The organism is Streptomyces sp. NPDC030799, from assembly GCF_055572255.1.
On the sequence record NZ_JBVIDS010000014.1, the window covers coordinates 57,672 to 115,342 of the forward strand.

The window sequence follows — 57,671 nt, forward strand, 5'->3', positions numbered from 1 at the left end:
GTGAGCGGTGACAGGAAGCCGGAGAGCAGATAGCCGTGGGCGCAGTGCAGTTCCAGCAGGTCGAAGCCGGCGCGGGCGGCCCGCCAGGCGGCGGCGGTGAACTGCTCGCGGAGGTCGGTCAGCTGGGCCCGGGTGAGCTGCCGGGGGGTCTGGCTGTCCGGCTTGTACGGCAGCGGGGAGGCGGCGACGAGCGGCCAGTTGCCGCGCGGCAGCGGCTCGTCCATGCCCTCCCACATCAGCTTCGTGGAGCCCTTGCGGCCCGAGTGGCCGAGCTGGACGCCGATCGCGGTGCCGGGAGCCCGGGTGTGGACGAAGTCGGTGACGCGCCGCCACGCCTCGGCCTGCCGGCCGGTGTACAGCCCGGCACAGCCCGGCGTGATCCGGCCCTCCTCGCTGACGCACACCATCTCGGTCATGACGAGCCCGGCCCCGCCCAGGGCGCGGGCGCCGAGGTGGACGAGGTGGAAGTCGCCCGGGACGCCGTCGGAGGCGGAGTACATGTCCATCGGCGACACCACGACCCGGTTGCGCAGCGTCAGGCCGCGCAGCCGGAACGGGGTGAACATCGGGGGCGTTCCGTCCGGGCAGCCGAACTCGCGCTCCACGGCCTCGGTGAAGCGGGCGTCGCGCAGCCGGAGGTTGTCGTGGGTGACGCGGCGGCTGCGGGTGAGCAGGTTGAAGGCGAACTGGCGGGGCGGCTGGCCGAGGTACAGGCCCAGGTTCTCGAACCACTCCAGGCTCGCCCGGGCGGCCCGCTGGGTGGAGGCGACGACGGGTTTGCGCTCCTGCTCGTACGCCGCCAACGCGCTGTGCACATCGGGCTGTTCCTCCAGGCACGCGGCCAGGGCCAGCGCGTCCTCCACGGCCAGCTTGGTGCCGGAGCCGATCGAGAAGTGCGCGGTGTGCGCGGCGTCGCCGAGCAGGACGACGTTGCCGTGCGACCAGTGGTCGTTGACGACCGTGCGGAAGCTGGTCCAGGCCGAGTTGCCGCAGCGCAGGGGGCGGCCGCGGAGGGCGTCCGTGAAGATCTTGGCGCAGCGCTCGACGGATTCGGGTTCACCGAGTTCGTCGAACCCGGCCGCTCGCCAGACCTCCTCACGCATCTCGATGATGACGGTGGAGGCGTCGGCCGCGTACGGGTAGCCGTGCAGCTGCATCACGCCGTGCTCCGTCTCGGCGATCTCGAAGCGGAAGGCGTCGAAGGGGAAGTCGGCGGCGAGCCAGATGTAGCGGCAGCGGTGTTCGGTCACCTGGGGACGGAACACCCGGGCGTAGGTTTCACGGGTGCTGCTGCGCACCCCGTCGGCGGCGATGACGAGGTCGTATGCGGCGCACAGGGTGTCCGGGTGGGGGGCCTCGGTGCGGAACCTCAGGTCCACGCCGAGGGACCGGCAGCGCTCGTGCAGGATCTCCAGGAGACGGCGCCGGCCGAGCGCGGCGAATCCGTGGCCGCCCGAGCGGTGGGTGACGCCCCGGTGCACGATGTCGATGTCGTCCCAGCGGACGAAGTGGCGTTGCAGGGCCTCGTGGACCACCGGGTCGGCGTGTTCTATACCGCCCAGGGTCTCGTCGGAGAGGACGACGCCGAAGCCGAAGGTGACGTCCGGGGCGTTGCGCTCCCAGACCGTGATGTCACGGGTGGGATCGAGTCGCTTCAGGAGCGCTGCGGCGTACAGGCCGCCGGGGCCGCCGCCGACAATCGCCACGCGCATGAGGGATCACCTTCCCTGCCACTTCGGCGGGCGCTTCTCCGTGAAGGCCGCGTGGAACTCCGCGTAGTCCTCGCCGTTCATCAGCAGGGCCTGGGTCGAGGCGTCCAGCTCGATGGACGCCGCCAGGGGCATGTCCAGCTCGGCCGTCAGCAACGCCTTCGTCTGGGCGTACGCCAATGCCGGGCCGTCGGCCAGGCGGCGGGCCAGCGCGAGGGCTGCCTCGTCCGCGCCGCCCTCCTCCGTCAGCTCGCTGATCAGGCCGATGCGCTCGGCCTCGGGTGCCCGGACGGGGTCGCCCAGCATGAGCAGGCGGGTGGCGTGGCCGAGGCCGACGACCCGGGGCAGCAGATAGGCCGCGCCCATGTCGCCGCCGGACAGGCCGACGCGGGTGAACAGGAAGGCGAAGCGGGCGGACGGATCGGCCACCCGGAAGTCGGCCGCCAGGGCAAGGACCGCTCCCGCGCCGGCCGCCACGCCGTGCACCGCGGCGATCACCGGGAACGGGCACTCGCGGATCGCCCGCACCACCTGGCCGGTCATCCGGTTGAAGTCGAGCAGCTGGGCGGTGTCCATGGCGAGGGTGGCGCCGATGATCTCGTCGACGTCGCCGCCGGAGCAGAAGCCCCGTCCCTCTCCGGCCAGCACCAGGGCACGTACGGCGCGCTCCCGGGACAGCTCGGCCAGCAGGTCGCGCAGGTCGGCGTAGGCGCCGAAGGTGAGCGCGTTGAGTTTGGCGGGGCGGCTGAGGGTGACGGTGGCGACCCCGTCGGCGAGCTGGAGCCGCAGGTGCTCCCAGTCGGAGGTGCGGACGGCGGAGCCGGTGAAGGGACTCATGACGTGCGGCCTCCTAGGGGGGCGGTGCCGTACGTTGCGCTGTCCCATGAAGTTATCACTTGTTTGTGACTGTCGTCACGAGGGCACGACATACCTGCCACCGATCGGCAGCGTCCGGTCACGTACGTCACCGGTCCTCGACAGCGCCGTAACAGTGGGCACCGGCGTGCGAGGCGGGACGCTCACCGGGGTAGGCCGCCGCTACCGGGGCCGAAGGTCCCGGGCGAGACCCGGCGACGGTCTGCGGTGGCCGGGCTCGTACCATTCCTACGGTTGAAAGCAGGACAGCCTGCTCCATGAACGGACTCGCCTTGCACGAACGCCCCACCGAACCGGCCTCCTGGCGCATCGCGCTGCCGCACACCACCGCGGCGGTGCCCGTCGCGCGTGCCCTGGTGCGCACGGCCCTCACCGAGGTGGAGCACCCGGCCGACTGCGACACCGCGGAACTGCTCACGGCGGAGCTGGTGGCCAACGCGGTGGAGCACACCGCCGGGCGCGGCCCGATCGAGCTGGTGGTGGAGCTGTTGCCGACCGGCTGCCAGGTCGAGGTGCACGACCCCGACCCGGCGCCGCCCGGCCATCTGACCCGGCCGGTGATCGAGGAGCCCGACGTCTGGCAGGAGGGCGGGCGCGGGCTGCTGCTGATCCGCGCCCTCAGCTCGTCCTGCGGTCACCGCCCCACCCCGTCGGGCAAGGCGGTGTGGTTCAGACTGCCTGCGGTTCCCGCTCAGCGGCGGCGCTCGGCGTGACCTCGGTTGCGGCCGTGGCCAGCGTGGAGTGCCGGCGGCCGTAGACGGCGTAGATCGCCAGGCCCACCGCGAGGAACACGGCGAACTGGATCCAGGTCTGCCAGCCGGTCTCGTACATCAGGTACAGGCAGAAGGCGACGCCGAGCAGCGGGCCCACGGGGTAGAGCGGGACGCGGAAGCTGCGGCTGAGGCCCGGTTCGCGGCGGCGCAGGGCGATCACCGCGATGTTGACGACGGCCATGATGGCGAGCGTGCCGATGGTGCACAGGTTCATCACGGCGTCGAGGGAGGCGAAGGCCGCCGGGACCGCGAAGACGACCGCGACGATCAGCGTGCCCGCGACCGGGGTGGAGGTCTTCGGGTTCACCTTCTCGAAGACGCGCGGGATCAGGCCGTCGCGGGACATCGACATCAGGATGCGGGTCTGGCCGTACATCACCGCGAGGACGACGGAGGCGATGGCGACGACCGCGCCGAAGGCGATCACGCCGCCGCCGATGGCCGAGCCGGTGACCTCGTTGACGACGTACGACAGCGCGGCGGGGCGCCCGGCGACCTGCTTGCCGCCGATGGCGCCGATCGCGGCGAGCGCGACCGCGCAGTACAGCAGGGTGACGATGGCCATGCAGACCATGATCGCGACCGGGATGTCCCGGCGCGGGTTCTTGGCCTCCTCACCGGCGGTGGTGATGGCGTCGAAGCCGATGTAGGAGAAGAACGCGGCCGTGGTGCCCGCGCCGATGCCGCCGAGTCCGGCCGGGGAGAACGGGGTGAGGTTGCCGTCCTTGAAGGCGCTGTAACCGATCACGCAGAAGGCCAGCAGGATGACGAGCTTCACGGCGGCCATGGCGGCCGTCGCGCGGGCGCTCTCGCGCACCCCGCGCACCAGCAGTACGGAGGCCATGGCGATGACGATCACGGCCGGGAGGTTGATGATCCCGCCGTCGCCGGGCCCGGCGGACAGGGCGGCCGGAAGCTGTACACCGGTGAGGCTGTGCAGCAGTTCGTTGACGTACTGGCTCCAGCCGACGGCGACGGCCGAGATCGAGACGCCGTACTCCAGCAGCAGGCACCAGCCGACCAGGAACGCGGTGGACTCGCCCAGACCGGCGTAGGCGAAGGAGTACGAGGAGCCGGAGACCGGGATCGCGCCGCCCAGCTCCGCGAAGGAGAAGGCGGTGAAGACACAGGTGATCGCGGCGAGGACGAAGGAGACGACGACGGCCGGGCCGGCCTGGGCCACGGAGTCGGAGAGACCGACGAAGATGCCGGTGCCGACGATGGCGCCGACGCCGAAGCAGATGAGCTGGAAGAGGCCCATCGTGCGCTTCAGGCCGTGTCCCTCGCGGTCGGCGCCGGACTCGGCGACCAGCAGGTGCGGGGACTTGATGCGGGGAGCGGGCATGCGGGTGGTGCTCGTTTCTGGTGGTGCGGGCGACCGGGATGAGGTCGCGGCGACGGCCGGAATGGGTGGTTCCGGGCCGTCGGCCAGGATAGGCGCTGGTCGGCGGGGTGGACCAGGGTTTATCGGGCGAGTGTGGCGACCAGCACCGCCTTGATGGTGTGCAGACGGTTCTCGGCCTCGTCGAAGACGATCGAGTGCGCGGACTCGAAGACCTCGTCGGTGACCTCCAGCGCGTCCAGACCGTAGATCTCGTGGATCTCGCGGCCGACGCGGGTGCCGAGGTCGTGGAAGGCCGGCAGGCAGTGCAGGAACTTCACGTCCGGGTTGCCGGTGGCGCGCAGGACGTCCATGGTCACGGCGTACGGCGCGAGGGCCTTGATCCGCTCGGCCCAGACCTCCTTGGGCTCGCCCATGGAGACCCAGACGTCGGTGACGACGAAGTCGACGCCCGCGACACCCTCCGTGACGTCCTCGGTGAGGGTGATCCGGGCGCCGCTGGAGGCGGCCAGCTGCTGGGCGCGGTCGACGACGTCCTGGGCGGGCCAGTAGCTCCGGGGCGCGACGATCCGCACGTCCATGCCGAGCAGCGCACCGGTGACCAGGTAGGAGTTGCCCATGTTGAAACGGGCGTCGCCGAGGTAGGCGTAGGTGATCTGCCGGAGCGGCTTGGGGCTGTGCTCGGTCATGGTGAGCACGTCGGCGAGCATCTGGGTGGGGTGCCAGTCGTCGGTGAGGCCGTTGTAGACGGGTACGCCGGCGTGCGCGGCCAGCTCCTCGACCTTGGCCTGGCTGTCCCCGCGGTACTCGATGGCGTCGAACATCCGGCCGAGCACCCGGGCGGTGTCCTTCACGGACTCCTTGTGCCCGATCTGCGAGCCGGACGGGTCGAGGTAGGTGGTACGGGCGCCCTGGTCGGCGGCGGCGACCTCGAACGCGCAGCGGGTGCGCGTCGACGTCTTCTCGAAGATCAGGGCGATGTTCCGGCCGCGCAGATACGGCGTCTCGGTCCCGGCCTTCTTGGCGGCCTTCAGCTCGGCCGCCAGCTCGACCAGCCCGCGGAACTCGTCTTCGGTGAAGTCGAGCTCCTTGAGGAAGTGGCGGCCGCCGAGGACGGTCGGGACTGTCGCCATGGGGGCGCTCCAGGGGTACGACTGCAGGGGACTCTGGAAGTCTATACGACGCTCCACATTTCTATACAGCGTCCCGCTCCACGGGACAGCTCATGCACCGGGGGCCGCCCCGGCCCCGGCCCAGCTCGCTGCCCGGGATCTCGATCACCTCGATGCCCTGTTTGCGCAGATGGGTGTTGGTGGTGGAGTTGCGCTCGTAGGCGACGACGACCCCCGGTTCGACGGCGAGGACGTTGCAGCCGTCGTCCCACTGCTCGCGTTCGGCGGCGTGCACGTCCTGGGTGGCGGTCAGCACCCGGATCTCGCCGAGGCCGAGGGCGGCGGCGATCGCCCGGTGCATGTGCTCCGGCGGATGGTCGGTGACCTTCAGCTCCTTCTCGCCGACCCCCGGCTCGATGGTGTACGAGCGCAGCATGCCGAGCCCGGCGTACTGGGTGAAGGTGTCAGCGTCGACCATGGTCATCACGGTGTCGAGGTGCATGAAGGCGCGCCGCTTGGGCATGTCGAGCGCGACGATCGTGCGTGCCGAGCCGGCCGCGAACAGCTTGTGCGCCAGCATCTCCACGGCCTGCGGGGTGGTGCGCTCGCTCATGCCGACCAGGACGGCGCCGTTGCCGATCACCAGGACGTCGCCGCCCTCGATGGTGGAGGGGTAGTCCGCCTGCCCCTCGGACCAGATATGGAACGCCGTGTCACGGAAGAGCGGATGGTGGCGGTAGATCGCCTCGAAGTGGACGGTCTCCCGCTGCCGCGCGGGCAGCCGCATGGCGTTGATGGCGACCCCGTCGTAGATCCAGGCGGAGGTGTCGCGGGTGAAGAGGTGGTTGGGCAGGGGGTCCAGGAGGAAGTCGTCGAGGTCCATCACGTGGAAGCGGACGGAGGTCGGCTCCGCGTGCGCGTGCAGGAACTCCCGCTTGGTCATGCCGCCCACGAGCGCCTCGGCCAGCTCACGTGCGGGCAGGGCCGCGAAGGCGGCGCGCAGATGGTCGGTGGCGAGGGGGCCGTACTCCTTCTCGTGGAAGACCCGGTCGAGGACGAGCGTGCGGGCCTCGGGGATCTCCAGGGTTTCGGTGAGCAGGTCGCCGAAGAGGTGGACGGCGACCCCGCGGTCGCGCAGGACGTCGGCGAACCCGTCGTGCTCGGCGCGCGCCCGGCGCACCCACAGCACGTCGTCGAAGAGGAGGGCGTCCTTGTTGCTGGGGGTGAGCCTTTTGAGCTCCAGATCGGGCCGGTGCAGGATCACGCGGCGCAGCCGCCCGGCCTCGGAGTCGACGTGGTAGGTCATGCCTCCATCCTGGCCGCCACCGACCGCCTTCACGCCCTTCTCGACCGTTTCCGCCGCTTCCTGTTTTCGTCGGATCGAGGAGAAGCGGTCCGGGGGACACCGGAGTGTCCCCCGACCCGCGGCCGGATCGCGCCTACAGGCGGGGATCCACCGGCTCCGACTCCAACGCCAGCACCCCGAACACCGCCTCGTGCACCCGCCACAGCGGCTCTCCGTCGGCGAGCCGGTCCAGGGCCTCCAGGCCGAGGGCGTACTCGCGCAGGGCGAGGGACCGCTTGTGGTTCAGGAACCGCTGCCGGAGCCGCGCGAGGTTGTCCGGCCGGGTGTACTCGGGACCGTAGATGATCCGCAGGTACTCGCGGCCACGGCACTTGATGCCGGGCTGCACCAGCCGCCCGTCCTGGTTCCGGACCAGCGCGCCGACCGGCTTGACGACCATGCCCTCGCCGCCGCGGCCGGTCATCTCCAGCCACCAGTCGACGCCGGCGCGCACCGACTCCGGATCACCGGTGTCGACGTACAGCCGCCGGGTGGTCTGCAGCAGTCCGGTGCCGTCGTGCTCCACCAGCCGGTCGAGCAGCGCCAGTTGCTCGTCGTGCGGCAGCGCGGCGAGGCTGCGGCCCTGGACGGCCAGCAGCTGGAAGGGCGCGAGGCGTACGCCGTCCAGGCCGTCCGTGGGCCAGCAGTAGCGGCGGTAGGCGGCGGTGAACGCGGCGGCGTCCGCGGCGCGCTCCCGCTGCCGGTCCAGCAGGCCGCTCACGTCCGTGCCGCGTGCGGCGGCGGTCTCCAGGGCGGCCAGCGCCGCCGGGAACGCCGCGCCGGACGCGGCACCCACGGCCGCGTACTGGCTGCGCAGCAGACCCGACGCCTTCAGCGACCACGGCATCAGTTCGGCGTCCAGCAGCAGCCAGTCGGAGGCCAGTTCGTCCCAGAGACCGGCGTCCGTGATCGCCGAGCGCAGCCGGCCGAGGATCTCCTCGGTCACCTTCTCGTCGTCGAAGAACGGGCGGCCGGTACGGGTGTAGAGGGACCCGGTGGGACCCTCCACGCCGAAGCGCTTCCGTGCCGCCTGCGCGTCCCGGCACACCAGGGCCACGGCCCGTGAGCCCATGTGCTTCTCCTCGCACACGACCCGCTCGACCCCGTCTGCCGCGTACTGCGCGAAGGCCTCCTGCGGGTGCTCCAGGTAGCCGTCGATCCGGGAAGTCGCCGTCGGCGCCATGGTCGGCGGCAGATACGGCAGCAGGCGCGGGTCGGTCGCGAAGCGGCTCATGACCTCCAGGGCCGCCGCCGCGTTCTCCTCACGGACCGCCACCATGCCCGCGTGCCGGGTCTCCACGGCCCTGCGGCCGTGCACGTCCGCCAGGCTCAGCGGCCGGCCGTCCTGTCCGCCGGGCGCCTCGGTGCGCAGCGGACGCGTCGGCTCGTACCACACCCGCTCGGCCGGTACGTCGGCCAGCTCGCGCTCCGGCCAGCGCAGCGCGGTCAGTTTGCCGCCGAAGACCGCGCCGGTGTCCAGGCAGATGGTGTTGTTGAGCCAGGTCGCCTCGGGGACCGGGGTGTGGCCGTAGACCACGGCCGCGCGGCCCCGGTAGTCCTCCGCCCACGGGTAGCGCACCGGCAGCCCGAACTCGTCGGTCTCGCCGGTCGTGTCGCCGTACAGGGCGTGCGAACGGACCCGGGCCGAGGTACGGCCGTGGTACTTCTCGGGCAGGCCGGCGTGGCAGACGACCAGCTTGCCGCCGTCGAGGACGTAGTGGCTGACCAGGCCCGCCAGGAACCGTCGTACCCGCTCCTTGAACTCCTCGCTCTCGCCCTCCATCTGCGCGATGGTCTCGGCGAGCCCGTGGGTGTGCTGGACGTTGCGGCCCTTCAGGTAGCGGCCGTACTTGTTCTCGTGGTTGCCGGGCACGCACAGCGCGTTGCCCGTCTCGACCATCGACATCACCCGGCGCAGCACGCCCGGGGTGTCCGGGCCGCGGTCGACCAGGTCGCCGACGAAGACGGCGGTACGGCCCTCGGGGTGCACGCCGTCGGTGTAGCCCAGCTTGGCGAGCAGCGCCTCCAGTTCGGCGGAGCAGCCGTGGATGTCGCCGATGATGTCGAAGGGCCCGGTGAGGTGGGTGAGGTCGTTGAACCGCTTCTCGGTGACGACGGTGGCGTGCTCGGCCTCCTCGGGGCCGCGCAGGACGTGCACCTTGCGGAAGCCCTCGCGCTCCAGGTGCCGCAGGGAGCGGCGCAGTTCGCGGATGTGCCGCTGGATGACCCGGCGGGGCATGTCGGCACGGTCGGTGCGGGCCGCGTTGCGCTCGGCGCACACCTCCTCGGGCATGTCCAGCACGATGGCGATGGGCAGTACGTCGTACTTCTTGGCCAGCTCGATCAGCTGACGGCGGGCGTCCTGCTGCACGCTGGTGGCGTCCACGACGGTGCGGCGGCCGGCGGCCAGCCGCTTGCCGGCGATGTAGTGCAGGACGTCGAAGGCGTCCCGGGTCGCGCTCTGGTCGTTCTCGTCGTCGGAGACGAGACCGCGGCAGAAGTCCGAGGAGATCACCTCGGTCGGCTTGAAGTGCCGGCGCGCGAACGTGGACTTGCCGGAGCCGGAGGCGCCGACGAGGACCACGAGGGAGAGGTCGGTGACGGGCAGGATCCGCCCCTGGTGCTGTGTTGCCCCGGTCATGCCGCCTTCACCTCCTTCTCGGTCTCGATCATGAACACTGCCATCTGGGTGGGCGGGCCCACCTCGGGGTCGTCCGGTCCGACGGGCGCGAACTCCACGTCGTAGCCGTGCCGTCCGGCCACCGTCCGCGCCCAGGTGCGGAACTCGTCGCGGGTCCACTCGAAGCGGTGGTCGCCGTGCCGTGCATGCCCGGCGGGCAGGGTCTCCCAGCGGACGTTGTACTCGACGTTCGGGGTGGTCACGAGGACCGTGCGGGGGCGGGCATGCCCGAACACGGCGTACTCCAGGGCAGGCAGCCGGGGCAGGTCGAGGTGTTCGATCACCTCGCTGAGCACGGCGGCGTCATAGCCCCTCAGCCGGTTGTCGGTGTAGGCGAGCGAGCCCTGCACCAGCTTGACGCGGGCCGCCTGTCGCTCCCCCATGCGGTCCAGCTTCAGCCGCCGGGAGGCGATGGTGAGCGCCCGCACGGACACGTCGACTCCGACGATCTCGGTGAACCGCACGTCCTTCAGCAGCTCCCGCACCAGCTCGCCCTGTCCGCAGCCGAGGTCGAGGACGCGGGCGGCACCGCGCTCGCGCAGGGCGGCGAGGATCGCCTCCCGGCGCTGAACGGCGAGCGGGGCCGGCTTCTCCTCCGTCTCCGTCTCCTCGGCGACCGCGTTGTCGATCTCCTCGACCTCGCTGTCGTCGGCCTCGGCCAGCCGCACCAGCTCCAGCCGCTCCATCGCCTGCCGGGTCAGCGACCAGCGGCGGGACAGGTACCGGCTGGTGATCAGCTTCTGCTCCGGGTGGGCGGGCAGCCAGCCCTCACCGGCCCGCAGCAGCTTGTCGACCTCGTCGGCGGAGACCCAGTAGTGCTTGGCGTCGTCGAGGACCGGCAGCAGGACGTACAGGTGACGCAGGGTCTTGGCGAGGGTCAGCGTCTCCGACTCCAGGACGAGGCGGACGTACCGCGAGTCGCCCCACTCGGGGAACTCGGTGTCGAGCGGGACCGGGTCGGCGGTCACGCTCCAGCCGAGCGGCTCGAACAGCCGTCGTACCAGCTCGGGGCCGCCGCGGGCGGGCAGGGCCGGGACCTCGACGCGCAGCGGCAGCGGCGTGGCCGCCCGCTCGGGGCGGGCGGTGCACACCCCGCGCAGGGCGCTGGAGAAGACGCCGCTCAGTGCGACCGCGAGCAGCGAGGAGGCCGCGTACGGGCGGTCGTTGACGTACTGCGCGAGCGCCGCGTCGGGCGCACCCCCGCGGCCCTTGCCCTTGCCCCGGCGGACCAGCGCGAGCGTGTCGATCTCCAGCAGCAGTGCGGCCGTGCAGCGCCGGTCGTCCGCCTCGGGGTAGAAGACGTGCGCCGTGCCGTGGGACGTGGAGAACCGCTGCGCCTTCTCGGGATGCTTGTGCAGGAGGAACCCCAGGTCAGTAGCCGGATTCCCGGCCGAGCCCGTGGTGGAGATCGTCAAGAACATGCCCCGAGTCTCCCGTCCCCACAGCCCGGTGACCACCGGATTTCGCACACCCCCACTCTCCCGGCTCCCCACGCCGGCCTCTTGGCAGCACCCCTCCCAGGGCTCCTACGGGTGGATCGCGGGCAGGACCTTCTCCGCGATGCCGAGGAGTGCGCTGTCGTCGGGGAGGGCTCCGGACGTGCTCCACACGGTCAGGTCGTAGTAGCCGCCGCGGTCCTTTTGGTCGAGGGCCACGGTCAGGGTCCGGGCCGGCGGGCCTTGTTCCACGGGTCCGCCGCTGGTTCCGCCGTCCCCGAGTCTGATCCTGAGCTTCATGGTGTGATCCGAGGAGAAGACCGCGGGCCGGCCGAGAACGGTACGCGTCTCGACGTTCTGCTCGCCCCCGATCCTCTTCAGCTTCACGTACTGGGCCATCGACAGCTCGTTGTAGGTGGCCGACAGATTCACGGTGTAGGTGTCGAACGCGATCTCGGCCTCCGGCTCGGCGACCCTCCCATCGGTCAGGGCAGCGGTGTTGTTGCTGCCGGAGGCCGTGGTCGCGGTCTCTGCGGGCGTACCGAGGAGCCGGGCGAGATCGGGCCGGTTGAGTGCCTTGCACAGCGCCTCGCCGGTCAGGGGACGGGGATCCTTCTTGTACACGTTCGGCAGTTTCTCGTGTTCCTCGCCCGCACAGGTGGCGGGCTGCGCCGTGTTGTCCTGGGACGGCAGCACGTGCGGAGCCAGCCACAGCGCGGCCCCGAACGCCCCGAACAAGGCCACGGCCGCAACGGCCTGCCCCCACGCGTTGGGCGCCTTCTCCACAGCGACCGGGGCCGGCTGCGGCACGGCCGCTGCCTGGAGCCGGGCCGAAGGCTGGGGCTGGGGCTGGGGCGCTGTGCCGGCCGCCGGCCCGGCTGCGGGAACCGGTGTGTTCGGGTTCCGGCGCGCGCGCAGCGCCCGGACCACCGTGTGGACGCGTATCGCGGTGAACACGAGGAACACCACACCGAGACCGGCCAGCATCCGGTCGTGGTCGCGGACCGCGAGGTACACGATGCGTACACCGAGAACGGATCCGACCACGATGAGCAGAGGCTCACGGACCCAGAACGGCAGCAGCCGCAGGAGGAAACCGAGCATCCGGTGATCTCAGCAGGGCCGGCCCCATCACGCTGTGGTGGAAGCCATAGTTCCGCGGTGACCACCGGTTTTCGTGAAGTACCCGTTATTTCGCGTGGCCGGTGATCGTCCGGGCCTTGCGTACCGCCCGTTCGTCGGTCGACCGCAGAGTGTCCAGCTTCTCCTTGTTCTTGCCGATGAGGGATTTCTGGATGTGCACTTCGAGGGCGTGCACGGCAGGCACGTAACCGGTGTCGAGCTTGCAACGGGCGTCGGCGGTCGCCGTCTCCTTCTCCTTGTCCGACGGCTTGCGGTGCCCGAACCAGTGGGAGTCGATGGAGGCCTTGTCCGGGTCGGAGTAGGAGAAGCCCTTCTTCTTCATGCAGGCCGACCACGCACGGTCGGCCTTCTTCCAGGCCGGGTCCTTGGTCGCCTTCTTGTGGGACTCGTACCACAGCTCGAAGGCCAGGGAGTAATAGCCGGTGAGCTTGATGCCGTTGACCTTCGTCACCTTGGGCGGCGGGCCGTAGATCTTCCGCATCGCCTGCCCCAGGCACCCGCCCTCGGGAATGCGGTGGCCGTGGGCGAAGCGGCTGTCGCCGGATTCGAAGCTGCCGGTCAGCGCGGCGTACTGGTCGGCGGGCCACTCCTGGGGCTGGGCGGAGGCGTCCGGTTTCCGGTTGTGATAGCCGTGCTCGGACGCCAGATCGGGGTCGACGACTCCGTAGGGGCTGTCGTCACCGAACGTTCCCTCGTGCGGGAGCATTCCTTGCCGGACCGGGTAGGTCGACTCGACGGCCTTGGTGTCGAGGACCGCGAAGCCGGCGAAGCCGAGCCGGACCATGCACTGCTTGCCGAGGATCCACTGAGCGCTGCTGACGGCCTTCGCGCCGTCCGAGGCGGGGTCCGGGACGTAGGCGTGCAGCGGGAACGCCGCCATGGTGTTGAGGCGGCCGGCCTCGTCTGCGGGGTCGTCGTGTTCGGCGAGCCGGCAGGCCGACAGGGCGAACAGGCCGGTGAGGACGAGAGGGAGGACTTTACGCACCCGGCCATCCGACCAGTCCTGGATCACCGGCGCCGTGATGGAGCCCACAGTTCCCACACAGAACATCCACCGTTACGGCATAGTGATCAGCCGTCAACTGACCACTGACTCAAGGGGAATCATGACCTACGGCCACGGAGTCCGCGCCCGCAGACGAACCGTCGTCCTGGCGCTGGCGGGTGCGGTCCTGAGCACTGGGGTCCTCGCGGCCGCTCCCGCCCAGGCGGCCCCTGCACCGCAGGTGTCGGCCCAGGGCGCGTACGCGATGAATCCGGCCACGGGCACGACGCTGTTCGGCAAGGCACCGGACGCACAGCTGCGGACCGGGTCGACCACCAAGATCATGACGGCGCTGGTGGTGCTGTCGCAGCCGCACCTGGACCTCGGCCGCAAGGTGAAGATCAAGAAGGAGTACACCGACTACGTCATCGACCCGGCCACGCAGCAGCTGCGCTACTCCACCGCCCATCTGATCCTCGGCGACTCGATGAGCGTCCAGGACCTGCTGTACGGGCTGCTGCTGCCCTCGGGCTGCGACGCGGCCTACGCGCTCGCCGACACCTACGGCACGGGGTCGACGACGGCCCAGCGGACCAAGTCGTTCATCGCCAAGATGAACAGCAAGGCCCGGGAACTGGGCCTGACCAACACCTACTTCGACTCCTTCGACGGGGTGTCCAACGGCAACAACCACGCCTCGCCGCGCGACCTGACCAAGCTGGCCGCGACCGCGCTGAAGAACAAGACGTTCAAGAAGGTCGTCGGCACCCCGCTGTACAAGGACATGAAGTCCTACCGGCCGGGCGGCGGGACACACGCGATGGACCCGTGGAAGAACAGCAACACGCTGCTCAGCACCTACCGGGGCGCGATCGGTGTGAAGACCGGCTCCGGCCCGGAGGCGCAGTTCTGCCTGGTGTTCGCGGCGACCCGCGGGGGCCGGACGGTCGTGGGCACGATCCTCGCCGACACCTCGGCGGACCAGCGCTTCACGGACGCCGCGAAGATCCTCGACTACGGCTTCGCACAGCGCGGCTGACCCGGGTGGTGGCCGCCGCCGGGCACGGCGACGCCCACCCCCGCCCGGGCAGGGTCAGGACAGCTGGGACTGCACCTGCGCCGAGATCAGCTCCAGGTGGTCCAGGTCGTCGAGGTCCAGCATCTGCAGATAGATCCGCCGGGAGCCGATCGCGGCGTACCGGCCGATCTTGTCGACGACCTCGGCCGGCGAACCGGCCAGGCCGTTGGCCTTCAGCTCGTCCACCTCACGGCCGATCGCGGCGGCGCGCCGGGCGACCTCCCGGTCGTCCCGGCCGACGCACACCACGAGCGCGTTCGAGTACGTCAGCGCGTCCGCGCCGCGGCCCGTCTCCTGGGCGGCGGCCCGCACCCGGCCGAACTGCCGCTCGCTGTCCTCGACGGAGGCGAACGGGATGTTGAACTCGTCGGCGTACCGGGCGGCCAGCCGCGGCGTACGGGTCGCGCCGTGGCCCCCGATGAGCACCGGGACCTTCTGCTGGGCGGGCTTGGGCAGCGCGGGCGAGTCGGTCAGGTCGTAGTACGCGCCGTGGAAGTCGAAGGTCTTGCCGACCTCGGTGGCCCACAGCCCGGTGACGATCGCGAGCTGCTCCTCCAGTCGCGCGAACTTCTCCTTCGGGAACGGGATGCCGTACGCCTTGTGCTCCTCCTCGAACCAGCCCGCGCCGAGGCCCAGCTCCACCCGGCCGCCGGACATCTGGTCGACCTGGGCGACCTGGATGGCGAGCACGCCGGGCAGCCGGAAGGTTCCTGCAGTCATCAGGGTGCCGAGGCGGATGCGCTTGGTCTCGCGGGCCAGACCGGCCAGCGTGATCCAGGCGTCCGTGGGACCGGGCAGGCCGTCGGAGCTGCCCATGCGCAGATAGTGGTCGGAGCGGAAGAAGGCGTCGAAGCCCAGGTCCTCAGTGGCCTTCGCCACGGTGAGCAAGGTGTCGTAGGTGGCCCCCTGCTGGGGCTCGGTGAAGATTCGAAGGTCCATACATCCATCCTGCACGCCGCACACCGTGTCCACCTCGCCGGTACCGCCGGGCACGGCCGTCCCCGGTCGGGTGAAAACCACCCGCCCGCAGGGCCCCGTCCTCAAACGCCCGACGGACTGTTCCGGTTGCCGTCCTCCTGTAACGCCTCCTCCCGTGCCGCCAGCTTGCGCAGCATCTCCAGGACGCGGTCACGGGACTCGTCGGCCGCGTCGATGGCCTCCATGCACTGCCAGTACGTCGTCTCGTCGGCCGCGGCGCTGGCCACGCCGACCAGGGCCATGCCGACCTCGCCGAGCAGACCCCCGAGGCACAGCAACGTCTCGCGGGCGTCGTCCAACTCGGTGAGCTGGGCGGCGCGCAGATCGCCCAGGTCCAGTTCGGGCGGATCCAGGACTCCGCAGCCCCGGCCCGCCAGCTCGGTCAGGCCCAGCGCCTCGCCGCGCAGCTCCGGCGGCCCGGAGACCGCGAGCCGGCTGCCGATCGCCTGGGCCACGGCCTGGGCCTGCCACACCTCCGCCATGATCTCGCCCGCGTCGGCGCCGCCCGCCAGGGCACGCCGGCTCGTGAGGATCAGCCGTATCGCATCCATGCGTCGCCCCCGTCCTTCCGCGTGCGTCCTCGCACGCCCACTGGAACTCCCTTGTCCACTACCCAGAGTGAGGGTGCATGGGACGAAAAACCAGAGGTAGACGGAAATCTGTGGACAACAATTCGGATTCGACCGGCGATTTGACTGCGGAGAGTAATAACGGAGTTCAGCCCTCCGGCAGTTCGCGCCCCTCGGAGCCGCCCTCCGCGCCCGACACCGGAAAGCGCTGTTCATTGCGGTCGATCTTGGCGGACAGGGCGGCCAGCGGATCGATGCCGAGCACGTCGCAGAACTGCAGGAGATAGGCAAGGACATCGGCGACCTCGTCCGTCACGCGGTGCGCGGTGCCCGGGTCGGCCATCACCCGGGCCGACTCCTCCGGGGTCAGCCACTGGAAGATCTCGACCAGTTCGGAGGCCTCCACCGAGAGCGCGGCGGCCAGGTTCTTGGGGGTGTGGTAGGGCTGCCAGTTCCGAGCGGCCGCGAACTCGGCGAGCCTGCGCTGGAGTCGGGCCAGGTCGAGAGGTTCGGTCACGCGTCCAGGTGTACCACTGTGACGCCCTCGGTCCCGGCCGCCCAAGAGGCGTCGCTCACCGCGCCCACGCACCGGATGTGCCCCCGCTCGCCCATCCGGACGGCCGTCCGCAGCAGTTCCCGGCGCTGGGCCGGGTCGAGGCAGCGGTCGAAGCCGTCGGTGAGGACGGTGAGGGTGCGCAGCGCGTCGGGCACCTCGCCGGGCGCGTCCAGGTCCAGGACACCGGGCCCGGTCAGCAGGACCAGCGTCAACGCGAGATAGCGCAGCTCGCCGTCGCCGAGCCGGGCGAGTTCGGTGCGGGGGCCCGCGCCGCGGTCGAGCAGCGCCCGTACCGTGCCGTCCGGCAACGGTTCGGCGACCACGTCGGTCACCGGGCCGGTGCAGCCCGCGCCCAGCGCCTCGACCAGCAGACCGTGCCGGCGGGCGCACTCCGCGCGGGTGCGCCACAGCACGTCGGCGAGGTTGTCGCAGCCGGGCAGCAGCCGGCCGGAGCCGGTGCGGACGGGGGTGCGCATGCCCTCGGGGCGGGGATCGCAGGGGAAGACGGAGCGCAGGGCGACCACCATCTGCTCGGCCGCGGCGAGCACCTGGCGCTGTCCGTCCGTCTTGCCGGCTACGCGCAGCGGCAGCAGGGCGGTGCCGAGGCGGTCGTCGGGCAGCGGGGCGCGGGTCACCGGGGCGGCACCCGCGGTGTGCCAGGCGGCCTGGACGGTACCGCGCCCGGGGTCGCGCAGCGCGGTCTCCAGCAGGACGACGCCGCCCGCGGTCAGCCGCTCCCCCACGATCCTGAGGTCCGGTTCGGCCTGTACGGCGACATCGAGCCGGACCGGCCCCTCGGCGCCGTCGGCCGTACACCCGATCCGGAAGCCCCTTCGCCCTCCGGCGTCGGGGCGCGCCCCCTGCGGCACACAGGCCACCGGGTCCGGGAACACCTCGTAGAGCGAGGCTCCGCCGCCGAGCCGGGCGAGCGCCCCGTACGCCGCGAGCGCGGTCGTCTTCCCCGCGCCGCTGCGTCCCGCGAACAGGGTGACGGACCCCAGCGGGAACCCGGCCCGCCGGTGCCCGGCGAAGGCCGACAGCCGCAACTCGGTGATCCGGGCACGCACATCGGGCGGCTCGCGGGTCTCGCGGCTCTGCGCGGGGACGGTCGCGACGGACGCGTCGGCCGCCGGCGGTTCGGCGGACACGGAGGGCACGGAGGGCACGGCCATGCCCGGACCGTAGTCCCGGCCCATCTGCCGAACCGTTTCCTGTCCGGCACCTTCCTACGATCGGGCGATCGGACAGGCACAAACGGCACCGGGGCCACTCGGTCGAGTGACAGCGGCCAAGGGCCGTTCGATCCCACCGGACACACCGCCCCTGCACATCCGCAGTCGCCGCCACGCCGCGACCGCGCTGCCGCGCCACAGCCGCCACCACGCCGCCATGGCGCTGCCACCGCGCCACAGCTGCCGGCGCGTCGGGGCCCGGCGGCCGGCAAGATGCTCAGCAGGCCGCCGAGGGAAGGCGACCGTGGTCGGCGGCGCGGAGGCGTTCGACCCGGCCTCCTCATCAGCCGGCACGGCGGCGCTCATCCGGCCGCGCGACCGGCAAGGCCCGTGCCCCACAGGTCACTGCGAAGAGCGCGGGCTCAGCCGCCAGAAGTGCCGCGCCCGACAACCGGAGGCACCCGTGTTCAGCCGCCGAAGGCACACGCGCCCAATGGCCGAAGACAGCCCCGCTCAACCGCCGCAGACGCCGTCGCCCCAACCGCCGGAGGCACACGTGCTCGACCGCCGAAGACACCCTCGCCCAAACCCCGAAGACACCCTCACCCGTGCCGCCGGAGGCGTTCTCAGCCGCCCGACACCCCGACGCCCTCCATCAGCCCGCTGACCTCCGTGCCCGGCGGGGTGAGGAGGAACACATTGCGGTCGACGCGGTGCATTCCGCTGCCCAGGCCGAAGACCACGCCCGTGCTGAAGTCGAGGACGCGCTTGGCGACCTCGGTCTCCGCGCCGGTCAGGTCGAGCAGGACCGGCGCGCCGGCCATCAGGGTCTCGGCGACCTCCCGGGCGTCCGCGAACACATTGACCCGCAGGACCACGAACCTTCGCCGGGTCTCGGTCTCGGCGTCCGGCAGCGAGCGGTGGTTCACCGCGGACGGCCAGGCGTCGCGGCCCCGCAGCGGCACGACCTGGGCGAGCCCTTCCCACTGTTCATCGGTGACGTCGTAGCGGCTCACCGGCTCCCCCCGACCTGACTCGCACTCATTGCCTGCACCAGCCAATTCTTACGCCAAGTCACCCGTTCGGCCCAACAACGACACACTGCGCGACAGCTCCGGCGCCCCGCGCCGCAAGCGAACCGCGACACATGTACGCTTACGCCCGCTTCTTACCGCGCTCATACCGTTCCCTTTACGCCCGGCCATGTGTCGGTCATCCACCCCCGCTAGCGTCCACTCCCGTGCACTTGGCAGAAACGCAGCGGGTGACACCCGGCCGGCGGACGCAGTCGGCGGTGTCCGCCCTCCCGGTTACCAACGCGGAGGTCCAAGGACCCCCCGCGCAGTGGCATCGCGTGCTCACCCTGCTCGCCGACGTCAGCCTGTTCATCGGGACGCGTACGGTGTGGACACAGGCGGCCACGCACCATCTGGTCCTCGCGGCCGCGATCTCGCTCTGTTACGCCTCGATCCTGGTGACCGGCGTGCTCGCCCTCACGGTCCGCCGTACGCGTTCGCTGGCCCGCCTGGACCTCGTGGTGCTGGGGACGGCGATCGTCCTCACGCTGTGCACCTGGGCGCTGAACCACGCCGGCGGCGACGAGGCGGTCCTCACGACACAGGCCGCGCACGAAATGGTGGGCGGGCACCAGCTGTACGACCACCCGTGGCCGTGGCTCTTCCGCCTCAAGGGCGTCGCCCTGACGGCGACGACGACCGGCGGTTACGACTTCACCTACGGCTATCCCCCGCTGACCCCGCTGATCACCGCTCCCTTCCTGTGGCTGGGCCACAACGGGGCACCGGCGACGGCGGCGGTGACGGTGGTGCTGATCGCGGGCACGGTCGTGCTGTGGCGGCTGCTGCCGACGCCCTGGCGCTCCGCGGCCACGATGCTCTGTCTGGGTTTCGGTTTCCTGCCGATGTACGCCCGTCAGGGCTATCCGGCGATCGTCGGTCTGGTCCTGCTGGTGCCGGTGGTGGTGCGCTGGCCGCAACTCGGCGCCGGGGGCCGGCTGGGCCCGGCCGGGATCGCGCGGGCCGCGTGCCTCGGCGCCGCGTGCGCGGCACAGCAACTGCCGTGGTTCGTCACGCCGTTCCTGCTGACCGGGATCTATGCCGTGCGCCGCGGTGAACTCGGCGGGCGTCAGGCCGCACGGGTGGTGCTGCGGATCCTCGGGATCGCGGTCCTCACCTGGCTGCTGATCAACGCGTATTTCATCGTGACCGAGCCGGGTCCGTGGCTGGGCGGCATCGCGCTGCCGCTGACCCAGGGCGCGGTGCTGCACGGCCAGGGCCTGGTGAGCATCTCGCTGTACTTCACCCACGGCAGCGACCGGCTCGACTGGTACGGCCACGCGAGCATGCTGCTGGCCGCGGCCCTGCTGGCCCTGTTCGCGCTGTTCGTCCGGCGGCTGGGTCCGGCCGCGACCGTACTGCCCTGGTGCGCCTTCTATGTGGCGACCCGCTCCCAGGACGGCTACTACCTGCTGATGACGCCGCTGTGGCTGGCGGCGGCGATCACGGCGCCGCTGTCGGACTTCTCGCGGGCCTGGCAGCCGCGGCCCCGGTGGCTGACCGGCACGCGCCCTCGGCCCGCCCTGGCCGCGGCCGTGGTGCTGCTGGTGGCACCGGCCCTGGTGAGCGCGACCCTCGCCGTGACGGGCAGGCCGCCGCTGCGGATGGACATCACGGCGGTCCGGCGCCCGTCCGCGCACACGGTCTCCGCGATGTCCGTGAAGGTGACCAACACCGGCGACGACCCGCTCACCCCGCACTACATGATCACCACGGGCCAGGGCATGAACCGGTACTGGACGCAGGTGCGCGGACCGGCCACGATTCCCGCCCACACGACGGCGACCGTCGAACTCCGGGCACCGTCCGGGAGGTTCCAGGTGCCGGCGAAGAAGAGCACCCGGCTGCGGCTGCGCGCGTTCACGGCGACCCCGCAGACGCTGTCCACGCGGGACGTGAAGCGGGCCGAACTCGACCCCGAGGGCTGACCTCAGGAGGCCGTGCGGGTGAAGCGGAGCCCGGCCGTCACCGTGGTCAGGCCGCGCATCATGCCCAACTGGTTCCAGCCCATGCCGAACTGCTCGCGGTCCACGGTGAACTCCGCCTCCAGGGTGACCGCGTCCGCGCTCGCGCCGGTCAGGTGCGCGGTGAGGCTCACGGGCCTGCTGACGCCCCGCACGGTCAGCTGACCGGTGATCCGCACGCCGTCGCCGTCGAGGCGGTCGGCGCCGCGGACGGCGAAGGTGATCTCCGGGTGGGTGCCGGCGTCGAGGAAGTCGGCCGAACGCAGATGGGTGTCGCGCTTGGCGTGCCGGGTGTCCAGGGAGGCGGCGTCCACGGTCACGGTGCCGGTGGCCGAGCCGTCGGGCCGTACCTCGCCCGCGCCTGTGACGGCGGTGAAGGCACCCTTCACGGTGACCAGGCCCCACAGGGTCTTGTGCCGCAGCGCCACGGTGGATGCGGCCGAATCGAGCTGCCAGGTGCCTGTCTGCACGGCGACGGTCATGGTCGTACTCCCGAGTCGAGTGGTTCAAATTTGGATGAGCAAGCGCCACGCTAGACGCTCATCCAAAATTGAACAACCTACTCGTCCAAATTTGGACCACAGGTAGACTCGCCTTCATGCACGACTCCGACGCGCCCCCTGCCGACCGGCCGCAATGCCCCGCCGCCGGCGCCGGCCTGCTCCCCGCCGAGCTGCGCGCTTGGATGATCCTGCTGGCCGCGACGGGCACCGTGGAACAGCGGCTGCGGTCGGTCGTGAAGGAGACCCTCGACGTCTCCCACGACGAGTTCCTGATCCTGTGTCTGCTGGCGGAACAGCCCCGCACGGGACTGCGCATGACGCAGGTCGCCGACCTCCTCGGCCGCCCCAAGACCCGGCTCACCTACCAGATCGCCTGCCTCCAGCGGGCGGGGCTCGTCACCCGCACGTCGGTGTGCGGCGACAGGCGCGGTGTGCAGGTCGCCCTCACCGACAAGGCCCGTGACCTGCTGAGCGAGAGCTCCGCCCTGCTCACCGGGACCGTCCGGCAGGCCCTCGCCGACTCCATGGGCCCCGACCAGCGCGCGGCCATGTGCGCGCTCGTACCGGAGCTGCCGGACCCGGACGAGGAGCCCTCCGGCGACTGAGCGGCACAGGTCACAACCGCAAGGAGGGAAACCTCACAGCCCCTGCCCTGCACTCACTTGAGCATGCTGCCCTAGCATCCGAGCCATGACGGTCCTGCCTGACGACGGGCTCTCACTGGCCGCCGAGTTCCCTGACGCGACACACGAGCAGTGGCAACGCCTGGTCGAGGGTGTGCTGCGCAAGTCGGGCAAGGAAGTCTCGGGTGAGGCAGCTGAGGACGCTCTGTCCACGACGCTTGAGGACGGGCTGCGCACCCGGCCCCTCTACACCGCGCGCGACGCCGCGCCCGACCCCGGCCTGCCCGGCTTCGCCCCCTATGTACGCGGCACCCGCCCCGAGGGCAACACCGCGGGCGGCTGGGACGTACGGCAGCGGCACACCGCCCTCACTGAGGACGCCGTCCTGGCCGACCTGGAGAACGGCGGCACCTCGCTGTGGCTCGTGCTGGGCGAGGGCGGCATCCCGGTCGACGCGCTGGGCCGGGCGCTGGAGGGCGTGTACCTCGACCTGGCGCCGGTCGTCCTGGACGCGGGACGGGACACCGAGCAGGCGGCCGGGACCTTGCTGCGGCTGTACGCGGACAAGGGCGTCGACGCCAAGGCCGTACGCGGCAATCTGGGCGGCGACCCGCTGGGGTACGAGGCCCGCACCGGCACCCCGCTGGACTTCGCGCCGTACGCGGCCCTCGCCGCGCGCTGCGCCGAGCAGTACCCCGGGCTGCGCGCCCTCACCGTGGACGCGCTGCCGTACCACGAGGCGGGCGGCTCGGCCGCGCAGGAGCTGGGTGCCTCGCTCGCCACCGGCGTGGCGTATCTGCGGGAGCTCACCGAGGCGGGGCTGAGCGCCGCACAGGCCGCGGGACAGCTGGAGTTCCGTTACGCGGCCACCGCCGACCAGTTCCTCACCATCGCCAAGCTGCGTGCCGCGCGCCGGCTGTGGGCCCGGGTCGCCGAGGTCTGCGCGGTTCCGGGCGCGCAGGTGCAGCACGCGGTGACCTCGCCGGTGATGATGGCCCGCCGCGACCCGTGGGTGAACATGCTCCGCACGACGGTCGCGACGCTCGCCGCCGGGGTCGGCGGTGCCGACTCCGTGACCGTGCTGCCGTTCGACCACGCGCTCGGCCTGCCCGACGCGTTCTCCCGGCGGATCGCGCGCAACACCTCCACGATCCTCATCGAGGAGTCCCACCTGGCCCGGGTCATCGATCCGGCGGGCGGCTCCTGGTACGTGGAGCGGCTGACCGACGAACTCGCGCAGGCGGCCTGGCAGTACTTCCGGACGATCGAGCGCGACGGCGGTCAGGCGGCCGTACTGCGCTCCGGCCGGCTGCGCACCGACCTCGCGACGACCTGGGCGGAGCGCTCCAAGAAGCTCGCCAAGCGGCGCGAACCCATCACCGGCGTCAGCGAGTTCCCGCTTCTCGCCGAGAAGCCGGTGGAGCGCGAGCCCGCGCCCGAGCCGCCGTCCGGCGGTCTGCCGCGGGTGCGCCGCGACGAGGCGTACGAGGAGCTGCGCGCCCGTTCCGACGCCCACCTGGCGAAGACCGGCGCCCGCCCGCGCGTCTTCCTCGCGACGATGGGCTCGGCCGCCGCGTACACCGCGCGCGCGACGTTCGCCTCGAACCTCTTCCAGGCGGGTGGCATCGAGCCGGTCACCGAGGGCCGCTTCGAGGACAGCGGCGCCACCGAAGCCGTGCTGTGCTCCAGCGACGCCCTGTACGCCGAACAGGCCGAGCAGACCGCCGAGTCGCTGCGTGCGGCGGGCGCCCGGCACGTGTTCCTCGCCGGCCGCCCGGCCGAGTACTCCGGCATCGACTCGTACGTCTTCGCGGGCTGCGACGCCGTGGCCGTGCTGTCCGCGACCCTCGACCGCATGGGAGTGTCCTGATGGGAATCCCCGACTTCGCCGGCATCGAGCTGGGGACGCCGGTCGCCGACGGCAGTGCCGACGAGTGGCATGCGGCGACCGGCGGCGAGAAGCAGGTGTGGGAGACCCCGGAGGGCATCGGGGTCAAGCCGCTGTACACCGGCCGTGACCTGGAGGGCCTCGACTTCCTGGGGACGTACCCCGGTGTCGCGCCGTATCTGCGCGGCCCGTACCCGACGATGTACGTCAACCAGCCCTGGACGATCCGCCAGTACGCGGGCTTCTCCACCGCCGAGGAGTCCAACGCCTTCTACCGGCGCAACCTGGCGGCCGGTCAGAAGGGCCTGTCGGTCGCCTTCGACCTGCCCACGCACCGGGGCTACGACAGTGACCACCCGCGTGTGACCGGCGACGTCGGCATGGCGGGCGTGGCCATCGACTCCATCTACGACATGCGGCAGCTGTTCGACGGGATCCCGCTGGACAGGATGACCGTGTCGATGACGATGAACGGCGCCGTGCTGCCGGTGCTCGCGCTGTACATCGTGGCGGCGGAGGAGCAGGGCGTACCGCCCGAGAAGCTGGCCGGGACCATCCAGAACGACATCCTCAAGGAGTTCATGGTCCGCAACACCTACATCTATCCGCCGAAGCCGTCGATGCGGATCATCTCCGACATCTTCGCGTACACCTCGCAGCGGATGCCCCGCTACAACTCCATCTCCATCTCCGGCTACCACATCCAGGAGGCCGGCGCGACGGCGGACCTGGAGCTGGCGTACACGCTCGCGGACGGTGTGGAGTACCTCCGGGCGGGCCGGGAAGCGGGCCTGGACGTGGACGCGTTCGCGCCGCGCCTGTCCTTCTTCTGGGCGATCGGCATGAACTTCTTCATGGAGGTCGCGAAGCTCAGGGCGGCCCGGCTGCTGTGGGCCAAGCTGGTCTCCCAGTTCGAGCCGAAGAACACCAAGTCCCTGTCGCTGCGCACCCATTCGCAGACGTCGGGCTGGTCGCTGACCGCGCAGGACGTGTTCAACAACGTCACGCGTACGGCCGTGGAGGCGATGGCGGCGACCCAGGGGCACACCCAGTCGCTGCACACCAACGCCCTCGACGAGGCCCTCGCCCTGCCGACCGACTTCTCGGCGCGCATCGCCCGCAACACCCAGCTGCTCCTCCAGCAGGAGTCGGGCACCACCCGGGTCATCGACCCGTGGGGCGGCAGCGCCTATGTGGAGCGACTGACGTACGACCTCGCGCGCAAGGCCTGGGCGCACATCCAGGAGGTCGAGCAGGCGGGCGGCATGGCACAGGCCATCGACGCCGGCATCCCGAAGCTGCGCGTGGAGGAGGCCGCGGCCCGCACGCAGGCGCGGATCGACTCGGGCCGTCAGCCGGTGATCGGCGTGAACAAGTACCGCGTGGAGAACGACGAGGCGATCGAGGTCCTCAAGGTCGACAACTCCTCCGTGCGCGCCCAGCAGATCGAGAAGCTGCGGCGGCTGCGCGCGGAGCGGGACGAGCAGGCCTGTCAGGACGCCCTGGACGCGCTCACGCGGGCGGCCGACGGCAAGGAGAACCTGCTGGAGCTGGCGGTGCGCGCGGCCCGCGCCAAGGCGACGGTCGGTGAGATCTCCGACGCCCTGGAGAAGGTGTACGGCCGGCACGCGAGCCAGATCCGTACGATTTCCGGTGTGTACCGCAACGAAGCAGGCCAGTCCCCGTCCGTGGACCGCACCCGTGCCCTGGTGGACGCCTTCGAGGAGGCCGAGGGGCGCCGGCCGCGCATCCTGGTCGCCAAGATGGGCCAGGACGGCCACGACCGCGGCCAGAAGGTGATCGCCACCGGCTTCGCCGACCTCGGCTTCGACGTCGACGTCGGCCCGCTGTTCCAGACGCCCGAGGAGGTCGCCCGGCAGGCGGTCGAGGCGGATGTGCACGTGGTCGGGGTGTCGTCGCTGGCCGCCGGTCACCTCACGCTCGTACCGGCGCTGCGCGAGAAGCTCGCCGAGGAGGGCCGCGAGGACATCATGATCGTGGTCGGCGGGGTGATTCCGCCGCAGGACGTGCCGACGCTGTTGGAGATGGGCGCCGCGGACGTGTTCGGGCCCGGGACGGTGATCCCGGACGCGGCCTACGACCTGGTGCAGCGCCTGTCGGCCGACCTCGGCCACGACCTGTAGCCCCCGCATGGCTGCGATCGATCTCGACACGTATGTGAAGGGCGTGCTCGACGGCAGGCGGGCCCTGGTGGCCCGCGCCATCACGCTCGTCGAGTCCACCCGGCCGCAGCACCGGGCGCTGGCGCAGGAGTTGCTCACCGAGTTGCTCCCGCACAGCGGCCGGGCGCGGCGGATCGGTGTGAGCGGGGTGCCGGGTGTCGGCAAGTCGACGTTCATCGACGCGTTCGGCACGCTGCTGACCTCGCTCGGCCATCGCGTCGCCGTCCTCGCGGTCGACCCTTCCTCGACCCGCACCGGCGGCTCGATCCTCGGCGACAAGACGCGCATGGAACGCCTGGCGGTCGACCCGGCGGCCTTCGTCCGGCCCTCCCCCAGCGCGGGCACGCTGGGGGGCGTCGCGAAGGCCACCCGGGAGTCGATGGTGGTGATGGAGGCGGCGGGCTACGACGTGATCCTGGTCGAGACCGTCGGCGTGGGCCAGTCGGAGACCGCGGTCGCCGACATGGTCGACTCCTTCCTGCTGTTGACGCTGGCCCGCACCGGGGACCAGCTGCAGGGCATCAAGAAGGGCGTTCTGGAGCTGGCCGACGTGATCGCCGTCAACAAGGCCGACGGTCCGCACGAGCACGACGCGCGGGCTGCGGCACGGGAGTTGGCGGGTGCGCTGCGGCTGATGCACGGCAAGGAGGCGTTCTGGACTCCGCCGGTGCTGCACTGCAGCGCCCGCGAGTCGACGGGCCTGGAGACGGTGTGGGAGCGCCTGGAGCAGCATCGCACCCTGCTCGACTCCACCGGGCGGCTGGCCGCCAAGCGACGCGATCAGCAGGTCGGCTGGACCTGGGCGATGGTCCGCGACGAACTGCTCGGCCGGCTGCACGCCGACCCGGCGGTGCGCGACGCCGCGCCCGGACTCGAACGGCAGGTGCGGGAGGGCCGGTTGACCGCGACCCTGGCGGCGGAACGCATCCTGGCGGCGTTCGAGGGCCGTACGACTCCCCCGGCCGGGGCCTGAGCGCCGGGTTTGAGCCAAAGGCCGGGCACATGGCGGTCCGGGCTTGGTCCCAGCGGCGGACGGTTGGTTAGCTTGGGTCGGGTTCGGGCCGCGAGCACAACGTGACGTGCCACGAGCTGTCTTCATCGGAAGGGGGTCAAGACAGTAAGTGAGGACAACCGGTGAATACGTCGCGTTGCAGCGCAGATGCCTGGCCATCCTGCGTGATCTCGGCGTACAGCGTTCCCTTCCCTTCGAAGCGATACGTGAGCGGGTGGAGGAGCTGAGGGGCCGCCCTCTCGTGCTCCGGGAACTGCCCGAGGAGGTCGCGGCGACCGGGGTCTGCGGGCTGTGGATGGGCACCGACAAGGCCGACTACGTCTTCTACGAGGCCCGGACCGCGCCTTTGCACCGGGAGCACATCATCCTCCACGAGATCGGCCATGTGCTCTGCGATCACCACCGGGGCATCACCAACAGAGCCGAGGACCTGGCCGGTCCGCTGGTCGGCGATCTCCAGCTCCAGCCGCACGTCGTCAACCGGATCATGGCCCGGACCAGCTACACGACCAGCGAGGAACAAGAAGCCGAGATGATCGCCAGTCTGATACAGAGCGCCGGGAAGCCCGGTCGCCCGGCCGGCCCCCTGGGGCGACTCGGTGCCTTCCTGGGAGTGACGGCCGTTGACAGCGACTGAGCTCGCGGACCACGTCGGAGTCTGCAGCGTCGTCGTCCTGTGGATCGCCCTGGTCTGGCGGGCGGGTCCCGCGCTGCGCCTGCCGAACCAGCGGGGACTGTGGCTCACGGTCTTCGCCGCGACCATCGCCATCACGCTCTTCCAGCCGAAGGTCGTGGCCCGCTGCGCGGCCCTCGGCATCGGCGCCCACACGGTCTCGCTGACCCGTAACCTGATCGGCGTGCTGAGCGCGGGCCTGGTGCTCCTCTTCATCGTCGACTCCACCCGGGCCCGGCACCAGCGTGTCACCGTGATCCTGGGCCTGGTGACGGCGCTGGGTTCGCTGCTCGCGCTGGACCTGCTCGGGGTCACTCGGACGACTGCCCCGGCGTCGGCCCAGGGTCCGGCCACCGCCTCGTCCCTGTACTGGTTGATCCTCGCCGTCTCCCATCTGGCCGGGGACGCCGCCGCCGTCGTCGTCTGCTGGCCGTACAGTCTCAGGACGGCCGACCGTGACCTCGTGTGGTCACTGCGGATGTTCGCGATGGGCAGCGTCCTGGCCCTGGTCTTCTGGTGCGGCTACCTCTACCACCTCTACGTGCCCGACCAGGACCTGCTGCCCTACCTGTCCATGATCATCAGCGTGCACGGCTTCTTCCGCGCGGCCTCGCTGCTGGTGCCGACCGCGACCGCCCTCGCCCGGTCCATGGCGGCGCTGCGGACGGTCTGGCGGCTGTGGCCACTGTGGCGTGATCTGGTGGTCGCGGTCCCCCAGGTGGCCCTCGCCGGCCCGCAGCGCAGCCGGCTGCAGGCCGTGCTGCGTCCCCGCTCCTCGTGGTCGCTGCAGGCGCACCGGCAGATCATCGAGACGTACGACGCGCTCCTGGAACTGCAGCAGTACGTCCCGCCCCAGGCGTACGACACGGCGCACCGGCAGGCCGGCCGTGCGGGGATGCGGGGCGACCGCCTGGCCGCGGCGGCACTCGCCGGCGCGCTGGACGAGGCCCGGCGGGCCAAGCTCAGCGGCGCGCCGCCGTCCGACCCGCGCCCCCTGCCCGGCGTCGAACGCGGCAGCCCGGCGACACTTCTGGCGATCGCCAGGATGTGGCCGTCCCGCACCGGCCCGCTCCCCGCGGTGCCCGGCCCGCTGCGCGCCCAACGCCGCTGACCGGCAGCGGCGTCGGGCAGCACATACGGGGCACTGCCGCGGCAGGTGTCAGAGTCCGCTGCCGCCGCGCGGTGCGATGTGGTGGTCGAACGCGACGGTGCCGAGGTCGACGGCGGTGGCCCCGCCGTCGACGGTGAGCACCGCGCCGCTGACGAAGGACGCAGCGGGAGAGAGCAGCCAGCTGATCGCCTCGGCGACCTCACGCGGATCGCCCGGCCGGCCCATGGGCAGCAGCCTGGTCGCCTGCTCGTAGGCGGCCTCCATGCCGCCGTCCCCCAGGTCCGCCTCCTGTGCGAAACGCGCCATGCGCCGGTCGGCCATCTCGGTCCTGATCCAGCTGGGGCACACCACGTTGGCGCGCACCCCCTGCCGCCCGTAGTCGACGGCGACGGAACGGCACAGCTGCAGCAGGGCGGCCTTCGACGTGGCGTACGGGGCGTTGCTCGGGCCGTTGCGCAAGGCGGAGACCGACGCGACGCCGACCACCGCTCCCCGCGTCTGTACCAGGTGCGGCATCGCCGCGCGCAGGAGGAGCATCGGACCGGTGACGTTCGTCCGCATGACGTTGTCCCAGTCCTCCAGCGACAGGTCCCCGGCGGTTCCGCCGCGCCCGATGCCCGCGTTGAGCACCAGCCCGTCGAGGCGTCCATAGGTGTCCAGGGCCGCACGCACGAGACCGTCGACGGCGGCGGGGTCGCCCGCGTCGGACGGACACGCCAGTGCCCCGGTCTCCTTTTCGAGCCGCTGCAGCGGTTCGACCCGCCGTCCGGAGGCGACCACGTGGTGACCGCCCTCGCGCAGCAGCCGCGCGGTGGCTTCGCCGATGCCCGAGCCCGCGCCGGTCACGATGACAACTCGCTTGTCCGTCACTGTTCTTCGACCCTCTGTCCGAGATCACAAAACGGCTTCGATCGTAGACGGGGGCACAGATCGCGGGGTTCGCCACCGGCGATGTTCGGACAAGCGCGAGCGCGCGTCAGGTCAGCAAGCCGGCTCGGGTTGCGGTTCCGGTTGCCGCATCGGTGCGGCCGTCGGTTCCCAGAGTCTGGTGGTCCGCAGGTAGCCGTAGACCACCGAGGCCATTGCCAGGAGGAGAAGCGGCCCGGACACCCACGGATGTTCGGCCATCTCCACCGGCAGACAGCGGTACGACACCAGGAGCGCGGCGAACACCGTCGCTCCGTGGAGGACCAGCTGGATTCCCGACCGGTCCCAGCCGCGGCCGAGCGAGCGCAGTGCCGCCTCGATGGTGAGCGCGAACACCACGCCGGCGACGAGATCCACGCCGTAGTGGTAGCCGAATCCCAGGGTCGCGGTGAGCGTGGCGATCAGCCAGAACGTGCCCGCGCAGCGTAGCGTCCGTGGGCCCTTGCGGGAGTGGATGAAGATCGTGGTGGCCCACGCCGTGTGCAGGCTGGGCATGCAGTTGCGGGGGGTGAGCCCGTCGTACGGCACCGGGTGCGGGGGGCTGATCGGCGGTGGCGTGTGGGGCCACAGGTCGGCCACCGCCCAGTGCACGCCGCCGGTGCCGGAGGCGCCGGGGCCGTAGGCGAAGACCGGTCCGACCACCGGGAAGATCATGTAGATGGCCGGCCCGAGGAGGCCGATGACCAGGAAGGTGCGGACCAGATGATGGCTGGGGAAGCGGCGCTCGACCGCCACGTTCCGCAGCTGGTACAGCGCGACGACGACCGCGGCCACCGCGAGCTGCCCGTAGACCACGTGGAGAAGACCGGGGCCGATCGGGTCGGTGGCGTCGACGATCCGGCCCACCAGCCATGACGGGTTGCCCAGCGCGTGATCGGCGGTGGCCACGTACGGGTCGAGCACCGAAGGGCGGGCCTTCGCGGTGATGAACAGCCAGGTGTCGCCGGCCTTGCGGCCGGCCACCAGCAGCAGGCCCAGCCCGACGCCCTTGAGCAGCAGGACGCGTTCGGCGCCGGTGCGGCGTGTGACAGCGACGACGGCACAGCCCAGCATCACCCACAACGCGCCGTTGCCGACGGAATGGCCGTCGTCGGCCTTGGCGTCCACCGCCCACCGCACCAGCACGAAGACGATGTCGATGCCGATCGCGGCACCGGCCGCGATGAACCGTTGCCGCCAGGTGAGCACCACCATCATCAACGCGAGACCGCCGTACAGCGGCCCCGGTTTCGGGGCGAAGATCATCCCCTTCGCCTGGTCGGTGAGCGGCCCCGGCTGACCGTAGCGGCGTGCGGCGATCTCCAGCGCGATGAGGAATCCGAGAGCCGCCACACCCGCTGCGGCCCACAGCACAGTTCTGCCGTTTATTCGCGTAAACACCCGCGACGCTCTAGATATCAATCGTCCGGCCGATTTGTTCGATATGGGCTGAATAAAGGAAAAGCGATGAGGGTCGTCATCGCGAGGTCGAACATGCTATCGGAGCGGTGCGCGCGGCGTTCACGTGCCGGCGGGCAAGGTGGGGCGAAGGCGACCGACGGGAAGTACCGTGCCCATTCGGCCGGGGTGATCCGCGGGTACGCGCTGTCGCAGATGCGGGCGGCGATCCGGTCCGGGCCGGTGTCCCAGAGCCGGATCGTGAAGTCGTTGCCGCCGGTGGCCAGGGTGTCGCCGTGCGGGCCGAACGCCACGGCCGGTACCGGATTGGAGTGGCCGCTGAGGACGGCGGGAGTGGCCGCACCGTCCACGTCCCACAACAGGGTCTTGCCGTCCGCGGCGCCGGCTGCCAGCCGTCGGCCGTCCGGGGAGAAGGCCGGTCCGTAGAGCCAGGAGCCGGACGCCTGAAGCTGCCTCGTCTTCGCCGGGCGGCCGATGTCGCTGACATCGATCAGCCAGACCGTCCTGTCCGTCCGGTGGACGGCGGCCAGGCTCCGGCCGTCGGGGCTGAACACCCCACCGGTCAGCGGGTCGGACCGGAACGGTGACGGCAGTTCCCGGGGGCTGCGCGGATCGCCGATGTCCCAGAACCGCAGCGAGCCGGACTCGCCCGTGCTCGTCACCAGCGTGCGGCCGTCGGGCCGGAACGACGCCGTCGTGACGTTCGGCCCGCCCCGGGCGATCCGGCTCAGCGGCCGGGGACGGGCGGGATCGCTCAGGTCCCACAGTCCGCTCGCATCGTGTGCCCACACGGCCAGCAGGTGGCCGTCCGGGCCGAAGCCGGCCCCGCCGACTTCGCCGGCGTGAGGGGTGAGGATCGACGTGAGCCGCGGTCTGCGTGGATCGGCCAGGTCCCAGATGCGGACGGTGGTGTCCTCGCTGGCGGTGACAAGGGTGCGCCCGTCCGGGCTGAACGCCACGGACCGGACGAACCTGGTGTGCCCGTGCAGGACGGCCAGCGGCCACAGGGCCCGGCCGCCGGTGACCTGCCACAGCCGTGCGGTGCCGTCCCAGCCGGCGCTGGCGAGCAGGTGGCCGCCAGGGGCGAAGGCCACGGACGTGACCACGTCGTCGTGGGTGCCGAGCGACAGGTCCCGCAGGTCCAGCAGCCGGTCGGAGTCGGCGAGCATGCGGCTGTCCGGGCTGAAGGCCGCTTGGTAGACCCCGCCGGGAATCGCGCTGACGCGCTGCGGGTGTCCCGGGTCGGTGACGTCCCACAACAGCATGGACCCGCCGACCGAGACGAGTGTGCGGCCGTCGGGGCTGAACGCCACCGACCAGACGATCGTGGAATGGCCGAGCAGAACGGCCGGTGGCTGCATCCGCGGGCTGCTGCGGAGGGTCCAGATCCGTGCGGTGTGGTCCCAGCTGCCGGTCGCCACGGTCCGGCCGTCGGGGCTGAACGCCACCGAGGTCACCGTGTCGGTGTGGCCGCGCAGCACGTCGCGGTGGCGGGGATGCGCGGGGTCGGTGACGTCCCACAGCCTGGCGGTGGTGTCGCCGGTGGTCGCCAGTGTGCGGCCGTCCGGGGCGAACGCCGCCGAGGTGACCACGCCGGTGTGGCCGGGAAGGGTGGCCAGCCGCCGCGGATGCCGGGGATCGTCCACGTTCCACAGCCGCGTCGCGCCGTCGGTGTGGCCGGTGGCGATGACGTCGCCATCGGGCCGGAACGCCACCCACGTCGGCGCGCCCGGCTGATCCGGCAGAGTGCTCAGCTCGATGGGCGCTCGCCGGTTCGACACGTCCCACAGCCGCACCGATCGTTCGCTCGCCGCCGCCAGGATGCGGCCGCCCTGCCCGAACGCGACCGCGAGCAGCCGCCAGGGCTCGTGCAGGACCGCCAGCCGGACGGGGTGGCGGGCGTTCCCGACGTCCCACAGCCGGACCGTGCGGTCCCAGCTCGCGGTGGCCAGGACCGTGCTCTGCGGGACGAAGGAGATCGAGACCACGTCGGAGGTGTGGCCCGTGAGCCGGCTCGTGTACGGCGTCGGGAAGGTGCTCATCAGCTGATCACGGACGTCGTCGGTGGCTGCCAGCCGGTACGCGGCCAGGTTCAGCTGTGCGGCGAGAGCGGGGTTCTGCTGCCGCAGCTCGGCCGCGTCCTCGGCGGCCTTCCGCGCGATGGCCACGTTGCGCTGCCGGATGGCCGAGCTGCGCGAGCCGACGGCCAGCACGCCCGCGGTGGCCGCGATGACCACCAGTACGGTGAGCAGCGTGACCAGCTGCCGCAGCCGGACCGCCCGCCGTCTGACCGCCGCCATCTCGCCGGCCTGCGCCTCCCTGCTCGCGTCGAGGAAGCACCGTTCCCTGGACGTCAGCCGGCTGCCGTGCGCAGCGGCCAGGTCCAGTGCCGCGGCGAGGCGGGCACCCCGGTACAGGGCGTGCGGGTCGCGGTCCTGCGCCTCCCAGGCGGCGGTCGCGTCCGTGAGCTGACGGTGCAGAAGCAGCCGGTCCCGGTCTTCGGTCAGCCAGCCGCGCAGCCTCGGCCAGCACCGGATGATCGCCTCGTGAGTGATCTCGACGCACTCCTCGTCCAGCGTCACCAGCCGTTGCCGGGCAAGGGATTCGAGCACGAAGACGGTGTCGGGACCGGGGTCCAGCTCACTCCTGGTGATCCGGCGCCTGGTGTCCTCGGTACCGGCGCCCAGCGCGGTCAGCCGGAGGAACAGCGCTCTGGCGAGGTCCTGTTGCCCCGGCGTCAGCGCCCGGTAGGCGACCTCGGCGGTCTGCGCGAGGGCGTGCTGGATTCCGCCGGCCGCCAGGTACCCGTCCAGGGTCAGGCGGTTGCCGCTGCGGCGGCGCCAGGTCTCGGCCATCGCGTGGGAGACCAGTGGCAACGCACCCGGCTGACCGGTCGCGTCCGCGATCACGGCCGCCAGCAGCGGGCCGGTCACCGTGCAGCCGGCGATGCCGGCCGGCCGGGTGATGGCCTCGCGCAGCTCCTGGCTGTTCATCGGACCGACCGCGAGCTGCGCGTCGCGCATCGCCTCGACCAGCAGGGGGTCCCGGACGCAGTGGCCGTAGAAATCGGCACGCACGCCGAGTACCACCCGGGTCCGGCTGGTCGTCGCCGTCGTGGCCGCGATCAGCAGGGAGATGAACGCGTCCCGTTCGTCGCGGTCCCGGCAGAGGGTGAAGACCTCCTCGAACTGGTCGGCCACGATCAGCGTGTCGATGTCCGGCGGGCGGTCGGCCGTGGCCTGCCGGATCCGCAGGTGCAGCGTCGCGGGATCGTCACGCAGCTCGGTCAGCAGCGCGCCGGGCGCCTCACCCGTCGCCGCGGCCAGGCGGATCGCGCACTCCTCCACGGGGCGGGGCCCCGGTGTGAAGAGCAGCACCGGCCACCCCGATGCCCGCACACGGGCGATGAGCCCCGCCCGTAACAGCGAGGACTTCCCCGATCCGGACGGCCCGAAGACCGCGAGGAACCGGCGGTCACGCACCTTCGCCAGCACCTCGTCGGTCAGCCGCTCGCGCCCGAAGAAACGGTCGGCGTCTTCCGGCTGGAACGCCGACAGCCCGGCGTACGGTGCGCCCTGCAGGCCGGTTTCCCCGGGCTCCTCGCCGGGTGCGCCGACGGCGAGCTCGGCGGCGACCGCGTGCCATCGGGCTTCCCATGCGCGCCGGTCGCCCCGACACGCCTCCACGTACGCCAGCGTGACGCTCAGGCTTGGGAACGTGCGCCCGCCCGCAGCGTCCGACAACGTCGTGGACGAATAGTGCGCCCGTTTGGCCAGCAGCCGATACGGCGGCCGTCCCGCCGTCTCGCGCAGCTTCCGCAGTTCGGCCGCGAACCGTGTGAGCGGACCGGTGTCGGGGTCGAGCGGGCGTTCGGCGCGTGGCATGGCCTTCCTCTCCCGAGCCTTTCCCTTTCCCGAGCCTTCCGCAGCCGCGTTGTCCAGCTGTTGATGTCCGGCGTGCACGTCCCGGCGCCGGACAAACCCCGGCAGCTAGACAAGGGCCAGCGCAACCGCGCACTGGCTGTACGGAGGGAAGCATGAAAACTGCGCAACGACTGGTGCCGCTGCTGGCGGCCATCGGGCTCGCGGTCGGCGGTACCTTGGCGGCTCCGCCGGCATCCGCCGCGGCACCGCTGCTCAAGTCCAACATGAACGGACGGTGTGCCGACATCTTCGCGTTCCATCAGGAGAACGGCGCCTCCACCGTGACGTGGGACTGCACCGGCAACACCAACCAGCAGTGGTTCTGGGACGGTGAGCAGATCCGTTCCAGCATGAACGGGAAGTGTCTGGAGATCTACGCCTTCGCTCCGGGCGACCTGGGCTCGGTGAGCATGTGGGACTGCGACGGCGGCATCAACCAGAGGTGGTTCCGCAACAACAACGAGATCCGTAGCCGGATGAACGGGAAGTGCCTCGACATCCTGGGCGGGCGTCCCGAGGCCGGCCAGCTCCTGGTGAGCTGGAGCTGCAACGGAGCGCCGAGCCAGAGCTGGGACTTCTGAACGGCGGCCCGGCCCGGCACATGATGTGCCGGGCCGGGCCACGGTCACCTGGCGGCGCGACACCCCGGGCCCGGCGTCGCGAAGCACCTTGCCGATCACAGGGACGAGACTTGCGCACCCCGCACGACACCGGGCCGGAACGGCCCGCAGTCACTCTCACGAGGTAACGGGGCCAGGCCCACGCCCATGTCAGGAACAGGGCGTCGCTCGCGAGCACACCCTTGGACATCCGTCCCTCCTGGCCGTCCTCGTTCACCAGCGCCGAGAGCATGCCCGGGCCGGGCCGCCGGGCGTAGCGGTCGAGCAGCTCGCCGGCGAACTGCCCACACTCCTGCACGGCCCGGCGCCCCCGGTCTGCCACCTCGCTGCGCCGCTTCCTTCACAGTGGCGCTTGTCGGCTGTGAGCGTGGGCGTGACCAGAAGAGGGCGCTGCATCGACGGTGTCGGCAGCAGGGTGTGCCCCGGTCGCCACGCCCTAAAACTCGTCCCGCCGGGGTGAGGCGATCTCCGGGCCGCTGAAGCCACCGATCACCAGGCCCCGCTCCGGCCGCCGTCCCGCCGTCCGGCCAACCCCGCGCTTGTGCCAGCCGGTCAACGGTTCGCATATGGCCCACCGGCGAGGAGGGCTGCCGCGACTTGTACGTCCTTCTCAACCCGCCGTCCGGTACGGCCCTGCTCAAGGCCCCAGCGCAGGAATTCAAGGCGTTCCTGCAGGAAACGGAGGCAGTGGTGCCGCGGGGGGCCGAGGTCGGCCACAGCGACTTCGACCGTTTGCTGGCGCACTTCCTCGCCGAAGGGTGAGTCCTTGCAGGGTGCGACCGGTCGAGAGCAGGTACGGCTCGTCCGGCACGGGGCGCCACCTCGCGCTCACGGCGGTAGTACTGGGCGGTATGGCCGCCTCGGTCAACGGATGGGTGATGCAGCTCGACGAGGCCGGCGATCTCCCGCTTCGGGAAGGAGATCGGGAACAAGCCGACGACCATGGTCATTTCACGGGTCGGCGTCACACGGCTGCCGTGCAGAGGCTGCGGAACCACCCCGCCGGGCGGTGTTCCCCGATGTGACGGGGGTGGCTCCCGCATGTTGCAGCCCGAGATCGCCCGACTGCGGACGCGGCTCAGAGGCCGGTGCCTGGGGCGCAGCGCCTCAGAAGGTGTGGCTCAAAGGCCGGCGTCCCGGCCGTCACGATCGCCGGTGAGCCGGCTTTCCAAACCCGTGATCAGGGTGTCCATCACGAGGCGGAACATGTGGTCCTGGTCAGGGCCTTCAGGAGCTACGTCCGCAGAGTCTGCACCCCCATCACCGTCTTCACCATCGTCAAAGCCGGGGGGCTTGAGGGTCGACCACTTGTGGAGCGAGCCGTTGAGTTCGGCGGCGAGGACACCGATGACGACGGCGACCATCAGCGCCGCGATCTCCGAGACCTCTGACTGCGGAACCCCGGCAGCCTGCACGATCGCGGTGAGCGCGGTCCAGAACGGGTCGTCGGGCTGGATGAAGTCGGGCTGGTGGCTGAACGAGTAGGCCATCAGTTCGGGGTGACGGTGCGCCAGGGTCCGGAAGTCCGTTGCGAGCAGGCGGATGCGCTCTTGCCAGGGAGCGTCCTCCAGCGTCACGGTGCGGAACTGGGCGCCGACCATTCTCGTCACGCCGCGCAGCACCGCTTCCTTGTTCGGCACGTGGTGGTACAGCGACATCGGGTTCGCGTCGAGCACGGTCGCGAGCTTGCGCATGGTGAGCGCCTCGACCCCGTCCTCGTCGATGAGCCGCAGGGCGGCGGCGTAGATCCCGGCCTCGGTCAGAGGCACGTCCCTCTTCCTCGTTCCCCGTGGGGGACGCCTCACCTTCTTTTCCATACCTCGTACGGTATCAGTTTCATACGCCGTATGGAAATGACCTGAATCACAGCGCTCACCAGGTCGTCCAGGCTTGCTTCACGTTTCCATACGTCGTACGGTACCAATTCCATACGGCGTATGTTTCTGTACGGCGCCACGGCATCGACCTACGCAGCGCGCCCTTGCCCATCCCCCTCCACCGCCTCCGCAGAGGAGCAAGACATGACCACGCACTCCGCGAACGACCTTCGCCCCATCCGGTCCCCGCGCGGGATCCCCCTCCTCGGCAACACGCCGCAGATCCCCGACACCAATCCGGTGGAGTACTTCGGTGAGCTGTCCAAGCAGTTCCCCGAGGGCATCTACGGCATGGACATCGCCGGCATCGAGCAGGTCTTCGTCTACGACCCGGACCTGGTGGCCGAGGTCTGCGACGAGACGCGGTTCTTCAAGCAGATCGACAAGACGCCGCTGCAGCACGTCCGGGACTTCGCGGGAGCGGGCCTGTTCACGGCCCACCAGTACGAAGAGGAATGGGGCATGGCACACCGTGTCCTGCTGCCGGCGTTCAGCCAGCGGGCCATGAAGGCGTACTTCGGGCAGATGCTGGAGATCGCCCAGAACCTGGCGGGCAAGTGGGAGCGCCGGGAGGGGCAGCCGGTCAACATCACCGACGACTACACCCGCCTGACGCTGGACACCATCGCCCTGTCGGGGTTCGGCTACCGGTTCAGGTCCTTCGACAAGGAGGAGCTGCACCCCTTCCTCAACGCGCTGCTGGAGGCACTGATCGAGTCGCTGCGGCGCTCGCAGGAGCTGCCGATGATGACCAAGCTGCGCAAGGCGGACGACCGGAAGTACCGCGACAACGTCCGGCTGATGCAGGACCTGGTCGAGAGCGTGATCAAGGAGCGCCGTGAGGGGAAGGGCACCGGTGAGGAGGACCTGCTGGGTCTGATGCTGGAGGCCACCGACCCGGACACCGGCAAGCTGCTGGCCGACGACAACGTCCGCGACCAGGTGCTGACGTTCCTGATCGCCGGTCACGAGACCACCAGTGGTCTGCTGTCGTTCGCCACGTACTCGCTGATGCGCAACCCGCACGTCCTGGCCCAGGCGTATGCCGAGGTGGACCGCTTGATGCCCGGCGACACCGTCCCGGACTACGACACGATCATGCAGCTGGACGTCATCCCGAGGATCCTGGACGAGACCCTGCGCCTGTGGGCTCCGATCCCGGCGTTCGGCAAGGCCCCGCTGGAGGACACCGTCATCGGCGGCCGCTACCTCCTCAAGAAGGGCACGCGGGTCAACATCCTCGAGGGTCCCCTGCACACCCACCCCAAGGCGTGGGACCGTCCCGACGAGTTCGACATCGACCGGTGGCTGCCGGAGAACCGCGCCCAGCAGCACCCGCACGCCTACAAGCCGTTCGGCAACGGCGTACGCGCCTGCATCGGCCGGCAGTTCGCGCTCACCGAGGCCCGCCTTGCCCTGGCGCTGGTGCTGCAGAAGTTCAAGCTCTCGGACACCAGCGACTACAAGATGGACGTGCGGGAGGCGCTGACGCGCAAGCCCGGCAACTTCGAGCTGATCGTCCGTCGCCGTCAGGAGCACGAGCGGACCGTTTTCGGCGCCGCGGACCTGCAGACCGGCGACACGCAGGCGCAGGCAGCGGTCAGCGGTGTCGGTGTGAACCTGACCGTCGCCTACGGCTCCAGCCTCGGCTCGTGCGAGGACCTGGCCCGCACCATCGCCGACCGCGGCGCGCGCTCCGGCTTCGGCACCACGCTGGTGAGCCTGGACGAGCTGGGTGACAGCCTGCCCTCCGAGGGCCTGCTCGCCGTCGTCGCCGCCAGCTACAACGGCAAGGCTCCCGACAACGCCCAGCGCTTCGACGACCTGCTCGCCGCCGGGCTGCCCGAGGGCTCACTGTCCAACGTGCGGTACGCGCTGCTGGGCGCCGGCAACACCCAGTGGGTGGCCACCTACCAGGCATTCCCCAAGCGGATCGAGGAAGGTCTGCTGGCTGCCGGCGCCACCCCCATCGTCGAACGCGGCATCGCCGACGCCGCCGGGGACTTCGACGGCATGGCCACGCGGTGGATGGACAACCTGTGGGCCACCCTGGCCGAGGAGTACGCCGCCGACACCTCCCAGGCGAGCGGCCCCCGCTACGAGGTCCAGCTGCTCACCGAGTCCGACGTGCGCCCCGCCATCGTCTCCGAGCAGGCGTACCCGCTCACCGTGGTGACCAACGACGAACTCGTGGCCGACGCGACCGGCCTGTGGGACTTCAGCATCGAGCCGCCGCGCCCGTCCGCGAAGTCCATCACCTTCGAGCTGCCCGAGGGCGTCACCTACGACACCGGCAACCACCTGGCCGTCTTCGCCAAGAACGAACTCGCCCTGGTGGAGCGCGCGCTGAGGCGGCTCGGCGTCGACTACGACCAGGTGCTCCGGCTCGACCAGCCGGCCGGTGGCCGCACCCACCTGCCGGTCGGCACCCCGGTCACCGCCGGCATCCTGCTCACCGAGTTCCTGGAGCTGCAGGACGTGGCCACCCGGTCCCAGATCCAGACGCTCGCCGAGCACACCGCGTGCCCGTGGACCCGGCCGCAGCTCCAGGCGTACACCGCCGACACCGAGGAGGCCGAGGAGCGCTACCAGAAGGAGATCCTCGGCAAGCGCATCTCGGTGCTGGGCCTGCTGGAGCGCTTCGAGGCGGTCGAGCTGCCGCTGGCGGTCTTCCTGGAGATGATGGGCCCGATCCGGCCGCGCTTCTACTCCATCTCCTCCGCCCCGTCGGCCAACCCGCGCCATGTGCGCCTGACCGTCGGCCTGCTGGAGGGCCCGGCCCTGTCCGGCGACGGCCAGTACCGCGGCACCTGCTCCTCCTACATCGCGGGCCTCGAACCCGGTGACGTCGTGTACGGCTACGTCCGCGTGCCCTCCCCGACGTTCGCCCCGCCCGCCGACCCCGCCACGCCACTGATCCTCATCGGCCCCGGCACCGGCATCGCGCCGCTGCGCGGCTTCCTGGAGGAGCGGGCGACACACCACGCGAACGGCACCCAGGTGGGCGTGTCGCAGGTGTTCGTCGGCTGCCGCCACCCGGAGCACGACTACTTCTACCGCCAGGAGATGCAGGACTGGGAGCAGGCCGGCATCGCCCAGGTGCACACCGCCTACTCGGCGGTGACCGGCCACCCGGCCCGGTTCGTGCAGAACGCCATCGCCCATGCCGCCGACACGGTGTGGCAGGCCATCGAGGACGGCGCGTACATCTACGTCTGCGGTGACGGCCGCCGCATGGCCCCCGCCGTCCGCGAGGCACTCGCCGCCATCCACCGCCAGAAGACCGGCAGCGACGACGAGACCGCCCAGCAGTGGCTCGCCCAGCTCGAAGCGGACGAGCGCTACCAGCAGGACGTCTTCGCCTGACCGTCGCACGCCGACAAGGCGCGCCGGCCCCCAGCCGCCGGGAGGCGTGCGGACGTCCTGCCTCCCCCGCACGCCTCCCGGCTCCACCAGCCATTCAGACACCACATGGCACGGCCCATGGCCCGAACCACCGGGCCGTGCCGCTCACAGAAAGCAGATCACCATGGACACCATGCTCGCCGGACGCTTCCACCTGGACAGCAAGAAGTTCGCCGTGGAAGAGGTCCCGATCCCCGTGCCGGGCCCGGGCGAGGTCCTCATCGAGGTCAAGGCCGCCGGCGTCTGCCTCTCCGACGTCCACCTCCTCGACGGCTCCCTCGTCCCGCTGTTCGCCACCTCCGACACCATCACCGTCGGCCACGAGGTCTCCGGTGTGATCCACACGCTCGGCCCCGGCCTCAAGCGCGGCCTGGCCGTCGGCACCCGCGTCACCCTGGAGGCCGGCAAGACCTGCGGCACGTGCGCCGGATGCGTGCGCCACCGCCCCTGCACCCAGATGCTCACCGCCGGCATCGACTACGACGGCGGCTGGGCCGAGTACGTGATCGCCCGCGAGGACACCCTCATCCCCATCCCCGACAGCCTCCCCTTCGACCAGGCCGCGATCATCCCCGACGCGGTCTCCACCCCCTACGCCGCCGTCGTCGCCACCGCGGGCGTCCGAGCCGCCCAGTCCGTCGGCGTCTGGGGCGTGGGCGGAGTCGGCGCGCACAACGTACGCCTCGCCCGCCTGGTCGGCGCCGCCCCGATCATCGCCGTCGACCCGCTGCCCAGCGCCCGCGAGCGCGCCCTGGCCTTCGGCGCGGACCTCGCGCTCGACCCGGCAGCCCCCGACTTCGCCGACCAGGTCCGCGCAGCCACCGGCGGACGCGGCCTCGACTTCGCCTTCGACTGCGCCGGCGTACCCGCCGTCCGCGACCAGGCCGCCTCCGTGCTCGGCCCGGGCGGCTCCCTGATCCTGGTGGGCATCACACCCCGGCCACTGACCATCACCGAGGGCCTGACCTTCAACTACCTGCAGAAGCAGGTACGCGGCCACTACGGCGGCTTCCCCGAGTCCGTCTCCGAGCTGGTGCAGCTGACCGCGGCCGGCCGCCTCGACCTGGCCCCCTCCATCACCGACCACATCCCGCTCGTCGAGGCCGCCGACGCCGTCCACCGACTGGAGCACAAGATCGGCGACCCGATCCGCCTCATCCTCGTCCCCTGACGCCCGTCAGCAGGACGACAAGCCACCCTGGGCAGGGGTGAGTGGGCGCCGGTGCGTGAGGGAGCACCGGCGCCCACGGCTTTCCGGCAACCGCGGAGAGGAAGAACCATGCAGACGACCGACGCCCCGGGCCGTACTTCGCGGCGCAGGGATGCTCACTCCAACCGCCGACGCATCCTCGCGACCGCCCGGCGGAAACTGCGGGAGGACCCGGACGCGAGTCTCGACAGCATCGCTCAGGCGGCCGGTGTCGCCCGGCGCACCCTCTACGGACACTTCCCCAGCCGGCATGCGCTGATCGCCGACCTGACACAGGAAGCAGGCCATGAACTCCGGCAGGCGTTCGCCAGAGCCCGTACCGCGGATGCCGACCCGGTCGAGGCGATGACGCGGATGGTGCTGGCGGCATGGACGGTGGGCGACCACTACCGCATGCTCATCACCTTGGGACGGCGCCACCTGGGAGAGGACGCGATCCGTACCACTCTGGCACCGGCCCGCGCAGAAGCCGTCGCAACCCTACGGCGCGGTCAGCGCGAAGGCGTCTTCGCGGACCACCTTCCAGCACCCGTCCTCGCCCGAGCGCTGGAGGCACTCATGCTGGCCCTCGCCGAGGAGAACGCCGCATGCCCGTGGGCGGACCCCACTGGTGAGGCTGCGGCAACCGCGTTCCTCGTCGCCGTCGGCGTAGCACCACAGAGGGCCGCGCTTCAGGTGCAGGAGGTCATCGGGCGAGATCGGGCAGCGGCCGACGGGTGACCTCGTGGGCGTCGTCCGCAGCGAGGCCGAGCATGCGCAGGACCATCTCGGCCAGGTCGGAGGCGGCCTCGTCGCCGTCGAGGTCCGGGCGGTCCAGCCGCAGAGCCACCAGGGACAGCAGGGTGCCGCCCAGGGCGGACAGGGCGGTGGTGGCGTTGCCGCAGGTGAAGCGGCCTGAGGCGATGCCGATCTCCAGGTCGCGCAGGGCCCGTGGGGCGAGGCCGCGGTCGGAGTGGATGTGGGACAGGCCGCGGTCGCGCAGGATTCGCATGAGTTCCGGGTGGGAGTCGGCCATCCGGGCGGTGAGCCGGAAGCCGGCCGCGACCAGCTCGGCCGGGTCGTCGATGCCTTCCACGCGCTCGTCTATGACCTGCCCGAACTCCTCCAGGGCGTCCGTCACCGCCGCGTCGAACAGCTCCGTCTTCGACTCGAAGTGGTTGTAGAAGGACCCGAAGCCGACATCGGCGCGCTCGGCGATGGCCTGGATGCTCGCGCTCGTGTCCCCGGTTTCCGCGAGGATCTGCCGGGCCGCGCGGACGAGCGCCTGGCGGGTCTCGGCACGGCGTCGCTCGAAGCGGTTCTTGGGCGGGGCTGACGTCGGCATGCGGCCCAGTGTAACCGTCGCCACGATGACTCTGCCATTACTGATGAGATCCTCAATTATTTGGGCTACACCTATTGACGATGAGAAACAGCAGAGTTGATGATTTCCTCATTACGGCAGTGTTGCTTGGAGGACACCATGTCCCACATCCCCGTCCACAAGGGCGGTCCTCTGACGCCCCACCAAGACCTCCACAGTGAGCAGGGCGCCCTACGCGGTGAACACCCAGGACGAGCCCGGAATCCGATGATCAAAGTGGCGGACCTGGCCTGGCTGGAGTTCGAGAAGCCGGACCTGGACCGGGCCGAGGTGTTCGCCCGTGACTTCGGCTTCGCGCTCGCCGCCCGCACCGATCACGAGCTGTGGCTGCGCGGCACGTTCGCGGGCTCCCCCTGCATGGTCATCCGGCGCGGCCGCGCCTCCCGCTTCCTCGGGCCGGCGTTCCGCGCGGCCGAGCGGACCGATGTGGGCCGGCTCGCCGCCGCCGTCGGCCACACCGTCCGGGACATCGACGTCCCCGGCGGCGGCCGGTCGGTCGCCCTGTTGGATCCCTCGGGACTCCCGGTCCGGGTGGTGCACTGCGCCGAACCGCTTCCCGCGCTGCCCGGGCAGCAGCCGCTGATCCTCAACACCGGCATCGAAGGCCGTCGTACGAACACCACCCAGCGCCCGCCCCGTGAGCCGTCCCGCATCCAGCGCCTCGGCCATGTGGTGCTGGAGACACGGACGTTCACCCGCACGCTGGACTGGTACCTGGACACCCTTGGCATGATCGTGTCCGACTTCCTGTTCCTGGACGGGCAGCGCGAGCGCGGGCCGACCATGGCGTTCATCCGCTGCGACCAGGGCAGCACGCCCGTGGACCACCACACCCTCGCCCTGCACCTCGGGCCGGGCAGCGGCTACGTCCACTCCGCCTACCAGGTCACCGACCTCGACGCGATCGCCGCCGGCGGGGAGTACCTGGCCGAGCGCGGCTACCGGCGCAGCTGGGGCATCGGCCGGCACATCCAGGGCAGCCAGCTCTTCGACTACTGGCGCGACCCCGACCGCTTCATGCTGGAGCACTTCGCCGACGGCGACCTGTTCTCCTGCGACCTCGAACCCGGCTGGGCACCGATGTCGGCGAGCGGCCTCGCGCAGTGGGGGCCGCCCGTCACCCGCGACTTCCTGGGCGCCAGCCCCTCCCCCGCCAAGCTCCGCGAGGTCATGACGGCCCTGCGCGACGACAACGAACTCGACCCCGCACGCCTGCTGGGCCTGATGAAAGCGATGAGCTCATGAGCACCAACGTGCTGCGCACCCCCGACGGCTGGTGGGCCGTCCGAAACGAGCGCGCCGTCCGCATCGAGACCAAGGCGGTCACCACCGCCGAACTGCTCGCCGACCGGGCCGCCGTCCGAGAGGCCGCCGCCTCCGGCGAGCGCGGCACGCCCGTCGCCGACCTGGTGGCGCTGCCCCCGGTCACCACCCCCTGCCGGGTGGTCGCCCAGATGGTCAACTACCGCAGCCACGCCAAGGACTCGGGCTTCACGGGCGACATACCGCCCACCTTCTTCCGCAAGGCGTCCGGCTCGGTCAGCGGCCCGCACGACACGATCGTCCGCCCCACGCACGTGAACTTCCTCGACTACGAAGTCGAACTCGGCCTCGTCATGGGCGCGACGCTCCCGGTGGGCACAGTGGTGGAGGAGCAGGACCTTCCTTCGTACGTCGCCGGGCTCGTCCTCACCAACGACGTCAGCGCCCGCGACGTCCAGCTGACCAAGACCCAGTTCTACGAGAGCAAGTCCTACCCGACCTTCACGCCGACGGGTCCGTACCTGGCTCTGCTGGAGCCGGAGGACTTCGACCGTCTGATCGACCTGCGCCTGCGGCTGTCGGTGAACGGCGTAACGCGTCAGGACCGCACCCTGGCCGACATGATCGTGCGGCCCGCGCAGGCGCTCACCGTGCTCGCCCGTTTCCAGACCCTCGACCCGGGCGACCTGCTGCTGACCGGTACGCCCGGCGGCACCGCCCTGAAGGCCCCGTCCAAGCCGGTCGAGAAGATCGCCGCGCTGCTGCCGCCCGCGCTGAAGTGGAAGGCGTTCTTCAACGGCCAGGCCAAGAACCCCCTGTACCTGCGCGACGGCGACCTCGTCACCGCCACGATCGCCACCCCCGACGGGCGGATCGACCTCGGCGCGCAGCGGACCCCTGTGGCGGACGCGAGGTGAGCGCCGCAGCAGCACGCAGACCCGTGGTGATCATCGGCGCGGGACCCGTCGGGGTCACCGCCGCGCTCCTGCTCGCCCAGCACGGAGTGCCCAGCCTGCTCCTCGAACGCCACCGGGACATCTATCCCCTGCCACGCGCCGTCGTCGCGGACGACGAGATCTGCCGGATCCTGCAGAGCGTCGGGATCCAAGAGGAGTTCGCAGCCGTCTCGCGCCCCGCACCGGGCCTGCGGCTGCTGGATCCCCGGCGCCGCGTGATCACCGAGTTCCCGCGCTCCCCGCACGGCCACCACGGCTTCGCACAGACCAACATGTTCGACCAGCCGGAACTGGAACGCCTGCTGCGCGGCGCCTTGGCGCGCCACCCGGAGTGCGAGCTGTGGAGCGGCGTGGAAGCGGTGTCCGTCACGCCCGCCGACGGCACGGCTCCGGTACAGGTGACCTTCCGCCGCGACGGCAGTGACGGGGAAGAGTACCTGTGGGCCGATGCCGTCCTCGGCTGCGACGGTGCGGGAAGCATCACCCGCGGAGCCATCGGCGCCGTATGGGAAGACCTGCATTTCGAGGAGAGCTGGCGGGTCATCGACGTGCGCACCAGCCGCCGGGTGCACAGCTGGGACGGCGCCGAGCAGATCTGCTGCGCCACCCGTCCGGCCACCTACATGCGGGTCGGCGAGGACCGCTACCGCTGGGAGTTCCGGCTGTCCGAGGACGAGCGCCTGGACGGTCCCCAGGGGCGGGAGCGTCTGCGGGAGCTGGTCTCCCCCTGGGTGGATCTGCCGTCCGACGGGTCGGAGGACGACGACTTCGAGGTGATCCGACAGGCGCAGTACACCTTCCGGGCCCGCCTCGCCGACCGCTGGCGCCGGGGACGTGTCTTCCTGCTGGGCGACGCCGCCCACCTCACCCCACCCTTCGTCGGGCAGGGGCTGTGCGCCGGCCTGCGCGATGCGTACAACCTCACCTGGAAACTGGCCCGCGTCCTCCGACACGGCGCAGGCGACGAGCTGTTGGACACCTATGAGTGCGAACGCAAGCCGCACGCCCGTCACATGATCCGTCTCGCGGTCGCCGTCGGCTGGGCCATGACCGGCGGACAGGATCGTGGTGCGGCATTCCGCCGGGCCGTCGTGGGCGCGGCCTGCCGCCTCCCCGGTGTGACCGCGGCGGTGAGCCGCGACCTCAGCCCCGCCCTGACCGCCGGCCCACTCGTACGGCGCCGCCCCCGGCCGACGGGCCGCGTGCTGGCCGGCACCTTCTCCCCCCAGCCCTGGGTACGACACGACGGCAGGCGAATGCGCCTCGACGACGTCCTCGGGGACTCTTTCGCCGTCCTGACCGCCGTACCGCCGACAGCGCGGATGACGGCAGTGGCCACGGCACTGGACGCACTCACGATCCACGTCGACGACCTGGGCGACGACGGCACCTTGGCCGCCTGGCTGGCCCGCGGGCGCGCCGACGCCGTCCTGCTGCGCCCCGACCACGTCGTGATGGACACCGTCCCAACCGGCACAGGCGACTTCACGGGCACCACCGTCTGGGCCCCGCTGCTGCACACGACCCGCCGCCCCGCCGAAGCCCGGCACGACCCCCTGCCGAGGAGCACCGCATCATGACCACCCCGCGCCTCGCACCGTACCCGGAACCCTTCTTCACGCCCGATCCGGACACGGCCGCCCGCAGCCGCATCGCGGACTTCGCCCAGTGGGCAGCCCAGCACCGGGACACGCCGGCCGGCGAAGCCCCGACGGACTACCAAGCCTTGTACCGCTGGTCCGTCACCGACCTGGAAGGATTCTGGGCGGCGGTGTGGGAGTACTTCGGCATCGACGCCGCCACGCCGTACGAGCGGGTGCTGGCCGAGGAGACCATGCCCGGCGCCCGCTGGTTTCCGGGCGCCACCCTCAACTACGCCCACCACGCGCTGCGCAACCTGCACCCGGACGCCCCCGCGATCACCGCACTGGACGAGACCGGAGCCGCCTACGAGATCACGGGCCGGCAGCTCCGCGCCCAGGTCGCCTCCGTCGCGGCCACCCTGCGCGACCTGGGCGTCGGACACGGCGACCGGGTGGTCGGCTACCTGCCCAACACCCCCCACGCCGTCATCGCCTTCCTCGCCACCGCCAGCCTGGGCGCGGTGTGGTCCGTGTGCGGCCAGGACTACGCCCCCAAGGCCGCAGCCGACCGCTTCGCCCAGCTCGAACCCACGGTGCTCATCACGGCGGACGGCTACCTCTTCAACAGCACGGCGCACGACCGCCGCGCAGCCTCCCTCGACCTGGCCGCCGCCCTTCCCACGCTCAAGGCCACGGTCCTCGTGGATCACCTGGGCCTCGCGTGGCCCGCGCCCCCGGCCGCGAGGCTGACGGTTCCCTGGGAGGACGCGGCCGGCCGCACCGAGTACCTCACCATCACCCCGGTTCCGTTCGACCACCCGCTGTGGATCGTCTTCTCCTCCGGCACCACCGGGCTGCCCAAAGGCATCGTCCACGGCCACGGAGGCGTCCTGCTGGAACACCTCAAGATCCTCGGCCTGCACTGCGACCTGGGCGTCGGAGACCGCCTGCTGTGGTACACCACCACCCACTGGATGATGTGGAACCTGGTCGTCTCCACCCTGCTGACCGGCGCCGCCACCTGCACCTACGACGGCAGCCCCGCGCCGGTGGCGCGCCCGGACGTCCTGTGGGAGCTGGCGGCCCGCCACAAGGTCACCGTCTTCGGCACCAGTCCCCAGTACCTGCTGGCCATGGCCAAGCTCGGCGTCGACCCCGCCGTGCACGACCTGTCGGCGATCCGCGTCATCGGCAGCACCGGCTCCGCCCTGCCGGCCTCCGCCTACCCCTGGGTCCGCGACCACGTCGGCGCAGGCGTCCAGCTGGCCTCCACCAGCGGCGGCACGGACATCGTCTCCGGCTTCGCCGGCAGCGCCCCCACCACCCCGGTGTGGGCGGGTGAACTGTCGGCTCCCAACCTCGGCGTGGCGCTCGCGGCGTACGACGGCACGGGACGGCCGGTCGTCGACCAGGTCGGCGAACTGGTCGTCACCCGCCCCATGCCGTCGATGCCGCTGTACTTCTGGAACGACCCCGACGGCAGCCGCTACCGCGACGCCTACTTCAGCGCCTATCCGGGCGTGTGGCGGCACGGGGACTGGATCACTCTCACCTCCCACGGCTCGGTGATCGTGCACGGCCGCTCCGACGCCACCCTCAACCGCAACGGCGTACGGCTGGGCAGCGCCGACATCCACGACATCGTCGAACGCCTCCCCGAGATCGCCGAGGCCCTCGTCATCGGTGCGGAGGAACCCGACGGCGGCTACTGGATGCCACTCTTCGTGGTCCTCGCCGACGGGGTCTGTCTGGACGAGTCCCTGTGCGAGAAGATCCGCGACGCGATCCGCACCGGCGCCTCCCCCCGCCATGTCCCCGACGAGATCCTCGCCGTGCCGGCCATCCCGCACACGAAGACCGGCAAGAAACTCGAGGTCCCGGTCAAGCGCCTCCTCCAGGGCGCACCCGCCGAGGAGGTCCTCAACCCCTCCGCGGTCGACAACCCCGACCTGATCGCCCACTTCGCCGGCCTGGGAGCCGAACGCCGCCAGGCCCGCCGCCCGCACACCCCCGAAGGCGACTCATGATCCTCTCCGCCTCGCTGACCTGTCTCATCGCGTTGATCTTCGCCCTGCTGGGCGTGGCCAAGATCCTCGCCCTGGGTCCGATGCCCGGCCTGGCCGCCCATGCCGGCTTCACCACCGCGGCCTACCGGGTCATCGGCGGGCTGGAGCTGGCGGGCGCCGTCGGCGTGGCCCTCGGCCCGGCCGTACCGCTGTGCGGCGGCCTGGCCGGTATCGGGCTGCTGATGCTGCTCGCCGGTGCCGTGACCACGCACGCACGCAAGGGCGACGGGCTGACCAAGCTCCTCCCCGCGGTGACATGCGCGGCCCTGGTCGCCTGGTATCTCGTACTCCTCGCCGGCCTCTGACCCGTTGCGGGAGACTGTCGGCGGCCACTCGTCCTGTTAGCGAGCCCACGGCGGGGCTGGCAGACTGACTCTGTGGTTCCGCTGACGGTCGCGGCGGATCAGATCGCGTCCTCATCGCTTACCGGCGCCAGTGTGGTATCAGTCTGCGCACTGCTCTTCACCGTCGCGTCGTTCTGGTGGCTCAATGCCCGACAGGGACGCCTGCAGGCGTGGGAACCTCATTCCTTCGCGGCCATCGTCCACGGTTCCACGGCACGCCTACGACTGCCGCTCGTCCTGCACAACACCGGTCCCAAACCGATCGTCGTGCAGGACCTCATCCTGACCTTCCCCGATGAGCCCGCCTCTCATCTGCCACTCCTGTGGGTGTCCTCCCCGTCCCGGCTCCAACCGGGGCCGGACGAGGAGGCGAGGCTGCCCGCCGGATTCGTCGTGCCCGGCAGAGAAGCGCAACAGCTCTTCCTCGAGTTCGAGGCACCCTTTTCCGGATTCCTGCCGGAGGCCCGTGACTACAAGGCCCAGATACAGGTGCGGGTCGGCCACCGCAAGGGGTGGCGGCCCCTGCTGACGTTCAGTTTGAGGGCCGCCAACATCATCGATCCAGGTCGCTACACCGTTTACAACAACGCACCGGTCGAGCTGACGAAGGAAGACCAGAAAAGAGCGGATGCCGCGCTCCTCGAACTGCTGGAAGAGCACGGGGACGGCTCCCCTCCGGGCGGCAGGAGACAGGGGGGTCCGCCTGATGACGGCGACGCCGACACGAGCGGCTGATGCCGAGTCCCGCATCGACCGAGAACGTTCCCGAAGCTGGGCCTGGCGTGAAGTGACGGGTGCCTGCTGTCCGGAACGTCCCGAATGAATTCGGATGCTTGCGTGTGCCGGCTCGGTCGGAGTCAGACACTCGTCCATGCTTCGAGGAAGGCGTTACGTCCGGCCGCATCGGGCGACTTGTGTCCCGCGTGAAGAACGCGCCAGGCGGTGAGTTCCAGGTCCCGGAGCCACAGTTCGCCGATGACCTGTGTTTTGAGATCAGGGAGGTGCTCGGACTCGGCGAGCGCCTGGCCGATCACCTCTGCGGCCGCAACGCGCTGGGGAGGCGTCATCTCGTCTACGGCCGAGAGGATCTGTCCGGCCAGACCGGTTCCCTCTCCGGCCAGCGAACGCAGCACCAGGTCCTTGATGTTGGTCGGCAGCAGGTAGGCGGTGCCCGAGGTTCTCCACAGGTTCGACCAAAAGGATTCTCCTGCGTCGGTGGGGGCGGGGAGCGCGGCCAGCAGTCCGAGGAGATGCGCGGTGGCCGCGTAGCCATCGGAGTGGGCCGCCGCGAGGACCGCTATGCCGGCGACACGCTCCACGTCGAAACGGCCGGTTTCGAATGGTGAGGGCAGCCCCAATCCTTGTTCCAGCTGATCTGCGAGGGGGGCGGATGCGTGGGAGGGGAACTCGGGAAGCATCGGCGGTCCTTGGGCGTAGGTGGGCGGAGATACGCGCTCGGAAACCTTGGTCCTTCCCGTGGCCAGGCGGCTTACACGGCTTCCGCGGGCCGAGTCGGTGGCGAGACCGGCCTTGAGGGACGCTGTCACGGGTGTGCGGCCGTGGTCACCCTGACAGTGACCGGCGGTCTCCTCTACAGCGCGGTCGCGGTGGTCTACGCCGTCCAACGCACCAGGACACGGCACACAGTGAGGGCCCGCCCGGCACACGCCGGTCGGGCCTCACTGCTCCGTTCGGCTCACACCTGTCCGTATGTCAGGCGGACAGGGGGAGCACCGAGTGTTGCGGACGCCCGCTGGTACGGGCTGGCCATGGGCGCGGTTGCGGCGGCGGGGCGGGTGCGGCAGGTAAAGCCGAGTTGGGTCATGGCCCTGAGGACTTCGCCGGTGCTGAAATCACGGCGGTCCTGGCGGGTGATGACCTGGCCGACCTGCTTGGCGGGGTAGTGGCGTCGTCCGATGATGACAAACTCACCGGTGACCGGCTCAGGTCTGACGCCCGTCATCGATTCCACCACACCGCTCTTGGTCAGGTCGAACGGGAAGCGGGCGATGACACAGCGCATGATGCCTCCAGGGAGACGAGAAGACGGGGCCGGGTGGGGTGAGGGCCGGTTCAGCGGGAAAGGGCGAGGGCGCTCAGCGCATTGCCGTGTTCGTCGGCCACGGGCGCGGCCCCGAGCCAGCGGCAGCGCATCGCACGTTCGGCTTCGGCCCCAGTGGTCAGCGGTGGGGCGAAGGGCACGATGACGTCGGCAAGGTCCCGCAGGCGGATCCGGTCCGTGTATCCGGAGCCGTCACGAACGGCCGTGAGCCCGGCTCGGGTGACCAGGCCGGTGCGCAGACCGTCCTCGTCGCAGACCGCCAGATGACCTGTACGGGCGGCGGTCATCACGGACAGTGCCACCTCCACGGTCATGTCCTCCCAGACCTGCGGTCCGGCCATGTCCATGGTGTCGGCCACCGTGCCGTGCTCGGGTTGGGCGCTCGCCAGGCGGAACTGCGTCTGGTCCAGCGTCAAAGGGTGCCTCCTGTGGAGTTTGCCGGCTTCCTGATCACGAAGGTTCTATGCAGCCGCACCCGCGGTGGACTGCCGTACGGGCGCACGGCGGGCCGCCGAGACGGGGCGGCGTCGCCCGCGTGAGGTGGCGCCGCGCTTCTTGGGGCGTTCGACCACCGGTGCGGTGATGACGACCGGGATGCCGGAGGGTGCCTGGGCGCCGGTGATGCGGTGCAGGGCCTCCTCACCGGCGCGGACCCGGGTGGTCTGCGGGACGATGCCGGCCGCTGCCATGAGGCGAGTCAGGGCGCGGCGCTGGTTGGGGGTGACCAGGGTGACGACACTGCCGGACTCTCCTGCGCGAGCGGTACGGCCGCCGCGGTGGAGGTAGTCCTTGTGGTCGGTCGGCGGGTCGACGTTGACGACGAGGTCGAGGTTGTCGACGTGGATGCCGCGCGCCGCAACATTGGTCGCTACCAGTACGTTGACGTGCCCGCTCTTGAACTGTGCCAGCGTGCGGGTGCGGTGCGGCTGCGACTTCCCGCCGTGCAGGGCGGCGGCCCGTACCCCGCTGTTCAGGAGGTGCTCGGTGAGGCCGTCGACGGCGTGCTTGGTGTCGAGGAACATGATCACGCGGCCGTCGCGTGCGGCAATCTGGGTGGTGGCCGTGTGCTTGTCGGCGCCGTGAACGTGGAGCACGTGGTGCTCCATCGTCGTGACCGCGCCGGCCGAGGGGTCGACGGAGTGCACGACGGGGTCGCTGAGGTAGCGGCGCACGAGCAGGTCGACGTTGCGGTCGAGAGTGGCGGAGAACAGCATGCGCTGCCCTTCGGGGCGGACCTGGTCGAGGAGGGCGGTGACCTGCGGCATGAAGCCCATGTCGGCCATCTGGTCGGCCTCGTCGAGGACGGTGATGGAAACCTGGTTCAGCCGGCACTCGCCACGATCGATGAGGTCTTTGAGGCGTCCCGGCGTGGCGACGACGACCTCGGCGCCACCGCGCAGCGCGCTCGTCTGCCTGCCGATCGGCATTCCGCCCACCACCGTGGCCAGCCGCAGCCTCACGGAGCGGGCGTACGGGGCGAGCGCGTCGGTGACCTGCTGCGCCAGTTCACGCGTGGGTACGAGGATCAGCCCCAGCGGCTGCCTGGCCTCGGCGCGCTGCCCGGCCGTACGGGCCAGCAGCGCCAGCCCGAAAGCGAGGGTCTTGCCGGAGCCGGTGCGGCCACGGCCCAGTACGTCCCGGCCGGCGAGGGAATTCGGCAGGGTCGCGGCCTGGATCGGGAAGGGCACGGTCACGCCTTGTGAGCGGAGCGCAGCCAGCAGTGCCCCGGGCATGTCGAGATCGGCGAAGCCCTCTGCGGCGGGAAGCGCGGGGGTGATCGTCCTGGGCAGCGCGAACTCCCCCTGGACCGCGGCGGGCCCGCGGCCGTAACCACCGGAGCGGCTCGGCCCGCCGGAGCGGCTCCTGGCCGACGAGCCGAATCGGCTGCCACCCCTGCCGGAGTCGGCACTGCCGTTACGGGTGCGGGCGAAGCGGTCGTTCGTGCGTGTGCGGTTCATGCGGAACCTTCCTCGATACGGCACATATCAAGGAATTCCCGAAGCAATGAGCAGCAGAGAGAATTGCGAGAATGGACCGGTGGAATGCGAGAGCAAATCTGACCGACGGAAAATCCGTGCGGGCACAGGCGCTGGAATGAGTGGCGCGAAGCGGACGCAATGTCCGGGCGTCCGCTGCTATGAAGTCCACGAAGGGATGGTGCACCCCTGAAGGATGCTCCGTATGCGGTGAGCCTACGGGTTTCCTGTTTGTCGTCCGCAGGCCAGACCACTGCGGGAAAATGCGAGCAGCTGGGGCCCGCACCCCGAAGGACGCGGGCCCCAGCTACAAGTACGCGACAGTCGGCGTCAGGCGAGAACGATGTTCTCGGCCGTCGGGCCCTTCTGGCCCTGAGCGATGTCGAAGGTCACCTTCTGGCCCTCCAGCAGCTCGCGGAAGCCCTGGGCGGCGATGTTCGAGTAGTGGGCGAACACATCAGCGCCGCCACCGTCCTGCTCGATGAAGCCGAAGCCCTTTTCCGCGTTGAACCACTTCACGGTACCAGCAGCCATGTCATTTCTCCTTTGGGGCAGTGCATCGGGATCCGCACTGCGCGGACCCCGTGTCGCCGCGATGATCAGCCCGTCCGGAAAAAGACCGGATAACAAAAGCGCTTCCAACGGCACAGGCGCCGCCGGGAGGACACTTGGAGTTTTGGGAACCACAACTGCAACTGAGAACGACAGTAGCACGCTGCAGCGGCCTGTGCGGGGCGAAGAATCCCACTTCACTCAAAGCGGTGGAGAATCTGTCTGCCTGTTCCGTTGAAATCTCAGCTCGCGGGCACAGATATTGACCCAGCCGGAGCGTAACGTTTCAGGGAGCATTGGGGGCGCGCCCGGCGTAACGGCTGCTGCCAAAAGGATTGGTGCGGGCACGCACGGGAGCGGCCAGATCGAAGACCATCAAGGACCAGACTCAGCTCGGGGAAGCAGCAGCCACCTGGTGCGGTGGCAGCTCTCCTCGCGACGCGGAAAGTGATCGCGGCCTGGCCGGGATGCTCGCTACCGCTTTCGTGGCCGTCGTGGCACAGCGCCCCAGCCATCGCCATCTCGCAGGTTCCGTCAGTACGCCTGGGCAGCGCGGCCAGCGGTGAAAAGGGCCTCGTCAGCGCTCTGATCGGAGAGCACCGCCGCGGCGATGCAGCACTCGGAGGCCGGGAGTCTGTCATCAGCGTGGCCGGCCCTGGGCCGGTCGCCGCCCGATTCGACCCACGAACCGCACCAGTCCGGCCCTTCCCTCACCACCTCACGCATCATCAGGGCGAGCGTCACATGAGCGTCAGAACTGCCTGTCCCGGACCCTGCGAAGACCGGGAGCACCACGCGCCCGCCTTCCCCGTCACTGATCAAAGCCGCAGGTCAGGGGCGTACGTCCGGCACGCGACCCGGTCCACGTCATGCGCCCGCCAAAACATGTCGACGCGGCCGGCCCGGATCCTGGGAGTCAGGAAATCAGCAGGTCAGAGCCCCTTCGCGGCAGGCTCCAGAATCGCCACGCACTCCACGTGATGCGTCATCGGAAACAGATCGAACGCCCGAAGCGTCCGCACCCGGTAGCCGCCCTCGCGGAAGTACGCCAGGTCGCGGGCCAGCGCAGCGGGATCGCAGGCGACGTAGGCGATGCGGCGGGCGCCCAGGGAGGCGAGGTGGGCGACCGTCGTGCGGCCGGCGCCGGCCCTCGGGGGGTCCAGGACGATCAGGTCGACCTCGGTGATGCCCGTGCGTGGCAGGACCGACTCGACCTTGCCCTGCTCGATGCGGACCCGCGGGAAGTCGGCGAGGTTGTGCCGCGCGTCCTCCACCGCCCGCTTGCCGGACTCGATGCCGAGGACCGCGCCCTTCTCGCCGAGCCGGTCGGCCAACGCCCCCGCGAACAGCCCCACCCCGCAGTAGAGGTCGAGCGCCGTCTCGCCCTTGCGGGGCAGCAGGCCCTGCATCACCGCCGTCACCAGGGTGTCGGCCGCCTTCGGGTGGACCTGCCAGAAGCCGCCGCCCGCGACGCGGTGGGTGCGGCCGTCCGCGCGTTCGCGGACGAAGGGGCGGCCGTGGACGCGGTGGACGCCGCCGGTCTTCTCGTCGACGCGGAGGACGGAGACCGGCTTGTCCAGTTCGACCAGGGGCAGGCGGGCGCCCGGGCGCGGGGTCAGGATCACCTGGCGGTCCTGCGAGCCCGTCGCCGCGATCGCCTCGACCGACTCCATGCCGGTCCAGTCCCGCCGCTCGATGCCCAGCTCGCTGACGCCCTCCGCCGCGATCATGCAGTGGTCGATGCGCTCGATCTCGTGCGAGCGGTGGCGGCGCAGGCCCGCGTGGCCCTCGGCGTCGACGGCGTACTGGACACGCGTGCGCCACTGCGGGACCTGACCCGCGGGCAGCTTGTCGCCCTCGGCCGGCATCACCGTGCCGTCCCAGCCGGCCTCCTCGGGCGTGAGACCGGCGAGCCGCTTGAGCTGTTCGGCGATCACCTCGCCCTTGAGGCGGCGCTGGGCGCCGGGCTTGGCGTGCTGCCAGTCGCAGCCGCCGCAGCGGCCGGGGCCGGCGAACGGGCAGGGGGCCTCGATGCGGTCCTTGGACGCCTCCAGAATCTCCACCGCGTCCGCACGGAGGAACCGGGCTCCCTCCTCGCCCTCGGTCACCCGGGCCACCACCCGCTCGCCCGGCAGCGCGTGCCGGACGAAGAGCACCTGGCCCTCGGCGGTACGGGCGATGCAGTGGCCGCCATGGGCGACGGGGCCGATCTCGACCTCGTACTCCTCCCCGGCCAGCGACTTCTTCGGTTCTGTCTGCATGGCGGGGTGACTCCAGATCGGGAACGGGAAACGGCCGGACAACAGCCCACCAGTTTACGTGGCTGTCGTCCGGCCGTTCACCACGGGCCGAACCCCGGGATCAGTCCTTGGCCGACGACGGCTCCTTGGGCCGCTCCGCCGCCGGACCCCGTCGTACGGCACCCGGTGCGCTCCACTCCTGCCGCTTGCGGGCCCGCATCTTGGCCGCCTCGGAGGACGCCAGCTGATAGGGCACGGAGGTGACCATCACGCCGGGCGTGAAGAGCAGGCGGCCCTTCAGGCGCAGGGCGCTCTGGTTGTGCAGCAGGTGCTCGTACCAGTGGCCGACCACGTACTCGGGGATGATCACGGAGACCGCGTCGCGCGGGGACTCCTTGCGCAGGCTCTTGACGTACTCGATGACCGGCCGGGTGACCTCGCGGTACGGCGAGTCCAGGACCTTCAGCGGTACGTCGATGCCGCGCCGCTCCCACTCCTCGCGCAGCGCCCTGGTCTCGGCCGGGTCGACGTTGACCGTCAGCGCCTCCAGGGTGTCCGAGCGCATCAGCTTGGCGTAGGCCAGGGCGCGCAGGGTGGGGCGGTGGATCTTGGAGATCAGCACGACCGAGTGCACCCGGGACGGGCGGATCAGGTCGTCGTCCGGCTCCTCGGGTGCCGTGAGCTCCTCGGCGACACCGTCGTAGTGCTTACGGATCGCGGTCATCGTCGCGTAGAAGATGCACATGCCCAGGAGCGCCACCCAGGCGCCGTGCGTGAACTTCGTGACCAGGACGACGACCAGCACCAGGCCGGTGAAGAAGGCGCCGAACGCGTTGATCGCGCGGGAGCGCACCATGTGGCGGCGCTTGGCCGGGTCCTTCTCGACCGCCAGGTGGCGGTTCCAGTGCCGGACCATGCCGGTCTGGCTGAGCGTGAAGGACACGAACACGCCGACGATGTACAGCTGGATCAGCCGGGTGGAGTCGGCGCCGTAGATGACGGTCAGCAGGGTCGCGGCACCCGCGAGCAGCACGATGCCGTTGGAGAAGGCGAGGCGGTCGCCACGGGTGTGCAGCTGGCGCGGGAGGTAGCGGTCCTGGGCGAGGATCGAGCCGAGCA

Annotated in this window: 46 protein-coding genes and 1 pseudogene (2 of these 47 cut by a window edge); 20 read left to right on the forward strand and 27 right to left on the reverse strand. The window is 70.9% G+C overall.

What is annotated here, in order from left to right:
- Together ACZ41I_RS31175 and ACZ41I_RS31180 are read right to left on the reverse strand one after the other, a co-directional pair.
- Positions 1 to 1,712: the 5' portion of a bifunctional salicylyl-CoA 5-hydroxylase/oxidoreductase gene (locus tag ACZ41I_RS31175; RefSeq protein ID WP_468515626.1), read on the reverse strand. It extends 553 nt beyond the left edge of the window; only the first 1,712 of its 2,265 coding nucleotides appear in the window; it begins with the start codon at positions 1,710 to 1,712; the stop codon falls past the left edge of the window.
- Positions 1,713 to 1,718: 6 nt separating this feature from the next.
- The gene (locus tag ACZ41I_RS31180) at positions 1,719 to 2,546 is read right to left on the reverse strand and encodes an enoyl-CoA hydratase family protein (RefSeq protein ID WP_363214708.1); all 828 of its coding nucleotides are present in this window, start codon (positions 2,544 to 2,546) and stop codon (positions 1,719 to 1,721) included.
- A gap of 296 nt (positions 2,547 to 2,842) precedes the next feature.
- Here ACZ41I_RS31180 and ACZ41I_RS31185 point away from each other — a divergent pair, with 296 nt between their 5' ends.
- Complete coding sequence (locus ACZ41I_RS31185; protein ID WP_363214709.1) at positions 2,843 to 3,298, forward strand: ATP-binding protein; 456 nt, start codon at positions 2,843 to 2,845, stop codon at positions 3,296 to 3,298.
- On the opposite strand, the gene ACZ41I_RS31190 is transcribed toward ACZ41I_RS31185, so the two are convergent.
- The 7 genes from ACZ41I_RS31190 to ACZ41I_RS31220 all read right to left on the reverse strand — a co-directional run bounded on the left by ACZ41I_RS31190 (position 3,255) and on the right by ACZ41I_RS31220 (position 13,401).
- A complete protein-coding gene (locus tag ACZ41I_RS31190) occupies positions 3,255 to 4,703 on the reverse strand; it encodes an amino acid permease (protein WP_468515627.1) in 1,449 nt (482 codons plus the stop codon). The two genes, ACZ41I_RS31185 and ACZ41I_RS31190, sit on opposite strands and share 44 nt — an antisense overlap.
- Before the next feature lie 119 nt (positions 4,704 to 4,822).
- Positions 4,823 to 5,833 (reverse strand): ornithine carbamoyltransferase, encoded by a 1,011-nt coding sequence (gene argF, locus ACZ41I_RS31195; RefSeq protein ID WP_399772215.1) that lies wholly within the window; start codon positions 5,831 to 5,833, stop codon positions 4,823 to 4,825.
- A gap of 61 nt (positions 5,834 to 5,894) precedes the next feature.
- Positions 5,895 to 7,118, reverse strand: coding sequence for an arginine deiminase (locus tag ACZ41I_RS31200; protein ID WP_363214712.1), 1,224 nt, complete (start codon positions 7,116 to 7,118; stop codon positions 5,895 to 5,897).
- Between the two features lie 133 nt (positions 7,119 to 7,251).
- Positions 7,252 to 9,798, reverse strand: a complete 2,547-nt coding sequence (locus ACZ41I_RS31205; protein WP_399772218.1) for a polynucleotide kinase-phosphatase — start codon at positions 9,796 to 9,798, stop codon at positions 7,252 to 7,254.
- Entirely contained in the window at positions 9,795 to 11,258 is a 1,464-nt protein-coding gene (locus ACZ41I_RS31210; RefSeq protein WP_468515628.1) for a 3' terminal RNA ribose 2'-O-methyltransferase Hen1, read from the reverse strand. Before ACZ41I_RS31210 ends, ACZ41I_RS31205 begins: the two co-directional genes overlap by 4 nt.
- A 105-nt stretch (positions 11,259 to 11,363) precedes the next feature.
- Positions 11,364 to 12,377 carry a DUF6215 domain-containing protein gene (locus tag ACZ41I_RS31215; protein ID WP_468515629.1) on the reverse strand — a complete coding sequence of 338 codons (1,014 nt, stop codon included), beginning with the start codon at positions 12,375 to 12,377 and terminating at the stop codon, positions 11,364 to 11,366.
- Positions 12,378 to 12,462: 85 nt separating this feature from the next.
- Complete coding sequence (locus tag ACZ41I_RS31220) at positions 12,463 to 13,401, reverse strand: hypothetical protein (protein ID WP_468515630.1); 939 nt, start codon at positions 13,399 to 13,401, stop codon at positions 12,463 to 12,465.
- A gap of 121 nt (positions 13,402 to 13,522) precedes the next feature.
- Between ACZ41I_RS31220 and ACZ41I_RS31225 the strand changes: the two genes are divergently transcribed.
- Positions 13,523 to 14,440, forward strand: a complete 918-nt coding sequence (locus ACZ41I_RS31225; protein ID WP_399772229.1) for a D-alanyl-D-alanine carboxypeptidase family protein — start codon at positions 13,523 to 13,525, stop codon at positions 14,438 to 14,440.
- Between the two features lie 54 nt (positions 14,441 to 14,494).
- On the opposite strand, the gene ACZ41I_RS31230 is transcribed toward ACZ41I_RS31225, so the two are convergent.
- The 5 genes from ACZ41I_RS31230 to ACZ41I_RS31250 all read right to left on the reverse strand — a co-directional run bounded on the left by ACZ41I_RS31230 (position 14,495) and on the right by ACZ41I_RS31250 (position 18,770).
- A complete protein-coding gene (locus tag ACZ41I_RS31230; protein ID WP_468515631.1) occupies positions 14,495 to 15,418 on the reverse strand; it encodes an LLM class F420-dependent oxidoreductase in 924 nt (307 codons plus the stop codon).
- 101 nt (positions 15,419 to 15,519) lie between these two features.
- The gene (locus tag ACZ41I_RS31235) at positions 15,520 to 16,008 is read right to left on the reverse strand and encodes a DUF6099 family protein (RefSeq protein ID WP_363214721.1); all 489 of its coding nucleotides are present in this window, start codon (positions 16,006 to 16,008) and stop codon (positions 15,520 to 15,522) included.
- 166 nt (positions 16,009 to 16,174) lie between these two features.
- Positions 16,175 to 16,543: a nucleotide pyrophosphohydrolase gene (locus ACZ41I_RS31240; protein ID WP_399772232.1), complete on the reverse strand. Its 369-nt coding sequence runs from the start codon at positions 16,541 to 16,543 to the stop codon at positions 16,175 to 16,177.
- Entirely contained in the window at positions 16,540 to 17,754 is a 1,215-nt protein-coding gene (locus ACZ41I_RS31245; protein ID WP_468515632.1) for an AAA family ATPase, read from the reverse strand. The genes ACZ41I_RS31240 and ACZ41I_RS31245 overlap by 4 nt, the downstream gene beginning before the upstream one ends.
- A 626-nt stretch (positions 17,755 to 18,380) precedes the next feature.
- Entirely contained in the window at positions 18,381 to 18,770 is a 390-nt protein-coding gene (locus ACZ41I_RS31250; RefSeq protein WP_055706353.1) for a cell division protein SepF, read from the reverse strand.
- Between the two features lie 224 nt (positions 18,771 to 18,994).
- Between ACZ41I_RS31250 and ACZ41I_RS31255 the strand changes: the two genes are divergently transcribed.
- Positions 18,995 to 20,758, forward strand: a complete 1,764-nt coding sequence (locus tag ACZ41I_RS31255) for a hypothetical protein (RefSeq protein ID WP_468515633.1) — start codon at positions 18,995 to 18,997, stop codon at positions 20,756 to 20,758.
- 2 nt (positions 20,759 to 20,760) lie between these two features.
- Here the strand turns inward: ACZ41I_RS31255 and ACZ41I_RS31260 are convergent, their stop codons facing one another.
- On the reverse strand, positions 20,761 to 21,276 hold the full coding sequence (locus tag ACZ41I_RS31260; protein WP_399772240.1) for a YceI family protein: 516 nt from the start codon (positions 21,274 to 21,276) through the stop codon (positions 20,761 to 20,763).
- A 116-nt stretch (positions 21,277 to 21,392) separates the two neighbouring features.
- Here ACZ41I_RS31260 and ACZ41I_RS31265 point away from each other — a divergent pair, with 116 nt between their 5' ends.
- From ACZ41I_RS31265 to ACZ41I_RS31290, 6 genes are all read left to right on the forward strand, one after another.
- Entirely contained in the window at positions 21,393 to 21,902 is a 510-nt protein-coding gene (locus tag ACZ41I_RS31265) for a MarR family winged helix-turn-helix transcriptional regulator (protein ID WP_468515634.1), read from the forward strand.
- Between the two features lie 85 nt (positions 21,903 to 21,987).
- Positions 21,988 to 23,790: a methylmalonyl-CoA mutase family protein gene (locus ACZ41I_RS31270; RefSeq protein WP_399772245.1), complete on the forward strand. Its 1,803-nt coding sequence runs from the start codon at positions 21,988 to 21,990 to the stop codon at positions 23,788 to 23,790.
- Positions 23,790 to 25,952, forward strand: coding sequence for a methylmalonyl-CoA mutase (gene scpA, locus ACZ41I_RS31275; protein WP_399772248.1), 2,163 nt, complete (start codon positions 23,790 to 23,792; stop codon positions 25,950 to 25,952). Before ACZ41I_RS31270 ends, scpA begins: the two co-directional genes overlap by 1 nt.
- 7 nt (positions 25,953 to 25,959) lie before the next feature.
- Positions 25,960 to 26,964, forward strand: coding sequence for a methylmalonyl Co-A mutase-associated GTPase MeaB (gene meaB, locus ACZ41I_RS31280; RefSeq protein WP_399772250.1), 1,005 nt, complete (start codon positions 25,960 to 25,962; stop codon positions 26,962 to 26,964).
- Between the two features lie 148 nt (positions 26,965 to 27,112).
- A complete protein-coding gene (locus ACZ41I_RS31285; RefSeq protein WP_363214729.1) occupies positions 27,113 to 27,640 on the forward strand; it encodes a regulator component in 528 nt (175 codons plus the stop codon).
- Positions 27,627 to 28,787, forward strand: coding sequence for an MAB_1171c family putative transporter (locus tag ACZ41I_RS31290; protein WP_468515635.1), 1,161 nt, complete (start codon positions 27,627 to 27,629; stop codon positions 28,785 to 28,787). Before ACZ41I_RS31285 ends, ACZ41I_RS31290 begins: the two co-directional genes overlap by 14 nt.
- Positions 28,788 to 28,835: 48 nt before the next feature.
- On the opposite strand, the gene ACZ41I_RS31295 is transcribed toward ACZ41I_RS31290, so the two are convergent.
- From ACZ41I_RS31295 to ACZ41I_RS31305, 3 genes are all read right to left on the reverse strand, one after another.
- The gene (locus ACZ41I_RS31295; RefSeq protein WP_468324259.1) at positions 28,836 to 29,657 is read right to left on the reverse strand and encodes an SDR family NAD(P)-dependent oxidoreductase; all 822 of its coding nucleotides are present in this window, start codon (positions 29,655 to 29,657) and stop codon (positions 28,836 to 28,838) included.
- A 111-nt stretch (positions 29,658 to 29,768) separates the two neighbouring features.
- A complete protein-coding gene (locus ACZ41I_RS31300) occupies positions 29,769 to 31,067 on the reverse strand; it encodes a phosphatase PAP2 family protein (RefSeq protein ID WP_363214739.1) in 1,299 nt (432 codons plus the stop codon).
- Positions 31,068 to 31,111: 44 nt separating this feature from the next.
- Positions 31,112 to 34,996, reverse strand: coding sequence for an nSTAND1 domain-containing NTPase (locus ACZ41I_RS31305; protein WP_468515636.1), 3,885 nt, complete (start codon positions 34,994 to 34,996; stop codon positions 31,112 to 31,114).
- A 152-nt stretch (positions 34,997 to 35,148) separates the two neighbouring features.
- Here ACZ41I_RS31305 and ACZ41I_RS31310 point away from each other — a divergent pair, with 152 nt between their 5' ends.
- A complete protein-coding gene (locus ACZ41I_RS31310) occupies positions 35,149 to 35,616 on the forward strand; it encodes an RICIN domain-containing protein (protein WP_399772263.1) in 468 nt (155 codons plus the stop codon).
- Positions 35,617 to 36,213: 597 nt separating this feature from the next.
- Positions 36,214 to 36,417, forward strand: a pseudogene (locus ACZ41I_RS31315) (SsgA family sporulation/cell division regulator); the annotation flags it as partial.
- 359 nt (positions 36,418 to 36,776) lie between these two features.
- On the opposite strand, the gene ACZ41I_RS31320 reads toward ACZ41I_RS31315, so the two are convergent.
- Positions 36,777 to 37,424 carry a TetR/AcrR family transcriptional regulator gene (locus ACZ41I_RS31320; RefSeq protein WP_468515637.1) on the reverse strand — a complete coding sequence of 216 codons (648 nt, stop codon included), beginning with the start codon at positions 37,422 to 37,424 and terminating at the stop codon, positions 36,777 to 36,779.
- A gap of 252 nt (positions 37,425 to 37,676) precedes the next feature.
- Between ACZ41I_RS31320 and ACZ41I_RS31325 the strand changes: the two genes are divergently transcribed.
- The 3 genes from ACZ41I_RS31325 to ACZ41I_RS31335 all read left to right on the forward strand — a co-directional run bounded on the left by ACZ41I_RS31325 (position 37,677) and on the right by ACZ41I_RS31335 (position 42,867).
- Entirely contained in the window at positions 37,677 to 40,898 is a 3,222-nt protein-coding gene (locus tag ACZ41I_RS31325; RefSeq protein WP_468515638.1) for a bifunctional cytochrome P450/NADPH--P450 reductase, read from the forward strand.
- Between the two features lie 163 nt (positions 40,899 to 41,061).
- Positions 41,062 to 42,108 carry a zinc-binding dehydrogenase gene (locus ACZ41I_RS31330; RefSeq protein ID WP_468515639.1) on the forward strand — a complete coding sequence of 349 codons (1,047 nt, stop codon included), beginning with the start codon at positions 41,062 to 41,064 and terminating at the stop codon, positions 42,106 to 42,108.
- Between the two features lie 108 nt (positions 42,109 to 42,216).
- Entirely contained in the window at positions 42,217 to 42,867 is a 651-nt protein-coding gene (locus tag ACZ41I_RS31335) for a TetR/AcrR family transcriptional regulator (protein WP_468515640.1), read from the forward strand.
- Here the strand turns inward: ACZ41I_RS31335 and ACZ41I_RS31340 are convergent.
- The gene (locus ACZ41I_RS31340; protein ID WP_468515641.1) at positions 42,833 to 43,471 is read right to left on the reverse strand and encodes a TetR/AcrR family transcriptional regulator; all 639 of its coding nucleotides are present in this window, start codon (positions 43,469 to 43,471) and stop codon (positions 42,833 to 42,835) included. The genes ACZ41I_RS31335 and ACZ41I_RS31340 overlap by 35 nt on opposite strands.
- Before the next feature lie 138 nt (positions 43,472 to 43,609).
- Between ACZ41I_RS31340 and ACZ41I_RS31345 the strand changes: the two genes are divergently transcribed.
- The 6 genes from ACZ41I_RS31345 to ACZ41I_RS31370 all read left to right on the forward strand — a co-directional run bounded on the left by ACZ41I_RS31345 (position 43,610) and on the right by ACZ41I_RS31370 (position 50,457).
- Positions 43,610 to 44,755: a VOC family protein gene (locus ACZ41I_RS31345; RefSeq protein ID WP_468515642.1), complete on the forward strand. Its 1,146-nt coding sequence runs from the start codon at positions 43,610 to 43,612 to the stop codon at positions 44,753 to 44,755.
- On the forward strand, positions 44,752 to 45,690 hold the full coding sequence (locus ACZ41I_RS31350; RefSeq protein WP_468515643.1) for a fumarylacetoacetate hydrolase family protein: 939 nt from the start codon (positions 44,752 to 44,754) through the stop codon (positions 45,688 to 45,690). Before ACZ41I_RS31345 ends, ACZ41I_RS31350 begins: the two co-directional genes overlap by 4 nt.
- Entirely contained in the window at positions 45,687 to 47,309 is a 1,623-nt protein-coding gene (gene mhpA, locus ACZ41I_RS31355) for a bifunctional 3-(3-hydroxy-phenyl)propionate/3-hydroxycinnamic acid hydroxylase MhpA (protein WP_468515644.1), read from the forward strand. Before ACZ41I_RS31350 ends, mhpA begins: the two co-directional genes overlap by 4 nt.
- Positions 47,306 to 49,339 (forward strand): acetoacetate--CoA ligase, encoded by a 2,034-nt coding sequence (locus ACZ41I_RS31360; protein WP_468515645.1) that lies wholly within the window; start codon positions 47,306 to 47,308, stop codon positions 49,337 to 49,339. Before mhpA ends, ACZ41I_RS31360 begins: the two co-directional genes overlap by 4 nt.
- Positions 49,336 to 49,683: a DoxX family protein gene (locus tag ACZ41I_RS31365; protein WP_468515646.1), complete on the forward strand. Its 348-nt coding sequence runs from the start codon at positions 49,336 to 49,338 to the stop codon at positions 49,681 to 49,683. Before ACZ41I_RS31360 ends, ACZ41I_RS31365 begins: the two co-directional genes overlap by 4 nt.
- A gap of 72 nt (positions 49,684 to 49,755) precedes the next feature.
- Positions 49,756 to 50,457: a hypothetical protein gene (locus tag ACZ41I_RS31370; RefSeq protein WP_468515647.1), complete on the forward strand. Its 702-nt coding sequence runs from the start codon at positions 49,756 to 49,758 to the stop codon at positions 50,455 to 50,457.
- A 122-nt stretch (positions 50,458 to 50,579) separates the two neighbouring features.
- Here the strand turns inward: ACZ41I_RS31370 and ACZ41I_RS31375 are convergent, their stop codons facing one another.
- The 7 genes from ACZ41I_RS31375 to ACZ41I_RS31405 all read right to left on the reverse strand — a co-directional run.
- Positions 50,580 to 51,140 carry a hypothetical protein gene (locus ACZ41I_RS31375; RefSeq protein WP_399772295.1) on the reverse strand — a complete coding sequence of 187 codons (561 nt, stop codon included), beginning with the start codon at positions 51,138 to 51,140 and terminating at the stop codon, positions 50,580 to 50,582.
- Positions 51,141 to 51,418: 278 nt separating this feature from the next.
- Positions 51,419 to 51,745 carry an SCO5918 family protein gene (locus ACZ41I_RS31380; protein WP_468515648.1) on the reverse strand — a complete coding sequence of 109 codons (327 nt, stop codon included), beginning with the start codon at positions 51,743 to 51,745 and terminating at the stop codon, positions 51,419 to 51,421.
- Between the two features lie 50 nt (positions 51,746 to 51,795).
- Positions 51,796 to 52,200, reverse strand: a complete 405-nt coding sequence (locus ACZ41I_RS31385; protein ID WP_468515649.1) for a CBS domain-containing protein — start codon at positions 52,198 to 52,200, stop codon at positions 51,796 to 51,798.
- Between the two features lie 45 nt (positions 52,201 to 52,245).
- Positions 52,246 to 53,742 (reverse strand): DEAD/DEAH box helicase, encoded by a 1,497-nt coding sequence (locus ACZ41I_RS31390; protein WP_468515650.1) that lies wholly within the window; start codon positions 53,740 to 53,742, stop codon positions 52,246 to 52,248.
- 348 nt (positions 53,743 to 54,090) lie between these two features.
- Positions 54,091 to 54,294 carry a cold-shock protein gene (locus tag ACZ41I_RS31395; protein WP_014145516.1) on the reverse strand — a complete coding sequence of 68 codons (204 nt, stop codon included), beginning with the start codon at positions 54,292 to 54,294 and terminating at the stop codon, positions 54,091 to 54,093.
- A 950-nt stretch (positions 54,295 to 55,244) separates the two neighbouring features.
- The gene (locus tag ACZ41I_RS31400) at positions 55,245 to 56,573 is read right to left on the reverse strand and encodes a class I SAM-dependent RNA methyltransferase (RefSeq protein ID WP_399772305.1); all 1,329 of its coding nucleotides are present in this window, start codon (positions 56,571 to 56,573) and stop codon (positions 55,245 to 55,247) included.
- 100 nt (positions 56,574 to 56,673) lie between these two features.
- Positions 56,674 to 57,671, reverse strand: partial view of an APC family permease gene (locus tag ACZ41I_RS31405; RefSeq protein WP_363215098.1) — the 3' end only. 1,054 nt of this gene lie beyond the right edge of the window; the window shows 998 of its 2,052 coding nt (coding positions 1,055-2,052); its start codon lies off the right edge, out of view; it ends in the stop codon at positions 56,674 to 56,676.

Coding starts and splice junctions, on each gene's coding strand:
- ACZ41I_RS31180 (WP_363214708.1), bottom strand. CDS start 2,546: ATGAGTCCCTTCACCGGCTCCGCCGTCCGCACCTCCGACTGGGAGCAC.
- ACZ41I_RS31185 (WP_363214709.1), top strand. CDS start 2,843: ATGAACGGACTCGCCTTGCACGAACGCCCCACCGAACCGGCCTCCTGG.
- ACZ41I_RS31190 (WP_468515627.1), bottom strand. CDS start 4,703: ATGCCCGCTCCCCGCATCAAGTCCCCGCACCTGCTGGTCGCCGAGTCC.
- argF (WP_399772215.1), bottom strand. CDS start 5,833: ATGGCGACAGTCCCGACCGTCCTCGGCGGCCGCCACTTCCTCAAGGAG.
- ACZ41I_RS31200 (WP_363214712.1), bottom strand. CDS start 7,118: ATGACCTACCACGTCGACTCCGAGGCCGGGCGGCTGCGCCGCGTGATC.
- ACZ41I_RS31205 (WP_399772218.1), bottom strand. CDS start 9,798: ATGACCGGGGCAACACAGCACCAGGGGCGGATCCTGCCCGTCACCGAC.
- ACZ41I_RS31210 (WP_468515628.1), bottom strand. CDS start 11,258: ATGTTCTTGACGATCTCCACCACGGGCTCGGCCGGGAATCCGGCTACT.
- ACZ41I_RS31215 (WP_468515629.1), bottom strand. CDS start 12,377: ATGCTCGGTTTCCTCCTGCGGCTGCTGCCGTTCTGGGTCCGTGAGCCT.
- ACZ41I_RS31225 (WP_399772229.1), top strand. CDS start 13,523: ATGACCTACGGCCACGGAGTCCGCGCCCGCAGACGAACCGTCGTCCTG.
- ACZ41I_RS31230 (WP_468515631.1), bottom strand. CDS start 15,418: ATGGACCTTCGAATCTTCACCGAGCCCCAGCAGGGGGCCACCTACGAC.
- ACZ41I_RS31235 (WP_363214721.1), bottom strand. CDS start 16,008: ATGGATGCGATACGGCTGATCCTCACGAGCCGGCGTGCCCTGGCGGGC.
- ACZ41I_RS31245 (WP_468515632.1), bottom strand. CDS start 17,754: ATGGCCGTGCCCTCCGTGCCCTCCGTGTCCGCCGAACCGCCGGCGGCC.
- ACZ41I_RS31260 (WP_399772240.1), bottom strand. CDS start 21,276: ATGACCGTCGCCGTGCAGACAGGCACCTGGCAGCTCGATTCGGCCGCA.
- ACZ41I_RS31265 (WP_468515634.1), top strand. CDS start 21,393: ATGCACGACTCCGACGCGCCCCCTGCCGACCGGCCGCAATGCCCCGCC.
- ACZ41I_RS31270 (WP_399772245.1), top strand. CDS start 21,988: ATGACGGTCCTGCCTGACGACGGGCTCTCACTGGCCGCCGAGTTCCCT.
- scpA (WP_399772248.1), top strand. CDS start 23,790: ATGGGAATCCCCGACTTCGCCGGCATCGAGCTGGGGACGCCGGTCGCC.
- meaB (WP_399772250.1), top strand. CDS start 25,960: ATGGCTGCGATCGATCTCGACACGTATGTGAAGGGCGTGCTCGACGGC.
- ACZ41I_RS31305 (WP_468515636.1), bottom strand. CDS start 34,996: ATGCCACGCGCCGAACGCCCGCTCGACCCCGACACCGGTCCGCTCACA.
- ACZ41I_RS31310 (WP_399772263.1), top strand. CDS start 35,149: ATGAAAACTGCGCAACGACTGGTGCCGCTGCTGGCGGCCATCGGGCTC.
- ACZ41I_RS31325 (WP_468515638.1), top strand. CDS start 37,677: ATGACCACGCACTCCGCGAACGACCTTCGCCCCATCCGGTCCCCGCGC.
- ACZ41I_RS31330 (WP_468515639.1), top strand. CDS start 41,062: ATGGACACCATGCTCGCCGGACGCTTCCACCTGGACAGCAAGAAGTTC.
- ACZ41I_RS31335 (WP_468515640.1), top strand. CDS start 42,217: ATGCAGACGACCGACGCCCCGGGCCGTACTTCGCGGCGCAGGGATGCT.
- ACZ41I_RS31340 (WP_468515641.1), bottom strand. CDS start 43,471: ATGCCGACGTCAGCCCCGCCCAAGAACCGCTTCGAGCGACGCCGTGCC.
- ACZ41I_RS31345 (WP_468515642.1), top strand. CDS start 43,610: ATGTCCCACATCCCCGTCCACAAGGGCGGTCCTCTGACGCCCCACCAA.
- ACZ41I_RS31350 (WP_468515643.1), top strand. CDS start 44,752: ATGAGCACCAACGTGCTGCGCACCCCCGACGGCTGGTGGGCCGTCCGA.
- ACZ41I_RS31360 (WP_468515645.1), top strand. CDS start 47,306: ATGACCACCCCGCGCCTCGCACCGTACCCGGAACCCTTCTTCACGCCC.
- ACZ41I_RS31365 (WP_468515646.1), top strand. CDS start 49,336: ATGATCCTCTCCGCCTCGCTGACCTGTCTCATCGCGTTGATCTTCGCC.
- ACZ41I_RS31375 (WP_399772295.1), bottom strand. CDS start 51,140: ATGCTTCCCGAGTTCCCCTCCCACGCATCCGCCCCCCTCGCAGATCAG.
- ACZ41I_RS31380 (WP_468515648.1), bottom strand. CDS start 51,745: ATGCGCTGTGTCATCGCCCGCTTCCCGTTCGACCTGACCAAGAGCGGT.
- ACZ41I_RS31390 (WP_468515650.1), bottom strand. CDS start 53,742: ATGAACCGCACACGCACGAACGACCGCTTCGCCCGCACCCGTAACGGC.
- ACZ41I_RS31395 (WP_014145516.1), bottom strand. CDS start 54,294: ATGGCTGCTGGTACCGTGAAGTGGTTCAACGCGGAAAAGGGCTTCGGC.
- ACZ41I_RS31400 (WP_399772305.1), bottom strand. CDS start 56,573: ATGCAGACAGAACCGAAGAAGTCGCTGGCCGGGGAGGAGTACGAGGTC.